General features: G+C 70.3%; 56 protein-coding genes and 1 tRNA gene (2 of these 57 only partly in view). 22 read left to right on the forward strand and 35 right to left on the reverse strand.

The annotated features are described in order from the left end of the window. On the forward strand, window positions 1–64 hold the final stretch of the coding sequence (locus ACWD10_RS23025) for a threonine/serine ThrE exporter family protein (RefSeq protein ID WP_451093861.1). It extends 1,595 nt beyond the left edge of the window; the window shows 64 of its 1,659 coding nt (coding positions 1,596–1,659); its start codon lies beyond the left edge, outside the window; the stop codon is at window positions 62–64. A 114-nt stretch (window positions 65–178) separates the two neighbouring features. On the opposite strand, the gene ACWD10_RS23030 is transcribed toward ACWD10_RS23025, so the two are convergent. Beyond that, window positions 179–931 (reverse strand): DedA family protein, encoded by a 753-nt coding sequence (locus ACWD10_RS23030; protein WP_451094010.1) that lies wholly within the window; start codon window positions 929–931, stop codon window positions 179–181. A gap of 217 nt (window positions 932–1,148) precedes the next feature. On the opposite strand from ACWD10_RS23030, the gene ACWD10_RS23035 reads away from it, so the two are divergent. Continuing rightward, window positions 1,149–1,517: a YbjQ family protein gene (locus ACWD10_RS23035; protein WP_451093863.1), complete on the forward strand. Its 369-nt coding sequence runs from the start codon at window positions 1,149–1,151 to the stop codon at window positions 1,515–1,517. A gap of 192 nt (window positions 1,518–1,709) precedes the next feature. Here the strand turns inward: ACWD10_RS23035 and ACWD10_RS23040 are convergent, their stop codons facing one another. Next, on the reverse strand, window positions 1,710–2,465 hold the full coding sequence (locus ACWD10_RS23040; protein ID WP_451093865.1) for a MerR family transcriptional regulator: 756 nt from the start codon (window positions 2,463–2,465) through the stop codon (window positions 1,710–1,712). A gap of 142 nt (window positions 2,466–2,607) precedes the next feature. On the opposite strand from ACWD10_RS23040, the gene ACWD10_RS23045 reads away from it, so the two are divergent. Next, entirely contained in the window at window positions 2,608–4,023 is a 1,416-nt protein-coding gene (locus ACWD10_RS23045; RefSeq protein ID WP_451093867.1) for a glutamate decarboxylase, read from the forward strand. A gap of 18 nt (window positions 4,024–4,041) precedes the next feature. Here ACWD10_RS23045 and ACWD10_RS23050 read toward each other — a convergent pair whose 3' ends face one another. From ACWD10_RS23050 to ACWD10_RS23065, 4 genes are all read right to left on the reverse strand, one after another. After that, window positions 4,042–4,656: a PadR family transcriptional regulator gene (locus ACWD10_RS23050; RefSeq protein ID WP_451093869.1), complete on the reverse strand. Its 615-nt coding sequence runs from the start codon at window positions 4,654–4,656 to the stop codon at window positions 4,042–4,044. A 46-nt stretch (window positions 4,657–4,702) separates the two neighbouring features. Further along, on the reverse strand, window positions 4,703–5,260 hold the full coding sequence (locus ACWD10_RS23055) for a DinB family protein (protein ID WP_451093871.1): 558 nt from the start codon (window positions 5,258–5,260) through the stop codon (window positions 4,703–4,705). 112 nt (window positions 5,261–5,372) lie between these two features. Continuing rightward, a complete protein-coding gene (locus ACWD10_RS23060; protein WP_451094012.1) occupies window positions 5,373–6,830 on the reverse strand; it encodes an aldehyde dehydrogenase family protein in 1,458 nt (485 codons plus the stop codon). Window positions 6,831–6,932: 102 nt separating this feature from the next. Next, the gene (locus tag ACWD10_RS23065; RefSeq protein WP_451093873.1) at window positions 6,933–7,796 is read right to left on the reverse strand and encodes a helix-turn-helix domain-containing protein; all 864 of its coding nucleotides are present in this window, start codon (window positions 7,794–7,796) and stop codon (window positions 6,933–6,935) included. A 315-nt stretch (window positions 7,797–8,111) separates the two neighbouring features. Here ACWD10_RS23065 and ACWD10_RS23070 point away from each other — a divergent pair, with 315 nt between their 5' ends. Then, window positions 8,112–8,678, forward strand: coding sequence for an ATP-binding protein (locus tag ACWD10_RS23070; RefSeq protein ID WP_451093875.1), 567 nt, complete (start codon window positions 8,112–8,114; stop codon window positions 8,676–8,678). 89 nt (window positions 8,679–8,767) lie between these two features. On the opposite strand, the gene ACWD10_RS23075 is transcribed toward ACWD10_RS23070, so the two are convergent. The 5 genes from ACWD10_RS23075 to rpmG form a co-directional block, all read right to left on the reverse strand. After that, window positions 8,768–9,010: a DUF397 domain-containing protein gene (locus ACWD10_RS23075; RefSeq protein WP_451093877.1), complete on the reverse strand. Its 243-nt coding sequence runs from the start codon at window positions 9,008–9,010 to the stop codon at window positions 8,768–8,770. A 291-nt stretch (window positions 9,011–9,301) separates the two neighbouring features. Next, window positions 9,302–9,541 carry a 30S ribosomal protein S18 gene (rpsR, locus tag ACWD10_RS23080; RefSeq protein WP_451093879.1) on the reverse strand — a complete coding sequence of 80 codons (240 nt, stop codon included), beginning with the start codon at window positions 9,539–9,541 and terminating at the stop codon, window positions 9,302–9,304. A gap of 5 nt (window positions 9,542–9,546) precedes the next feature. Beyond that, window positions 9,547–10,683, reverse strand: coding sequence for a CobW family GTP-binding protein (locus ACWD10_RS23085; protein WP_451093881.1), 1,137 nt, complete (start codon window positions 10,681–10,683; stop codon window positions 9,547–9,549). Continuing rightward, window positions 10,683–10,970 carry a type B 50S ribosomal protein L31 gene (locus ACWD10_RS23090; RefSeq protein ID WP_451093882.1) on the reverse strand — a complete coding sequence of 96 codons (288 nt, stop codon included), beginning with the start codon at window positions 10,968–10,970 and terminating at the stop codon, window positions 10,683–10,685. The genes ACWD10_RS23085 and ACWD10_RS23090 overlap by 1 nt, the downstream gene beginning before the upstream one ends. Next, on the reverse strand, window positions 10,970–11,134 hold the full coding sequence (gene rpmG / locus ACWD10_RS23095) for a 50S ribosomal protein L33 (RefSeq protein WP_411056941.1): 165 nt from the start codon (window positions 11,132–11,134) through the stop codon (window positions 10,970–10,972). Before rpmG ends, ACWD10_RS23090 begins: the two co-directional genes overlap by 1 nt. Window positions 11,135–11,208: 74 nt before the next feature. On the opposite strand from rpmG, the gene rpmB reads away from it, so the two are divergent. The 5 genes from rpmB (at window position 11,209) to argG (ending at window position 16,125) form a co-directional block, all read left to right on the forward strand. Then, window positions 11,209–11,445, forward strand: coding sequence for a 50S ribosomal protein L28 (gene rpmB / locus ACWD10_RS23100; protein ID WP_451093884.1), 237 nt, complete (start codon window positions 11,209–11,211; stop codon window positions 11,443–11,445). After that, window positions 11,445–11,750, forward strand: a complete 306-nt coding sequence (rpsN, locus tag ACWD10_RS23105) for a 30S ribosomal protein S14 (RefSeq protein ID WP_451093886.1) — start codon at window positions 11,445–11,447, stop codon at window positions 11,748–11,750. Before rpmB ends, rpsN begins: the two co-directional genes overlap by 1 nt. 151 nt (window positions 11,751–11,901) lie before the next feature. Then, entirely contained in the window at window positions 11,902–12,420 is a 519-nt protein-coding gene (locus tag ACWD10_RS23110) for a hypothetical protein (protein ID WP_451093888.1), read from the forward strand. Window positions 12,421–12,827: 407 nt separating this feature from the next. Then, window positions 12,828–14,555: a bifunctional 3'-5' exonuclease/DNA polymerase gene (locus ACWD10_RS23115; protein WP_451093890.1), complete on the forward strand. Its 1,728-nt coding sequence runs from the start codon at window positions 12,828–12,830 to the stop codon at window positions 14,553–14,555. A 121-nt stretch (window positions 14,556–14,676) separates the two neighbouring features. Continuing rightward, window positions 14,677–16,125, forward strand: coding sequence for an argininosuccinate synthase (argG, locus tag ACWD10_RS23120; protein ID WP_451093892.1), 1,449 nt, complete (start codon window positions 14,677–14,679; stop codon window positions 16,123–16,125). Window positions 16,126–16,205: 80 nt separating this feature from the next. Here the strand turns inward: argG and frdD are convergent, their stop codons facing one another. The 5 genes from frdD to ACWD10_RS23145 are packed head-to-tail and all read right to left on the reverse strand — an operon-like array spanning window position 16,206 to window position 19,854. Beyond that, entirely contained in the window at window positions 16,206–16,568 is a 363-nt protein-coding gene (frdD, locus tag ACWD10_RS23125) for a fumarate reductase subunit FrdD (protein WP_451094014.1), read from the reverse strand. Window positions 16,569–16,601: 33 nt separating this feature from the next. Next, on the reverse strand, window positions 16,602–16,994 hold the full coding sequence (locus ACWD10_RS23130; protein ID WP_451093894.1) for a hypothetical protein: 393 nt from the start codon (window positions 16,992–16,994) through the stop codon (window positions 16,602–16,604). After that, window positions 16,991–17,776 carry a succinate dehydrogenase iron-sulfur subunit gene (gene sdhB, locus ACWD10_RS23135; RefSeq protein WP_451093896.1) on the reverse strand — a complete coding sequence of 262 codons (786 nt, stop codon included), beginning with the start codon at window positions 17,774–17,776 and terminating at the stop codon, window positions 16,991–16,993. The genes ACWD10_RS23130 and sdhB overlap by 4 nt, the downstream gene beginning before the upstream one ends. Window positions 17,777–17,778: 2 nt before the next feature. Then, window positions 17,779–19,599: an FAD-binding protein gene (locus tag ACWD10_RS23140; protein ID WP_451093898.1), complete on the reverse strand. Its 1,821-nt coding sequence runs from the start codon at window positions 19,597–19,599 to the stop codon at window positions 17,779–17,781. A gap of 21 nt (window positions 19,600–19,620) precedes the next feature. Continuing rightward, window positions 19,621–19,854: a hypothetical protein gene (locus ACWD10_RS23145; RefSeq protein WP_451093900.1), complete on the reverse strand. Its 234-nt coding sequence runs from the start codon at window positions 19,852–19,854 to the stop codon at window positions 19,621–19,623. A 254-nt stretch (window positions 19,855–20,108) separates the two neighbouring features. On the opposite strand from ACWD10_RS23145, the gene ACWD10_RS23150 reads away from it, so the two are divergent. The 12 genes from ACWD10_RS23150 to ACWD10_RS23205 all read left to right on the forward strand — a co-directional run bounded on the left by ACWD10_RS23150 (window position 20,109) and on the right by ACWD10_RS23205 (window position 32,386). Continuing rightward, entirely contained in the window at window positions 20,109–21,203 is a 1,095-nt protein-coding gene (locus ACWD10_RS23150) for a sigma-70 family RNA polymerase sigma factor (protein WP_451093902.1), read from the forward strand. An 85-nt stretch (window positions 21,204–21,288) separates the two neighbouring features. Then, entirely contained in the window at window positions 21,289–22,248 is a 960-nt protein-coding gene (locus tag ACWD10_RS23155; RefSeq protein ID WP_451093904.1) for an ABC transporter ATP-binding protein, read from the forward strand. Continuing rightward, window positions 22,245–23,015 carry an MlaE family ABC transporter permease gene (locus ACWD10_RS23160; RefSeq protein WP_451093906.1) on the forward strand — a complete coding sequence of 257 codons (771 nt, stop codon included), beginning with the start codon at window positions 22,245–22,247 and terminating at the stop codon, window positions 23,013–23,015. Before ACWD10_RS23155 ends, ACWD10_RS23160 begins: the two co-directional genes overlap by 4 nt. Before the next feature lie 98 nt (window positions 23,016–23,113). Further along, a complete protein-coding gene (locus ACWD10_RS23165; protein WP_451094016.1) occupies window positions 23,114–23,878 on the forward strand; it encodes an ABC transporter permease in 765 nt (254 codons plus the stop codon). A gap of 6 nt (window positions 23,879–23,884) precedes the next feature. Beyond that, window positions 23,885–25,165, forward strand: coding sequence for an MCE family protein (locus tag ACWD10_RS23170; protein WP_451093908.1), 1,281 nt, complete (start codon window positions 23,885–23,887; stop codon window positions 25,163–25,165). Continuing rightward, entirely contained in the window at window positions 25,162–26,211 is a 1,050-nt protein-coding gene (locus ACWD10_RS23175; RefSeq protein ID WP_451093910.1) for an MCE family protein, read from the forward strand. The genes ACWD10_RS23170 and ACWD10_RS23175 overlap by 4 nt, the downstream gene beginning before the upstream one ends. Next, complete coding sequence (locus ACWD10_RS23180; RefSeq protein ID WP_451093912.1) at window positions 26,208–27,191, forward strand: MCE family protein; 984 nt, start codon at window positions 26,208–26,210, stop codon at window positions 27,189–27,191. Before ACWD10_RS23175 ends, ACWD10_RS23180 begins: the two co-directional genes overlap by 4 nt. A 5-nt stretch (window positions 27,192–27,196) precedes the next feature. After that, window positions 27,197–28,360: an MCE family protein gene (locus tag ACWD10_RS23185; RefSeq protein WP_451094018.1), complete on the forward strand. Its 1,164-nt coding sequence runs from the start codon at window positions 27,197–27,199 to the stop codon at window positions 28,358–28,360. An 8-nt stretch (window positions 28,361–28,368) separates the two neighbouring features. Continuing rightward, entirely contained in the window at window positions 28,369–29,703 is a 1,335-nt protein-coding gene (locus ACWD10_RS23190; RefSeq protein ID WP_451093914.1) for an MCE family protein, read from the forward strand. Continuing rightward, complete coding sequence (locus ACWD10_RS23195) at window positions 29,700–30,986, forward strand: MCE family protein (protein ID WP_451093916.1); 1,287 nt, start codon at window positions 29,700–29,702, stop codon at window positions 30,984–30,986. Before ACWD10_RS23190 ends, ACWD10_RS23195 begins: the two co-directional genes overlap by 4 nt. Further along, the gene (locus ACWD10_RS23200) at window positions 30,953–31,492 is read left to right on the forward strand and encodes a hypothetical protein (RefSeq protein WP_451093918.1); all 540 of its coding nucleotides are present in this window, start codon (window positions 30,953–30,955) and stop codon (window positions 31,490–31,492) included. The genes ACWD10_RS23195 and ACWD10_RS23200 overlap by 34 nt, the downstream gene beginning before the upstream one ends. A 54-nt stretch (window positions 31,493–31,546) precedes the next feature. Next, a complete protein-coding gene (locus tag ACWD10_RS23205; RefSeq protein ID WP_451093920.1) occupies window positions 31,547–32,386 on the forward strand; it encodes a hypothetical protein in 840 nt (279 codons plus the stop codon). Window positions 32,387–32,424: 38 nt separating this feature from the next. Here the strand turns inward: ACWD10_RS23205 and ACWD10_RS23210 are convergent, their stop codons facing one another. The 12 genes from ACWD10_RS23210 to bldG all read right to left on the reverse strand — a co-directional run bounded on the left by ACWD10_RS23210 (window position 32,425) and on the right by bldG (window position 49,218). Beyond that, window positions 32,425–32,562 (reverse strand): hypothetical protein, encoded by a 138-nt coding sequence (locus ACWD10_RS23210; protein WP_451093922.1) that lies wholly within the window; start codon window positions 32,560–32,562, stop codon window positions 32,425–32,427. A gap of 201 nt (window positions 32,563–32,763) precedes the next feature. Then, window positions 32,764–32,840: transfer RNA gene (locus ACWD10_RS23215), tRNA-Thr, on the reverse strand. Between the two features lie 124 nt (window positions 32,841–32,964). Further along, window positions 32,965–34,509 (reverse strand): alpha/beta hydrolase, encoded by a 1,545-nt coding sequence (locus ACWD10_RS23220; protein WP_451093924.1) that lies wholly within the window; start codon window positions 34,507–34,509, stop codon window positions 32,965–32,967. 201 nt (window positions 34,510–34,710) lie between these two features. Further along, entirely contained in the window at window positions 34,711–35,964 is a 1,254-nt protein-coding gene (locus ACWD10_RS23225) for a DNA polymerase III subunit delta' (RefSeq protein ID WP_451093926.1), read from the reverse strand. A 142-nt stretch (window positions 35,965–36,106) separates the two neighbouring features. Further along, on the reverse strand, window positions 36,107–39,307 hold the full coding sequence (gene tmk / locus ACWD10_RS23230; protein WP_451093928.1) for a dTMP kinase: 3,201 nt from the start codon (window positions 39,305–39,307) through the stop codon (window positions 36,107–36,109). 245 nt (window positions 39,308–39,552) lie between these two features. Further along, the gene (gene topA / locus ACWD10_RS23235) at window positions 39,553–42,393 is read right to left on the reverse strand and encodes a type I DNA topoisomerase (RefSeq protein ID WP_451093930.1); all 2,841 of its coding nucleotides are present in this window, start codon (window positions 42,391–42,393) and stop codon (window positions 39,553–39,555) included. 273 nt (window positions 42,394–42,666) lie between these two features. Next, window positions 42,667–42,864 (reverse strand): hypothetical protein, encoded by a 198-nt coding sequence (locus ACWD10_RS23240; RefSeq protein WP_451093932.1) that lies wholly within the window; start codon window positions 42,862–42,864, stop codon window positions 42,667–42,669. A gap of 215 nt (window positions 42,865–43,079) precedes the next feature. Then, complete coding sequence (locus ACWD10_RS23245; protein ID WP_451093934.1) at window positions 43,080–44,621, reverse strand: DUF7059 domain-containing protein; 1,542 nt, start codon at window positions 44,619–44,621, stop codon at window positions 43,080–43,082. Between the two features lie 112 nt (window positions 44,622–44,733). Then, window positions 44,734–45,315 carry a small secreted protein gene (locus ACWD10_RS23250; RefSeq protein WP_451093936.1) on the reverse strand — a complete coding sequence of 194 codons (582 nt, stop codon included), beginning with the start codon at window positions 45,313–45,315 and terminating at the stop codon, window positions 44,734–44,736. A gap of 196 nt (window positions 45,316–45,511) precedes the next feature. After that, on the reverse strand, window positions 45,512–47,917 hold the full coding sequence (locus ACWD10_RS23255) for a sodium-translocating pyrophosphatase (protein WP_451093938.1): 2,406 nt from the start codon (window positions 47,915–47,917) through the stop codon (window positions 45,512–45,514). Window positions 47,918–48,315: 398 nt separating this feature from the next. Beyond that, window positions 48,316–48,768, reverse strand: a complete 453-nt coding sequence (locus ACWD10_RS23260) for an ATP-binding protein (RefSeq protein ID WP_451093940.1) — start codon at window positions 48,766–48,768, stop codon at window positions 48,316–48,318. Between the two features lie 108 nt (window positions 48,769–48,876). Beyond that, on the reverse strand, window positions 48,877–49,218 hold the full coding sequence (gene bldG, locus ACWD10_RS23265; protein ID WP_451093942.1) for an anti-sigma factor antagonist BldG: 342 nt from the start codon (window positions 49,216–49,218) through the stop codon (window positions 48,877–48,879). Window positions 49,219–49,295: 77 nt separating this feature from the next. Here bldG and ACWD10_RS23270 point away from each other — a divergent pair, with 77 nt between their 5' ends. After that, window positions 49,296–51,968 (forward strand): DEAD/DEAH box helicase, encoded by a 2,673-nt coding sequence (locus ACWD10_RS23270; RefSeq protein ID WP_451093944.1) that lies wholly within the window; start codon window positions 49,296–49,298, stop codon window positions 51,966–51,968. 88 nt (window positions 51,969–52,056) lie between these two features. On the opposite strand, the gene ACWD10_RS23275 is transcribed toward ACWD10_RS23270, so the two are convergent. The 7 genes from ACWD10_RS23275 to ssd all read right to left on the reverse strand — a co-directional run. Beyond that, window positions 52,057–52,347, reverse strand: coding sequence for an Rv3654c family TadE-like protein (locus ACWD10_RS23275; protein WP_451094020.1), 291 nt, complete (start codon window positions 52,345–52,347; stop codon window positions 52,057–52,059). Window positions 52,348–52,586: 239 nt separating this feature from the next. After that, window positions 52,587–52,979, reverse strand: a complete 393-nt coding sequence (locus ACWD10_RS23280) for a TadE family type IV pilus minor pilin (protein WP_451093946.1) — start codon at window positions 52,977–52,979, stop codon at window positions 52,587–52,589. Continuing rightward, entirely contained in the window at window positions 52,966–53,160 is a 195-nt protein-coding gene (locus ACWD10_RS23285; protein WP_451093948.1) for a DUF4244 domain-containing protein, read from the reverse strand. The genes ACWD10_RS23280 and ACWD10_RS23285 overlap by 14 nt, the downstream gene beginning before the upstream one ends. A gap of 65 nt (window positions 53,161–53,225) precedes the next feature. Next, window positions 53,226–54,005: a type II secretion system F family protein gene (locus ACWD10_RS23290; protein ID WP_451093950.1), complete on the reverse strand. Its 780-nt coding sequence runs from the start codon at window positions 54,003–54,005 to the stop codon at window positions 53,226–53,228. A gap of 97 nt (window positions 54,006–54,102) precedes the next feature. Next, a complete protein-coding gene (locus tag ACWD10_RS23295; RefSeq protein ID WP_451093952.1) occupies window positions 54,103–54,990 on the reverse strand; it encodes a type II secretion system F family protein in 888 nt (295 codons plus the stop codon). After that, window positions 54,987–56,135, reverse strand: a complete 1,149-nt coding sequence (locus tag ACWD10_RS23300) for a TadA family conjugal transfer-associated ATPase (protein ID WP_451093954.1) — start codon at window positions 56,133–56,135, stop codon at window positions 54,987–54,989. The genes ACWD10_RS23295 and ACWD10_RS23300 overlap by 4 nt, the downstream gene beginning before the upstream one ends. Further along, window positions 56,132–56,222, reverse strand: the end of a protein-coding gene (ssd, locus tag ACWD10_RS23305; protein ID WP_451093956.1) for a septum site-determining protein Ssd. 1,001 nt of this gene lie beyond the right edge of the window; 91 of the gene's 1,092 nt are visible here — the last part of the coding sequence; its start codon lies off the right edge, out of view; its stop codon occupies window positions 56,132–56,134. Before ssd ends, ACWD10_RS23300 begins: the two co-directional genes overlap by 4 nt.

A 56,222-nucleotide genomic window follows, 5' to 3' on the forward strand; every position in this document is an offset into this window, starting at 1 on the left:
GAAGATGCCGGGCGCGGAGACCCCGGCGGCGCGGCGCGCGGCGAAGCGGACGAGGGGCTTCTAGCCGCCTCGGCCGCCCCGCTCCGGCTACCCCGGCCGCACCGGCTGCGGACGAGGGGTTTCTAGCCGCCCGGCCGCCGCGGCGGCCGCGGCTCGCCCCGGCCGCCCAGGGCCTCGGTCAGCGCTTGGCGTGGCGGCCACGCGGGGCCTGGGTCTGGGCCTGGTCCTGGGCCGGGGCCTGGTTCTGGGCCACGGTCGGCGCCTGGGCCGGGGAAAGCTGAGGCCCCGCGGCGGTGGCGGCCGCGGCCTTCTTCGACTTGGAGCGGGCCCGCAGGAACTCGATGATGATCGGGACCACCGAGAGCAGGACGATGCCGATCAGGATCGCCTCGATGTTCTTGTGCACGAACTCGATCTTGCCCAGCCAGGCGCCGAGCAGCGTGACGCCCGCGCCCCACAGGACGCCGCCGATGATGTTGAAGGTGATGAACGACCGGTAGTTCATCCGGCTCACACCGGCGATGATCGGCGTGAACGTCCGCACGATCGGCACGAAGCGGGCCAGGACCAGCGACTTCGGCCCGTACTTCTCGAAGAATTCATGCGCCTTCGTCACGTTCTCCTGTTTGAAGAAGCGGGAGTCCGGGCGGTTGAACAGCGCCGGGCCGACCTTGCGCCCGAACAGATAGCCCGCCTGGTCACCGAGGATCGCGGCGAGGCAGACCAGCGTGCAGACCAGCCACAGCGGGGTGTCGAGGACGTTGGTCGTCACCAGGAGCCCGGTGGTGAAGAGCAGCGAGTCACCCGGCAGGAAGAAGCCGATGAGCAGGCCGGACTCGGCGAAGACGATGAGCAGCAGGCCGATGAGCCCGAACTTGTTGAGCAGAAATTCCGGGTCCAGCCAGCTCGGGCCGAGCGCAAGCGTCGTCATCACGGGTCCGGGCTCCAGTTTGTGGTGTGTAGGGCGGCGTACACAGGCGTACAAGCGTACGGGTCTTGGACAGCGAAGCAGCCGCCCAAAGTTATCAACGCGGAGGGCAGGGGCCCGGTTCCAGCTGCCGCCCCGGGATGCGCCACTACCAAACCGGGGCAAAGCTGGGCAGTTGGGGAGACGGTCTTCCCCAGAGGGCGCGGCGGAGGTGGAGCAAATGGGCATCGAGGACTTCGGCGGCGGACAGTCCGCACAGTCCGACGTACTCGTGGTCACGACGAACGACGTACCCGGATTCCTGGTCCAGCGGGTGATCGGCGAGGTCTTCGGCCTGACGGTGCGCTCCCGGCACCTGGGCAGCCAGATCGGCGCCGGTCTCAAGTCGATGATCGGCGGCGAGCTCAAGGGGCTCACCAAGACCCTGGTCGAAACCCGCAACCAGGCCATGGAACGCCTCATCGAGCAGGCACGCGCGCGCGGCGCCAACGCCGTCCTGATGATGCGCTTCGACGTCACCGAGGCACAGGACGTGGGGACGGAAGTGTGCGCGTACGGGACGGCGGTTGTGCTGTCACCGTCGGCCTGAAACCGGGGGGCGCGGGCGGCGTAAGGCGGTAAGCCGGTCAGCCCGGCAAGCCCGGTAAGGGGCGCTCGCCATGGCGGGTGCCCCTTACCAGGTTGAGGCCCCTTGCCGATGAAACGGCAGGTGGGCGTTAAGGAGTTCCGTGTTCCGTTGGCCCGCGTTCCGTTGGCCCGCGTTCCGTTAGCCCGCGTTCCGTTAGCCCCGCTCCCCATTCGCCCGAATCGCATCCCGCAGGTAAACCGCGAGCCCCGGCCGGATGGCCTCGTACATGGCCGTGAAGCGTTCGTCGTCGACGTACATCTGGCCCAGGCACGTGTGCAGTTCGTGGGAGCACTCGTAGTGGCTGTGGGAGATGAAGCGGCGGTGCTCCTCGGCCGCGTCCATGGCCTGTTCGGAGTCCGCGGGCACGCCCTGCGCGAGCAGGTCGGCCATCTTCCGGTGGATCGCGTCCAGCTCGGCGTTGATCCGCTTCCAGTCCTCCTTGGTGTACGAGGCCGCGCGGCGCTGCGACTCCCGGTACGCCTCGGTGTTGCCCCAGCGGCGCTCCACCTCCTCCTGGTACTGGTCGGGGTCGGCGTCGCCGAAGACCTCGAACTTCTCCTCGGGCGTGAGGTTGATGCCCATCTTCCGTGCCTCCATGGCGGTCTCGACGGCGGCGGCCATCTCCTGAAGCTTCGCGATCCGGGAGGTCAGCAGCTTGTGCTGCCGGCGCAGATGCTCGCGCGGATCCGTCTCCGGGTCGTCCAGGAGCGCCGCCACCTCATCGAGCGGGAAGCCCAGCTCCCGGTAGAACAGGATCTGTTGCAGCCGGTCCAGGTCCGTATCGCTGTAACGGCGGTGCCCGGCGTGGCTGCGCTCGCTCGGGGCGAGCAGGCCGATCTCGTCGTAGTGGTGCAGCGTGCGCACCGTGACCCCGGCGAAACCCGCCACCTGTCCCACGGAGTAGCTCATCGCCACCCGCTCCCTTCGGTTTTCTCGGTACGCGGATCAGCCTGCGCCCTCACGTCGCGTGAGGTGCAAGCCGGAATCCGCACGGAGACCCCACGGAATTCCCCGGAGGCTTATGTCCTGTTTGCGTGGTTATCGTGAGCCCATGCCTCTGCATTCCACGGACGGCGAGGACAGCCCGCTCCGCCGCCGCCTCGCCCTCAACCCGTTCTACGGCGAGGCGAACCCGGTGAGCGGCATGAACGAGGCCCCGCCCAAGCACCATCTGCCCGACGGACCGCTGCCGCCTTCCACCGCGTACCAACTGGTCCACGACGAGTTGATGCTCGACGGCAACGCCCGGCTCAACCTCGCCACCTTCGTGACCACCTGGATGGAACCCCAGGCCGGCGTCCTGATGGCCGAGTGCCGGGACAAGAACATGATCGACAAGGACGAGTACCCGCGCACCGCCGAACTCGAACGGCGCTGCGTCGCGATGCTCGCCGACCTGTGGCACGCACCCGACCCGCAGTCCGCCGTCGGCTGCTCCACCACCGGCTCCAGCGAGGCCTGCATGCTCGCCGGGATGGCGCTCAAGCGCCGCTGGTCCCGGCGGAACGCCGACCGCTACCCGTCCCACGAGGCCCGCCCGAACCTGGTGATGGGCGTCAACGTCCAGGTCTGCTGGGAGAAGTTCTGCACCTTCTGGGAGGTGGAGGCCCGCCAGGTCCCCATGGAGGGCGACCGCTACCACCTCGACCCCGAGGCCGCCGCCGCGCTCTGCGACGAGAACACCATCGGCGTGGTCACCGTCCTCGGCTCCACCTTCGACGGCTCGTACGAGCCCGTGGCGGAGGTCTGCGCCGCCCTCGACGCGCTCCAGGAGCGGACCGGGCTCGACATCCCCGTCCACGTCGACGGCGCCTCCGGGGCGATGGTCGCGCCGTTCCTCGACGCGGACCTGGTCTGGGACTTCCGGCTGCCGCGGGTCGCGTCCATCAATACGTCGGGACATAAGTACGGCCTGGTCTACCCGGGCGTCGGCTGGGCCCTGTGGCGCGACGCCGAAGCCCTTCCGGAGGAGCTGGTGTTCCGGGTGAACTACCTCGGCGGCGACATGCCGACCTTCGCCCTCAACTTCTCCCGGCCGGGCGCCCAAGTCGCCGCGCAGTACTACACGTTCCTGCGGCTCGGCCGCGAGGGCTTCCGGGCCGTGCAGCAGACCGCCAGGGACGTGGCCCGCCACCTGGCCGAGCGGATCGAGCAGCTCGGCGACTTCGAACTCCTCACCCGCGGTGACCAGTTGCCGGTCTTCGCCGTCACCACCACCAGCGAGCTGCACTACGACGTCTTCGACGTCTCCCGGCGGCTGCGCGAGGGAGGGTGGCTGGTACCCGCGTACACCTTCCCGAAGAACCGCGAGGACCTGGCCGTCCTGCGCGTGGTGTGCCGCAACGGCTTCTCCGCGGACCTGGCGGCGCTCCTCGTAGAGGACCTGGAATTGCTCCTGCCCGAGCTGCGCCAACAGTCGCAGCCGCTGAGCCGGGACACCGGGAAGGCGACCGCCTTCCACCACTGACCACCGCCGAGCGATGGCTCACGTCGCGTACGGGTTCTCCTGACCCTCCGCGAGCACCCCCACGAACCGCTCCCGCTCACCCGCGAAGACATACGCCCCCGCCTCGATCCGCTCGATCAGGCCCCGGGTCCACTCCGCCCCCGCGTCCGCCGAGTGCACCCAGAAGTTCATGATCTCGCCGATGTGGCCGAGCGACTCGGGGCCCTCCTCGGGCGTGTAGTACTCGGTGACGCTCCGCCGCCAGGACGCCAGGCCGTCGATCCGCTGCCGCAGCAGCGCCACCGCTTCCTCGCGCGGCAGATCGACGATGAAGCCGATGCCCGCCGAGATCACGTCCAGCTTCTGGTCGTACGACACCAGGGCCTGGCGCAGCAACGCGAAGTACTCTTCGGTGCCCCGCTCGGTCATCTCGTACTCGGTGCGCGGCGGCCCGCCCGCCGTGGAGGGCGCCGTCTCGTGCGCCTTGAGCAGGCCCTGCTTCGCCATCTGCTTCAGAGCGTGGTAGATCGAGCCCGGCTTGGCGTTCGACCACTCATGGGCGCCCCAGTACTCCAGGTCGTTACGCACCTGATAGCCGTGGGCACGGCCGTGCTGGCGGACGGCGCCGAGGACGAGCAACCGGATCGCAGACATGACCGCACCTTTCGGTTCTGGGGTTCCGCTTTCACGGCCTCCCAGTCTAGTCAACTTTGACTGCGTCAGCGCCCTCCGCCTCGTCGACCAGACCGAAGGCGGTCTTCCCATCCAGGGACTCGCGGATGATGTCCGCGTGCCCGGCGTGCCGGTTCACCTCACGGATCAGGTGCAGGAGCAGCCAGCGCAGCGAGACCCGCTCCCCGTCGGGGAACCAGGGCGCCCGGGGCAGCGCGAACGTGTCGTCCAGGCTCGGCGCCGAGCGGATGAACTCCTCGGTCACGTGGGCCACTTGCTCCCAGTACGCGAGCTGCTGCGGCACCGTCTCGTCGCCGACCAGGGCGTAGCACTCGTGCCAGTTGCTCTCGTCCCGGGCCACCGCGGGCGGCTCACCCTTGGCATGGGCCACCCAGCCCTGCTCGACCTCGGCCACGTGCTTGAGCAGGCCGCCCAGGGAGAGTTCGCTCGCGCTCGGCTTCTTGGCCGCCTCGGCCTCGCTCAGGCCGAACAGCGACCTGCGGATACCGCCGCGCGCCTCGTCGAGAAAGGCGAGCAGGGCGCCGCACTCGTCGTCGTGGGCCTCGAGGGAAATGTGCTTGGGCATGGCCTGGTGCCGCCTTCCGTCGTCGTAACCACCGGTTGGACTTCGTACGAACGACGCTATGGGCACTTGCGGTCAGCTTCTGTCCGCAAGTGCCCGGCACTTCAGAGGGAGATCAGAACGGGAACTGGCTTCGGCCGTGCTGGACCGAGATCCACTTCTGGGTCGTGAAGGCGTCCACGGTCGCGTCGCCGTTCAGGCGGCCGAGGCCGGAGAGCTTCTCGCCGCCGAAGGCGACGAACGGCTCGTCGTGCACCGTGCCGTCGTTGACGTGCACCATCCCGGTCTCGATCCGGCGCGCGAAGTTCACCCCGCGCTCCAGGTCGGCGGTGTGCACGGCGCCGCTCAGGCCGTACGGAGTGTCATTGGCGAGGCGTACCGCGTGCTCCTCGTCGCGGAACGGCACGAGGAGCGCCACCGGCCCGAAGATCTCCTGGCGCAGGATCGGTGAGTCGTCCGGCAGGCCGGTCAGGACCGTCGGCTCGACCAGGTTGCCGATCGTGCGGCCCCGCACCAGGGCCGTGGCGCCCTCCGCGAGCGCCTGGTCGACCAGGGTGGTCAGGGCGTCCGCCTGGAAGGCGTTGATCACCGGGCCGATCTGGGTGTCCGGGTCGCGCGGGTCGCCCGTCCTCAGGTCCCGCACCCGGTCCACGAACTGCTTGGTGAAGGCGTCGAGCAGGGACTCGTCCACCAGGATCCGGTTGGCGGCCATGCAGACCTGGCCCTGGTAGCAGAAGCGGCTGAAGAGCGCCGCGTCCACCGCGTAGTCCACATCGGCGTCGTCGAGCACGACGAGCGCGCTGTTCCCGCTCAACTCCAGGATGGAACGCTTGAAGTGACTGGCCGTCACGGCACCGACATGGCGGCCGACCCGGTCGGAGCCCGCGAACGAGATCACCTTCGGCACCGGGTGCTCTATGAGCGCGTCACCGATCTCCGCGATGTCCGTGACCAGGACGTTGAGCAGCCCGGGAGGCAGACCCGCGTCCTCGAAGATCTTGGCGATCAGACCGCCGCCGACCACCGGGGTGTTCTGATTCGGCTTGATCACGACGCCGTTGCCGAGCGCGAGCGCCGGGGCGACGGACTTGAGCGTCACCAGGAACGGGAAGTTGAACGGACTGATCACGCCGACCACGCCCACCGGAAGGCGGTAGAGGCGGTTTTCCTTGCCGTCCACCGTGGACGGGAAGATCCGCCCCTCGGGCCGGGTGGCCAACTCGATCGCCTCGCGCAGGAACTCCTTGGCGAGGTGCACCTCGTACTCCGCCTTGAGGCGGGTGCCGCCCAGCTCGTCGATGATCGCCTCGACGATGTCGCCCTCGATCTGCTCCGTGACGCGCAGCGCCCGCTCAAGGACCGCTCGTCGCGCGTACGGGCTCTGCTGCGCCCAGGACTTCTGTGTGCGCTCGGCCGCGCGGTAGGCCTCATCGACCTCGAAACGGGTGGCCACCGTCAGGGACGCGAGCTTCTCGCCGTTGTACGGGTTGAAATCGATGATGTCCCACGAGCCGCTGCCGGTCCGCCACTCGCCGTCGATGTACTGATGGGCCAGGTCGGTGAAGAAGGACATACGACCCCTTACCGCGGGCGCGTGCGCGCCGTCGTTTGCCGCGAACTGTGCCTTGAACTCGTACCGCCCGAGTTCCTGATGCCACGTCATCGTACTTGTGTTTCAGGAAAGTTGGAGTAGACCACGGAGCAACTCCCGGGTTTCCTCGGGGCCCGGGCTGTCCTGCACCAGGCGCTCCATGGCGCGCTCGTACTGCTGCACCTCTTCGCGCTTGTCGAGATACAGAGCACTGGTCAGCTGTTCCAGATAGACGATGTCCGAGAGGTCGGACTCCGGGAAGCGGAGCAGAGCGAAGGAGCCGGACTCTCCGGCGTGGCCGCCGAAGCTGAACGGCATCACCTGGAGCGTCACGTTCGGCCGCTCCGAGACCTCGATCAGGTGCTCCAACTGCCCACGCATCACGGCCCGGTCGCCATACGGGCGGCGCAGCGCGGCCTCGTCGAGCACACAGTGGAAGCGTGTGGAGCGCTCCGAGACGAGCACCTTCTGCCGCTCCAGACGGAGCGCGACCCGCCGCTCGGTCTCGGCGCTGCTCAGATTCGGGGCGCCGCGTGCGACCACCGCGTGCGCGTACGCCGGGGTCTGCAACAGGCCGTGCACGAACTGGACTTCGTAGACCCGGATGAGCGAGGCGGCGCCCTCCAGACCCACGTATGTCTGGAACCAGCCGGGAAGAACGTCCGAATAACTGTGCCACCAGCCCGCGAGGTTGGCCTCCTTGGCGAGGTCGAGGAGCGGGCCGCGCTCCGCTTCCGCCGTCACGCCGTACAGGGTGAGAAGGTCCTCGACATCCCGCGCCTTGAAGCTCACCCGTCCCAACTCCATGCGGCTGATCTTCGATTCGGAGGCACGGATCGAGTAACCGGCCTGCTCACGGGTGATGCCACGGGCCTCACGGAGTCGCCTCAGCTGCGATCCGAGCAGGATGCGCCGCACCACCGAGCCGCTTGACTCTCCTGCGGTCACCTGGACAACCCTCCCGATCCTCCCCGTCGCCCGGTCCTTCCGCTCCCCGAACCGAAGTCTGCCATTAAAACGCTCCACCCCGTACTCGAACGATTACGGAAACAGTCCTCTCACAGAACAAGCACGAAAGTATCCGCCGGAAGATATGAGCAAGAAACGGTACGGGAACGTCCAACTCCGGCGCGTGCACGTGCATCTGCCCTTGCATCCGCACTGCGCATTGGCAACCATGGGCACGCGCACCACCGCAACATCGCTACTGGCTGCAAGCCGCGAAACCCGGGAGTGCCTCGCATGGGGACAAAAGGATCAACCATGCTCGAGCCGTTACGGCAGGGCCTTCTCCCCAACGACCCCGCGACCGCCTCGCACACCGCCTCCCGCGCCCTGACCGCGCGCTACGAAGCGGTCCGCGCGGCACGGGAGTTCACCCGGCGCACCCTGGGCGACTGGCACCTCGACGAGCACTTCGACGACATCGCGCTCGTCGTCTCCGAACTCGTCACCAACGCGCTGCGGCACGGCTTGCCGGCCAACACGCCGCGAGCCGCCGACGGTGACGACGCCGCGGCGGCGCCGGTCCGGCTCCATCTGATGCGCTGGCCCACGCACTTCGTGTGCGCGGTCCGGGATCCCAGCGAGCGCAGCCCGGTCGTCAGACAGGACGTCGTCAGACAGGACAAGGCGCTCGACGGGTGTGCCGAGCTCGCTGACCTGCCCGAGCTCGCCGGCATCGCGGCGTTCGCCGACTGCTCCGCGGAGTCGGGACGGGGACTGTTCCTGGTGGACTCGTTCAGCGACAGCTGGGGCTGGCACCCGCTGGCGGGCACGCTCACCGGCAAGGTGGTGTGGGCGCTGTTCCGGCTCCGCCCGGCGCCGTGACGGTGACAGCGGCAGTGGCGGTGACGGTCGGGCGCCGCGCGATGAGAGTCAGGCGCCCGGGATGACGGTCAGGCGCCCGCGAATGACGGTCAGGCACCCGCTATCAGATGGTCGAACTCGCCGTCCTTCATGCCGAGGAGCATCGCCTCGATCTCGGCGCGCGTGTAGACGAGGGCGGGACCGTCCGGGAAGCGGGAGTTCCGCACGGCGACCTCACCGCCCGGCAGCTTCGCGAACTCCACGCAGGAACCCTGTGAATTGCTGTGCCTGCTCTTCTGCCAGACGACCCCACGAAGCTCTGTGGCCGCCATGCCGTTGTATGCGTGGTGCACAGTAGCTCCCGGGTAACGCAGTGACTGATGAGCGCGGTCAACTGACCCGGATCATAGCTGTGTTCACTTGCGAATGCATGGGCAGATGCACGTGCATACGGCGGGTGTTCCCGTGGTTACAGCGTTACGACGCGAACCGGCCGACAGTGCGACCGGAAACGAATGGGTGCGAGGAAAGCCGCCCCATACTCATGCAGGAGATCCCCTACGCGATCCGCGGTACGCGAAATGCGATACGCGATGCAAGGGGATCTCCTGCCTAAGCGCCGAGCGGTGCCCGAGGGCGGCGCCTCACCGCGCGCTGGAATACGGGAGCAGCGCCATCTCGCGCGCGTTCTTGATCGCGGCGGCCAGCTGCCGCTGCTGCTGCTTCGTCACGCGGGTGACCCGGCGGCTCCGGATCTTGCCCCGGTCGGAGATGAACTTCCGCAGCAGGTCGGTGTCCTTGTAATCGATGTACGTGATGCCCGCCTGGTCCAGCGGATTGGGGCGGGACTTGACCGGCTTGCGGTCGAGCTTGCGCGGGGACATAGGGGTCAGACCTCCAGGAGGGTGTCGAAGGCGGGCGGCAGCTGCTTCCAGGCGTCCCGCCCCGCGGCGTATTCGGCATCGGTCAACAGGCAGGACTCGAGGACCTGTTGCAGCCCCTCGCGGTCCAGGCCCGGCGAGGTGAAGACCAAGTGCTGGCAGCAGTCCCCGTGCTCGGGGTGCCAGTCGAGCGCGGCGGCCGCGCGGCGCACCGGCGGCACGAGCTCCCAGGCGGCGTCCGGCAGCGAGGCGAGCCAGGGCCCCGCGTTCTCGACACAGAGCGCGCCCCCGGCCGCGTCCCAGGCGAGCAGCGTGTCCGGGTGGTCGGCCAGCCAGAACCGGCCCCGGCTGCGCGCGGCGGCGCAGGTCAGGTCCTCCAGTGCCTGGTAGAGCCGCTCGGGGTGGAACGGGCGGCGGGCGTGCCAGACGTACGTCGCCACCCCGGCCTCGTCCGCTTCCTGCGGGAGCAGGGCACAGGCCGGGTGCTGTGCGGCGGCGGCCGCCTCGACGTCGAACCCGGCGAGTGCGGCGGCACCCAGGTCGCCGTGTTCCACGGACACTTGGCGGGCGGTGGGGTGCAGCTGGGCGAGCAGGGCCCGGTCCTCGTCGTCGGCCTCATCGTTCTCGACGACGGCGAGCACGGGGGCGTACTCCAGCTGGCGCGCCCAGGTGTCGGCGACGGTGCGCTGGTCGGTGGTGGCGGCGGCGAGCCCGGCGTCCATCAGGTCATCGCCGTTGCCGAGATACGGAAGCAGCAGCGCCGGGTCGACCGCGGTGATGACCCCGGTCACGTCGAGGCCACCCGCGGCGACCACCTCGGCCATCGCCTTGGGCTCCACGGAGTCCCACAGCTCCACGACCGCGAGCCGGGTAAGACCGGCGTCCGCGAGCCGCTCCAGCTCCGGCACCAGGTCCTCGCGCAGCGCGCAGCACGCGCAGTCGTTGACCAGCTCCGCCTCGCCGGTGGAGAGCACCCCGGTGGTGTCGCGGACGGTGCGAACGACCGTGCCCTGTGTGGCGGTTGCCAGGTCGTGGTGGAGCGCGACGCTGCCCGGCACGGTGGCGAGCAGCCGCTCGACGGCGGCCTTGCGGGCGTCCGCGTGCAGCCCGCCCACCAGGGCGACGGACAGCCTCTGCCGCTCCATCAGCGGTCCTCGCCGCTGCCGCTGGCCTTACCGCTGCCGGTGGCGCGACTGCCGTACCGGCGCTCGAAGCGCTCCACCCGCCCCGCGGTGTCGAGGACGCGCGCGGTGCCGGTGTAGAAGGGGTGGCTCGCGCTGGAGATCTCGACGTCGATCACGGGGTAGGAGTTGCCGTCCTCCCACTCGATCGTCCGGTCGCTCGTCGCGGTCGAGCGGGTGAGGAAGGCGAAGTCCGCGGCGCGGTCCCGGAAGACCACCGGGCCGTACGGGGGGTGGATGCCCTCGCGCATCAGCGCTCCTCCTTGAAGTCGACATGCCGCCCGACCCTCGGGTCGAACTTGCGCAGGACCATCCGGTCCGGGTCGTTACGGCGGTTCTTGCGGGTGACGTACGTGTAGCCGGTGCCTGCGGTGGACCTGAGCTTGATCACGGGACGTAGTTCGTTGCGGGCCATGTCCGCTAGAGTAATTGGAAACGGTTTCCATTACCAACACGATCTCCGGGATCGGAAGAGAGAGGTACGCCACCTTGTCCGCGCACTGCATGCTGACCGGCCGGCAACCCGGCTTCGGCAAGACCATCTCCCATTCGCACCGGCGCAGTTCGCGCCGTTTCGACCCGAACATCCAGCGCAAGCGGTACTGGCTGGAGAGCGAGGGCCGCCACGTCCGCCTGACGCTCAGCGCCAAGGGCATCAAGACCGTCGACACCATCGGCGTCGAGGCCGCCGTGGCCCGGATCCGTGCGCGCGGGGTGAAGGTCTGATGGCGAAGAAGAGCAAGATCGCACGCAATGACCGGCGACAGGAGATCGTCGCCCGATACGCCGAGCGGCGCGCCGAACTGAAGGAGATCATCCGCAGGCCGTCCACGCCGGAGGCGGAACGCCTCGCCGCCCAGGCCGAGTTGCGCAAGCAGCCGCGGGACGCCAGCGCGACCCGGGTACGGAACCGGGACAGCGTCGACGGGCGTCCCCGTGGATACCTGCGCGCCTTCGGCCTCTCCCGGGTGAACCTGCGCGGGCAGGCGCATGCGGGGTACCTGCCCGGGGTCCGTAAGTCGTCCTGGTAAGCGATGAGTCGGGCACTCCTGGCAGGCGGCGAGTCGACCAGGTCCGCCCTGGCCCTGGTAGCTTGACCCGCCGGGCCCGGGCGTCCCGTCCGGGGCCAAGGCGTCGGACCCAGACGAGACGCCAAGTCCAGCCACATAGGGGGATTTCACCGTGCTCAAGCACGTACGCATCTGTGCCATCGCCGCGGTCGCCGCGGGCGCGCTCGCCCTGACCGGGTGCAGCATGGACAGCGGCAAGAAGGACCGGGGCGGCGACTCGGAGAACTCGACCTCGGCCGGTTCGACCGGCGGCGGCGAGGAGACGCCCAGCGACGACAGTGGCGCCACCGGCGGCGACACGGGCACCGCGGGCAGCCTGGACGGCGTCTGGATCGCGATGAACGGCGGCAAGCCCGTCTCCCTGGTCGTCCACGGCGGCGGCAAGGTGGTCGCGCTCGCCGAGACCGGCGGCGTCTCCTGCACCGGCACGGCCGGTGAGGACGGGGGCACGCAGATGCTCAACCTGAAGTGCCAGGGCGGCGGCAAGCGCGAGTCGGGCCAGGTCAAGTCGGCCGACTCGACCTCCATGACGGTGGAGTGGGAAGGCGTCGGCACGGACGAGTTCAAGAAGTCCGACAAGGGCGGCATGGAGCTGCCCACGGATCTGCCGACGGATATGCCGCAGGGCTGACCCCCGGCGGGACCGGCTCAGCGGAACTCAGCGCGACTCAGCGGGTCTTGTCACGGCGGGCCGTGGCCTCCTTCGGGGGGCTGCGGCCCGCCGTCGTTTCCGTGATCGCTGCTCGGCTCGCCGGTGCCTTTCCCCAGCCCCGCCCCTTCCCGAAACTGGGGGCTCCGCCCCCAGACCCCCTCATCGCGCTGAACGCGCTCGTCCTCAAACGCCGGACGGGCTGAAGGGCTGATGCCCACCCACCCGGGCAGTCCCAAATCAAGCCCTCCGGCGTTTGAGGAGCGGGGTCCGGGGGCGGAGCCCCCGAAGCGCCGTCAGGCTTACGGGAAGGGGCGGGGCTGGGGCGAAATTCGGCGCGCCGACGACGAGCGGACGCGTTGTCAGTGGCGGCTGCCAGACTCGTACGCGTGAGCGAACGCTGGCTCGTGGCGCCCGGCGAGGGCGGCGGTGACGGTGGGCTGCTCGTCCCGCTGGGCGGGGACGGGCGGCCGGTGGGGGCTGCCGTCGAGGTACCGGACCTCGTGGCGGCCGTGCGGGCGCGGCCCGAGGTGTATCGGTGGGTGTGGCGGTCCACCGCTGAGCTCGGGCCGCGGCTTCTGGGCGCCGGAGTTCGGGTGGCGCGGTGTTACGACATCGAGGCCGCGGAGCAGTTGCTGCTCGGGCACGAGGGGCGGCTCGTCGAGCCCCGTTCGGCGGCGGCCGCGTGGGCCCGGCTGCGGCAGCGTCCCGTACCGCCCGATCCGCCGCAGCGGGCCGCCGAACCGGGTGCGCAGGACTCGTTGTTCGAGCCGGGGCCGGTGCACGTACCGCTTGAGGGGCTTGTCCAGGTGTACGCCGATCAGCTGCGGCGGCACGACGACGCGGCGCACCCCGGCCGGATGCGGCTGCTCACGGCCGCCGAGTCGGCGGGCATGCTGGTGGCGACCGAGATGAATGCGGCCGGGTTGCCGTGGAGCGCCGAGGTGCACAAGGAGGTCCTTCACGAACTGCTCGGCGAGCGGTACGCGGGCGGCGGCGAGCCACGCCGACTGGCCGAGCTGGCCGACGCGGTGTCCAAGGCATTCGGCCGCCGGGTGCGGCCTGACCTGCCCGCGGATGTCATACGAGCTTTCGCGCAGGCCGGGATCAGGATCCGGTCCACCCGGCGGTGGGAGATCGAGGGCATCGACCACCCGGCCGTGGCCCCGCTGCTCGAGTACAAGCGGCTCTACCGGATCTGGGTCGCCCACGGCTGGTCCTGGCTCCAGGACTGGGTGCGGGACGGCCGGTTCCGCCCGGAGTACCTGCCGGGCGGCACGGTCACCGGCCGCTGGGTGACCAACGGCGGCGGGGCCCTGCAGATCCCCAAGGTCATCCGCCGCGCGGTGGTCGCGGACCCCGGCTGGCGCCTGGTGGTCGCGGACGCGGACCAGATGGAGCCGCGGGTGCTCGCCGCGATCTCCCGCGACCCGGGCCTGATGGAGGTGGCGGCGCGCCCGGGGGACCTCTACCAGGCGGTCTCGGACCGGGCGTTCGCGGGCGACCGTGACCTGGCCAAGCTCGCGGTCCTCGGCGCGGTCTACGGACAGACCTCGGGCGACGGCCTGAAGAACCTGGCACTGCTCCGCCGCCGCTTCCCGCGCGCGGTGGCGTACGTCGACGACGCGGCGCGGGCGGGCGAGGAGGGGCGTCTGGTGCGCACCTGGCTGGGGCGTACCTGCCCACCTGCGGTCGGGGCAGCCGAGGGGCTGGAGGAGGCCGGGATTCCGTCGGACGAGACGGAGGCCCGGCCGGAGGGGGCTGAGGAGACGGAAGGGGCGGAGAGGGCGGCCGAGGAGTGGGTGCCGGGGTACGCGTCCACCAACTCCCGTGCCCGCGGCCGCTTCACGCGCAACTTCGTGGTCCAGGGCAGCGCCTCCGACTGGGCCCTCGTACTGCTCGCCGCGCTCCGCCAGGAGACCGCGGACCTGGCGGCCGAGCTGGTCTTCTTCCAGCACGACGAGGTGATCGTGCACTGTCCGGCCGAGGAGGCCGAGGCGGTGGTCGAGGCCATCGGGCGGGCGTCCCGGCACGCTCTGCGGATCGTGTTCGGGGAGACGCCCGTGCAGATTCCGTTCAGTACGGCGGTGGTGCGGTGCTACGCCGACGCGAGGTGAAACGAAGCCGTCCGGCCCCTGCGAGATCACTGCGAGACCTATGAAAGCCACGCGAGACCTCATGAGACCCCCGCGAGCAGCAGGTGTTGCATGATCATGCAGGATGATGCATAGTCTTGCTATGTCCAAGGTTCTCACCTCCCTCCCCACCGGCGAGCGCGTCGGCATTGCCTTCTCCGGCGGGCTCGACACCTCGGTCGCCGTCGCCTGGATGCGCGACAAGGGCGCCGTCCCGTGCACGTACACCGCCGACATCGGTCAGTACGACGAGCCCGACATCGCGTCCGTGCCCGGCCGTGCCACCCAGTACGGCGCCGAGATCAGTCGGCTCGTGGACTGCCGTGCCGCGCTGGTCGAGGAAGGCCTTGCGGCGCTCGCGTGCGGCGCGTTCCACATCAAGTCGGGCGGGCGCCCGTACTTCAACACCACGCCGCTCGGCCGTGCCGTGACCGGAACGCTCCTGGTGCGCGCGATGCTCGAGGACGGGGTGCAGATCTGGGGCGACGGCTCCACGTTCAAGGGCAACGACATCGAGCGCTTCTACCGGTACGGGCTGCTCGCCAACCCGCACCTGCGGATCTACAAGCCCTGGCTGGACGCGGACTTCGTCACGGAGCTCGGCGGCCGCAAGGAGCTGTCCGAGTGGATGCTCGCGCACGGCCTGCCGTACCGGGACTCGACGGAGAAGGCGTACTCCACGGACGCCAACATCTGGGGCGCCACGCACGAGGCCAAGACCCTGGAGCACCTGGACACCGGGGTCGAGACGGTCGAGCCGATCATGGGCGTGCGGTTCTGGGACCCGGAGGTCCAGATCGACACCGAGGACGTCACGGTCGGCTTCGACCAGGGCCGCCCGGTCAGCATCAACGGCAAGGAGTTCGCGTCCGCGGTCGACCTCGTCATGGAGGCCAACGCGATCGGCGGGCGGCACGGTCTGGGCATGTCCGACCAGATCGAGAACCGGATCATCGAGGCCAAGAGCCGCGGCATCTACGAGGCGCCCGGGATGGCGCTCCTGCACATCGTCTACGAGCGGCTCGTCAACGCGATCCACAACGAGGACACCCTGGCCGCGTACCACAACGAGGGCCGACGGCTCGGCCGGCTGATGTACGAGGGCCGCTGGCTGGACCCGCAGGCGCTGATGATCCGCGAGTCGCTGCAGCGCTGGGTCGGCGCGGCCGTCACCGGCGAGGTGACGCTGCGGCTGCGGCGCGGCGAGGACTATTCGATCCTCGACACCACGGGCCCGGAGTTCAGCTACCACCCGGACAAGCTCTCCATGGAGCGGACCGAGGACTCGGCGTTCGGCCCGGTGGACCGGATCGGCCAGCTCACCATGCGGAACCTGGACATCGCGGACTCGCGGTCCCGGCTCGAGCAGTACGTGGGTCTGGGCATGGTCGGCCCCGCCCACCCGAAGGCCATCGGCGCCGCGCAGGCGGCCGCGACCGGTCTCATCGGCGCCATGGACCGCGGCGGCTCCGAGGCGATCGCCTCGCGCGGCGGGCTCACGGAGGAGGACGCGGCCCTCGACCGGGCGGCTATGGAGTCCGGTACGGACTGACACCGGCCACTGGTCGTACGCATCCTGCGGCAGCGGGCCCCGGCGGATTCTGTTCCTCCAGGGCCCGCTGCCGCATGCCATCAGACAGAGAACAGCACGACGCCCGCCGCGATCGTCCCCACGACCGCACCCCCGTAACAGAAGAGGCTGATCACCTTGGCGTGTGCCTTCAGCTGGAGGCCGTCGTAGAGCGTGTAGCGGAAGCGATGGGCCCAGTGGAAGAGGCACAGCACGCACAGGCCGAACAGGATCACGCGCGTGAGCGGGTGTCGCAGCACCGCGAGCAGATGCGCGTGGTCGGGGAACGCGAACCAGCCCAGCGGGAAGGCCACCCCGAACAGGAACAGCAGGACCGGAACCAGGAGCGCGGCGGCCATACCGCCCGCGCTGAACAGGAGCCACAGCAGCGGCTCCGAGGAGCTTCTTCTCGTACGCCTTCTCATCGCGCTCACCGCGTCGTACGCCTTCTCATCGCGCTACCCGCTCAGGATCAGCCAGGCCGTGGCCGCCGAAAGCAGCGCCCACAGCGCGTAGTGCAGGGCCACGATCGAGCGCGGCCGTACCCGGCGGCCGCGCAGCCGTACCACCATGGCCCGAGGCGCCAGGCCGAACCAGGTGACGGTGTGCAGGAGGACGAAGAGCAGGGCGATCACATTCACCAGGACCACCCACCAGTGGCCGCTCCACTCCTGGAACCGCTCGTACTCCGCTGGCCCCCCGGCGACCGCCCCCGCCAGCAGGAGCAGGTACACCACGAACCACGCGATGAAGACACTGCTCAACTCCCGCAGGACGAACACCAGATACGCGCGTCGCCGCAGCCACCAGAGGGTGGGGACCGGCCTGACGTACATCTGACTCCGGCTCATCGCGCCCCCCTCGGCCAGAGGAGTTCCTTCAGCGACCGGGTGGCCTCCGTGAGCTTGTAGCGCTGGATGGCACCGGCCGGGTCCACGTCCTTGGGGCAGGCGGTGGTGCACTCGCCGACCAGGGTGCAGGCCCAGACGCCCTCGGCGGCGCTCAGGACGTCCCGCCGGTCGGCCGCGCCCTCGTCGCGCGAGTCGAGGTTGTAGCGCTGCGCGAGGGCGATGGCCGCCGGGCCGAGGAAGTCGGGGTCGAGTCCGTACACCGGGCAAGCGGCGTAGCAGAGCATGCAGTTGATGCACATGCTGTACTGCTTGTACGCGTCCCTCTCCTCCGGCGTCTGCAGAAACTCCACGTCTTCAGGGGGCTCATCGGGGCGGACGAGCCACGGCTTCACCTCCGTCAGCTTGTCCATGAAGTCACCGATCTCCACGACGAGATCGCGGATGACGGGGAAGTTCGCCAGCGGTTCGACGCGTACGGGGCCGGGCGCGGCATCGGTCAGGAAGGCCGCACAGGTCAGCTGGGGCTCGCCGTTGACGGTCATGCCGCAGCTGCCGCAGATGCCCATGCGGCAGGACCAGCGGTAGGACAGGGTGCCGTCGATGGTGTCCTTGATGTGGTTGAGCCCGTCGAGGACCGTCCATTCCTTGCGCAGCGGCACCTCGTACGACTGCCAGGTCGGTTCGGTCTCCTGCTCCGGCCGGTAGCGGGCGACCTGGAGCGTGATCCGGTCATCCGTGGCGCGTTCCGTGGCGCGGTCCATGTCGCCTTCGCCTTCTGCCATGGCTACCTCCCGTAGACGCGTTCCCCGGGGGTCCAGCGGGTGATGGTCACCGGCGCGTACTCCACCCGCGCGGTGCCGTCGGGCTCGCGATGGACGAGCGAATGGGTCAGATACCGCTGGTCGTCCCGGGCGGGGAAGTCGGTGCGCTGGTGCGCGCCGCGCGACTCCTCGCGGCGCAGTGCGCTGAGGACGATGCTCTCGGCCACGTCGAGCATGCAGCCCAGTTCGAGCAGGGCGACCAGCTCGGTGTTGAACGTACGGCTGCAGTCGTCGACGGCCGCACGGCCGAACCGCTCCCGCAGCTGCGACAGCTTCCCGACCGCCTCGGTCAGGGAGCCGCGGTCGCGGTAGATCCCGGCACCGTTCTCCATCACGTTCTGCATGTCGGTACGGATGTCCGCGATGCGTTCCCGGCCGGTCGCGTGGGCGTCGGCCACGTCCGTAAGCCTCCGGTGCTCGTCCTCGGCCTGGGCGAGGACCGCGGCACCAGGGCCGCCGGAACCCGCCGCCGCACGGGCGTACTCGGCGGCGGCCCGACCCGCCCGGGCGCCGAACACCAGGCATTCCGGGAGGGAGTTGGAGCCGAGCCGGTTGGCGCCGTTGATGCTGACGCAGGCCACCTCACCCGCCGCGTACAGGCCGTCGAGCCCGGTGGCGCCGTCGATGTCGGTGTGGATGCCGCCCATCATGTAATGGACGACCGGCCGCACCGGGACCAACTCCTTGACCGGGTCGATGTTCTGGTACTTCAGGCACAACTCCCGTACGAACGGGATGTTCGCGTCGATGAGTTCGGCGCCGAGATGCCGCAGGTCCAGGTGGACGACCGGGCCGTGCGGCGTGGAGACGGTCCTGCCCTTGTCGAGTTCGTGCACGAACGCCTGCGACAGGCGGTCCCGCGGCCCCAGTTCCATGCTGCGCAGGACCGGTCCCTCTTCGGGCCTGCCGAGGTCGTAGTCCTGGAGATAGCGGTAGCCGTCCTTGTTGAGCAGCCTGCCGCCCTCGGCGCGTGCGGCCTCCGTGATCAGGATCCCGGTGAAGGGCAGACCGGTGGGGTGGTACTGGACGAACTCCATGTCCTTCAGAGGCGCTCCCGCCCGCTGGGCCAGGGCCATGCCGTCGCCGGTCTTGATATTGGCGTTGGTGGTGAACGGGTAGACGCGGCCGCAGCCGCCCGTGCACATGATGACGGCGCTCGCGGTGATGGTCTCGACCCGGCCGGTGGCCAGCTCGACGGCGACCGCGCCGCGTACCTTCCCGTCGTCGACCAGGAGGGTGCTGACGAACCACTCGTCGTACCTGACGATGTCGCGGTACGAGAGCGCGGTCTGGAACAGCGTGTGCAGGAGGTGGAAGCCGGTCTTGTCGGCCGCGTACCAGGTGCGCTTCTTCTTCATGCCGCCGAAGGCCCGGACCGCGATCCGCCCGTCCGGGCGGCGGCTCCACGGGCAGCCCCAGTGCTCGAGCCGGAGCAGTTCGCGCGGGGCCTCGCGCACGAAGGCCTCGACGGCGTCCTGGTCGCACAGCCAGTCCCCGCCGGAGACGGTGTCCGACGCGTGCTCGTCCAGGGTGTCGGCTTCTCCCGCCTCCCCGGCGGTCCCGGCTGCCCCGGCGCTCCCGGCGCTCCCGGCGCTCCCGGACTCGCGGGCGGTCGGGGGGACCGCGGCGGCCCCGCCCTCCGCCGACACCGTATGGCTGCGCATCGGATAGACCTTGGAGACGACCGCCACGCTCAGCCGGGGATCGGTCTCCGCGACGGCGATGGCCGCACGCAGCCCGGCGCCGCCGCCACCGATCACCACGACGTCATAGGAAGCGGCCATGTCCCTGCCTCGTGCTCGGGTTCACGCCTCGTGCTCGGCGCTGTGTTCGTCCTGGAGGACCTTGCCGTCGTGGTGGACAGCCGTGACGCGCACACTGCCGTCGTGGAACTCATGACGGCTGCGACGGCACCCGCATGCGTAGGTCACCTCGTCGATGAGCAGCCCCGCCCCGTTCTCCTCCTGGTAGCGCAGCCCGTCCACGACGCGACCGCACAGGGCCCGCTCTTCGGTGAACTCGATGGTGTTGCCGACCACAGCCACCACTCCTCGGCAACTGCTGCTCAGCCTGGATTTCGAACGGGAACGGGCGCGGGGACGCCCACTTGCGAGCGTAACGCCGGGGTTCCGGCCCCGCATGCGCGGATATGAGCCGCTCTCGGGCCGCTCACCAGGGACGGCTCGGCCGCAACGGTTCGGACTCACTCCCGGTGCACCCCTCCACAACTCCGGATACCGGGCGGTAATGTCGCCGCCGCCGTGCAGTCCGGTGCGAGCGTAAAGGGGCCCTCATGGAGACGGACATACATGCCCGGTGGGAGCACCTGTGGAGCCATCGCGAGCAGCTGCTCAAGGTGGCGCGCCGGAGATCACTGAGCGCCGAGGACGCCGAGGACGCGGTCCAGGAGGCGATGCTGCGCGCCGTCGAGAACCCGCGCCTCGACCTCGACGACCCGCGCCTCGGCGCCTGGCTGACGACGGTCACCATGCGCCTGTGCATCGACCGGTACCGGCAGGTCAACCGGGAGGCCGAGGTACGCCGCATCCCGCGGCTCGTCGCCCCGCGCCCGGCCCCCGTCGACGAGGTGGTGTGCGACCGGGCGGAGGCCAAGTGGCTGGCGTTCCGCAGCGAGGAGCTGCCCGCCCGCCAGGCCGAGGCGCTCCGGCTCAAGGCCGAGGACCGGGATGTCGGTCAGGTCGCCCAGGAGATGGGACTCAGCTACGAGGCCGTCGAGTCGCTGCTCGCCCGGGCCCGGCGCACGCTGCGCAACTCGCTGGCCGGAACGCTCGGGCTGGTCCTGTGGCTGTGCGGGCGCGGCCGGTCGACGCAGACGGGCGGGAACGTGCAGGCCGCGGCCGTCGCCTCCACGGCGGCGACGCTCGCCGTGGTGGGGCTCGTCTTTCCCTTCGTGCACGAGCCGGATCGCTCGGGGCAGCCACCACAGGGGGTCACCTCGGAGCCGGTGGGCCCGGGGGTGGTCTCGGACCAGGCCGACCCCGCCGAGGACGACCGCACTCCGGCCCACTCGCCCGCCGGGGGCCGGATGCCCGCGTGGCAGCGGGCCGCGCCGTCCGGGGTCCTCACGATGCTGCCCGAGGTGTCCGTGCCGGATGTGGACGTGCCTGAGGTGAACGTGCCCGAGGTGGCCGTGCCCGGCGTGGGCGTACCCGATGTGCCTCAGGTGCCGCGCCTGCCCGACGCATCCGATGTACCTGGCGTACCTGGCACATCCGGCCTATCCGATGGACGCGTACCGGCCGCCCCGAAGCCCGAGGCACCCACCACGACCGTGCCCGAGGCCCCCGGAACACCCGACGCTCCCGTCCCGGACGCCTCCGGCACCTCCACTCGCCTGCCCGTGAACAGCCCGGTTTCGGCCCCGTAAAAAATCTTCACTTTTCCGCGACGGACGGGCCGACCTGCCGCGTAGAGCAGGTGTCGGAGCTGCTCCCCGCTGAAGGGTGAACCGGATGGGTGTCGAGATCTGCGTGGAAGGGTTGACCAAATCCTTCGGTCACCAGGTCATTTGGCAGGACGTATCGCTGACACTGCCCGCCGGTGAGGTATCGGTCCTTCTCGGCCCGTCGGGTACGGGCAAATCGGTGTTTCTCAAGACGCTCGTCGGCCTTCTGAAGCCGGAGCGGGGTTCGATCACGATCGCCGGTCAGGACGTCACACGGCTCCGCGAACGCGAGCTGTACGAGGTGCGCAAGCTCTTCGGCGTGCTGTTCCAGGACGGCGCCCTCTTCGGGTCGATGAACCTGTACGACAACATCGCCTTCCCGCTGCGCGAGCACACCCGTAAATCGGAGAGCGAAGTCAGACGGATCGTCCTGGAAAAGATGGACATGGTCGGTCTGATCGGCGCCGAGGAGAAACTGCCCGGCGAGATCTCCGGCGGTATGCGCAAGCGGGCCGGACTCGCGCGCGCCCTGGTGCTCGACCCGGAGATCATCCTGTTCGACGAGCCCGACTCGGGGCTCGACCCGGTCCGCGTCGCGTATCTCAATCAGCTCATCGTGGATCTGAACGCGCAGATCGACGCGACCTTCCTGATCGTCACGCACGACATCGCCTCCGCCCGGCAGGTGCCGGACAACATCGGGCTGCTCTTCCGGCGCGAGCTGGTGATGTTCGGCCCGCGCGAAGAGCTGCTCGCCAGTGACGAACCGGTCGTACGGCAGTTCCTCAACGGCCGCATGCAGGGGCCGATCGGCATGGCGGAGGAGAAGGACGCCGCCCAGGTCGAGCAGGAACTCGCCCAGCTCGACGCCGGGGACCACCGCGGCCCGAAGGGCGGCAAGGGCGCCTCCGGGGCGGGCGTCACCCCGCGGCTGCTCCCCGGTCCGGGCGTGACCCGGCCGCCCCGCTGGGAAGCGATCGCCGCCCGCGAGGCGGAACTGCACAAAACGGCGGGGGCGGACGCATGAGCCTGTCCCCGAAAGGAGCGCTCCGGCACTCCGGCAGCCTCTTCGCGATGGCCCTGGACGTCATCCGTACCCTGCCCCGACGGCCGTTCCAGGTACGGGAGTTCATCCAGCAGGCCTGGTTCGTGGCCAGCGTCACGATCCTGCCCACCGCCCTGGTCTCCATCCCCTTCGGCGCCGTCATCGCGCTGCAGATCGGCGGCCTGACCCGGCAGCTCGGCGCCCAGTCGTTCTCCGGCGCCGCCTCCGTCCTCGCGGTCCTGCGGGAGGCGTCCCCCATCGTCACGGCCCTGCTCATCGCCGGGGCCGGAGGCACCGCGATCTGCGCGGACCTCGGGGCGCGCAAGATCCGCGAGGAGATCGACGCGATGCAGGTGCTCGGCATCGACCCGATCCACCGCCTCGTCGTGCCCCGGGTGCTCGCCACGATGCTCGTGGCGGTGCTGCTCAACGGCCTGGTCTCGGTGGTCGGCGTCGCGGGTGGCTATTTCTTCAACGTGGTGCTCCAGAACGGGACGCCCGGCGCGTACCTGGCCTCCTTCACCACGCTCGCCCAGCTTTCCGACCTATGGGCGGCCGAACTCAAAGCACTGGTCTTCGGCGCCATCGCCGCGATCGTCGCCTCGTACAAGGGGCTGACCGCCAAGGGCGGGCCGAAGGGCGTCGGCGACGCGGTGAACCAGTCCGTGGTCATCACCTTCATGTTGCTCTTCGTGACCAACTTCGTGCTGACGGCCGTCTACTTCCAACTCGTTCCGCAGAGGGGATAGCGATGGCTCTGCCGAACCGGCCCGGCCGGCTCACCCGGCTCAACCGGCTCAACCCACTCGGCGGCACCGGGCGACAACTCGAAGAGCTCGGCCGCCAGATGTCGTTCTACGGGCGCTCGATCGCCTGGACCGGCCGCACTCTGCGCCGCTACAAGAAGGAAGTCTTCCGGCTGCTCGCCGAGGTGAGCTTCGGCCGCGGCGCGCTCGCCGTCGTCGGCGGCACCGTCGGCGTCATCGCCTTCCTCTCCTTCTTCACCGGCACCGAGGTCGGCCTCCAGGGGTACGCCGCGCTCAACCAGCTCGGCACGTCCAACTTCGTGGCGTTCCTCTCCGCGTACTTCAACACCCGTGAGATCGCCCCCCTGGTGGCCGGGCTCGCACTGTCCGCGACCGTCGGCGCCGGGTTCACCGCCCAGCTCGGCGCGATGCGGATCAGCGAGGAGACCGACGCTCTCGAGGTGATGGGCGTCCCGTCGCTGCCGTTCCTGGTCACCACCCGGATGATCGCCGGGTTCGTCGCGGTGATCCCGCTGTACGTGGTCGGGCTGCTCTCCTCGTACCTCGCGGCCCGGACCATCACCACCGGGTACTACGGGCAGTCCGCCGGAACGTACGACCACTACTTCCAGCAATATCTGCCACCGGTGGACGTGTTGTGGTCCTTCGGCAAGGTGATCGTCTTCGCCGTCGTGATCATCCTGGTGCACTGCTACTACGGCTACCACGCGAGCGGCGGCCCCGCCGGGGTCGGCGTCGCGGTCGGCCGCGGGGTGCGTACCTCCATCGTCGCCATCAACATCCTCGACTTCTTCCTCAGCCTGGCGATCTGGGGCGCCAACACGACCGTACGGATAGCGGGGTAGGGCCACATGCGCATACCGACTCTGTCCCGGGCCCTGCCCCGTACCACCCAACTACGGCTGTACGGCGTGGTCTTCCTCATCGTGATCGCGCTGCTGCTTTCCCTGACCGTCGCCATCTACCAGCAGGTGTTCACCCCGGTCGTCCGGATCACCCTCCAGGCGAACACCATCGGCAACCAGCTGGAGCCGCGCGCCGACGTCAAACTGCGCGGCCTGCTCGTCGGCGAGGTCCGCGAGGTGCACGCCGACGGCCGGAAGGCGACGCTCGACCTCGCGCTCAAGCCGGAACACGTCGCCCTCATCCCGTCCGACGTGCACGCCCGGCTGCTGCCCAAGACCCTCTTCGGCGAGAAGTACGTCCAGCTGGTCACCCCCAAGAATCCGTCCTCCCGGCCCATTTCCGCCGGTGACGTCATCACCCAGGACCGCACCAAGGTCGGCATCGAGCTCCAGCGCCTGATGAACGACCTGCTTCCGCTGCTTCGCACGGTGCAGCCCGCCAAGCTGAACGCCACCCTGTCCGCGTTCGCCACCGCGCTCGAAGGCCGCGGCGACGAGATCGGCGACAACCTCGTCCGCGTGGAGGGCTATCTCCGCAAGCTCAACCCGCACATGCCGTCCATCAAGGAGAGCATCTCCCGCTTCGCCGATGTGGCCGAGGTGTACGCGGACGCCGCCCCCGACCTGCTGCGGATGCTCGACAACACCGTCACCACCAGCCGCACCCTGGTCGAGAAGCAGGACCAGCTCGCCTCGGCCCTGGCCTGGACCGCCACCGCCGCGAAGACCACGGACGGGGTGCTCGCCGAGAACTCCGACCGGCTCATCACCCTGGGCCGGGTGTCCCGTCCGACGCTGGATCTCTTCGAGCGCTACTCCCCCGAGTACCCCTGTCTGCTCGCCGGTCTGGTGCGGCAGAACAAGGCCTCCGAGGAGACCTACCGGGGCGGGAAGATGCGCATCACCCTCGAGTTCGTACGCCCACGCCCCGCTTACCAACCCGGCGAGGAACCGCGCTATGCCGAACGCTCCGGCCCCAACTGCCACGGGCTGCCGCACCCGAACGTGCCCGCGCCACCGATCCACCTCAACGACGGCACGAAGAACACCTTCGGTGGTTCCGGCAAGGGCGGGGCGGGCAGCGCCCTCTCCGGCACGGCGGCCGAGCAGCGTGCCGTCGGCTCGCTGGTGTCCCCGGTCATGGGCGTGCCCGCCGACGAGGTACCCGCGGTCGCGACGCTGCTCTTCGGTCCGATGGCTCGGGGAACGGCGGTGAACGTCACATGAGCACGAAGACCCTTGCGCGGAACGCCATGTCGACGGCCCCGCAGCTGATCAAGCTCGGCCTGTTCACCGTGGCGACCGTCCTGGCCACCGCAGTGCTCGCCGCCACCATCGTCAATGTCTCCTTCGCGCCCAAGGACACGTACACGGCGGTGTTCAGCGATGTCACGAGCCTGGAAGAGGGCGATGACATCCGGGTCGCGGGGGTACGGGTCGGCGAGGTGGAGTCCATCCGCATCCACAAGCGCACGCAGGCCGAGGTCAGCTTCAGCGTCTCCCGCGACCGGCCGCTGTTCACCAGCACCGGTGCCGTCATCCGCTACCGGTCCCTGGTCGGGCAGCGGTACATCGCGCTGACGGAGGGCGCGGGCAACGGGACCCGGCTCAAGCCCGGCGGCCGGATCCCGCTCTCGCGTACCGAACCGGCCCTCGATCTCAACGCGCTCCTGAACGGATTCAAGCCGCTGTTCGCCGCGTTGAGCCCGAAGGACGTGAACCAGCTGGCCACCGAGATCATCAAGACGCTCCAGGGCGAGGGCGGCACGGTCAACAGCCTGCTCGCGCACACCGCCTCGCTCACCTCCACCCTCGCCGACCGGGACAAGCTGATCGGCTCGGTGATCGACAACCTCAACACCGTCCTGAAGACCGTGAACAAGCGGAGCACCCGCTTCTCCGATCTCATCGGGCAGCTCCAGCGGCTGATCTCCGGACTCTCCGCCGACCGCAAGCCCATCGGTGACTCCCTCGCGGGCATCAACGGCCTCACGGAGGCCACATCGGGCCTGCTCAAGGACGCCCGGCCGCCGTTGAAGAACGACATCGCCGAGCTGAGGGACGTCGCCGGAACGCTGAAGGAGAACGAGAAGACCGTGGAGGGCGTCCTGAAGCGACTGCCGAACAAGCTGAACAAGTTGACCGGCACCGCGTCCTACGGCTCCTGGTTCAACTTCTATCTGTGCGACTTCGACGGCCGCATCGTGCTGCCGAAGACCAATGAAGTGATCACACCCGAACTCCATGTCGCCCGGGCGAGGTGCGGCGGATGATCCCTTTCCGTGAACGCAATCCCGTGGTCATCGGCGCCATCGGTCTCACCGTGATCGTGGCGCTCATCGCCGCGGCCTTCAACGCCGACCGGCTCCCGCTGATCGGGGACGGCGAGGAGTACAGCGCCGCGTTCTCCGAGTCGGGCGGGCTCAAGTCCGGCGACGAGGTCCGGATCGCCGGGGTGAAGGTCGGCAAGGTCGACGAGGTCGATCTGGACGGCGACCACGTCAAGGTCACCTTCCGGCTCAAGGGCGAACCGGCCTTCGGCACCAGGACCGGCGCGTCCATCCGGATCAAGACGATCCTGGGCGCGAAGTACCTGTCCCTCGAGCCGAAGGGCCCGGGCCAGTTGGAGCCGGGCAGCGAGATCCCGCTGAGCCGCACCACACCGGCGTACGACGTGGTGGAGGCCTTCAGCGATCTGACCGAGACCACCGAGCAGGTCGACACGGATCAGCTGGCCAAGGCCCTGGACACCATCTCCACCACCTTCGAGGACTCACCGGCCGAGGTCAAAGCGTCCATCAAGGGCCTCTCCCGGATCTCCAAGACCGTGGCATCGCGCGACAAGGCGCTGCGCGAACTCCTCGACAACGCCAACGGCGTGACCGGCGTGCTCGCCGAGCGGACCGACGAATTCAGCAAGCTGGTCAAGGACGGCGACAAGCTGTTCCGGGAGATCGACAAGCGGCGCAAGGTCATCCGCGCGCTGCTCAAGAGCTCGGTCGCCCTGGGTATCCAGCTCTCCGGCCTGGTCGAGGACAACAAGAAGGAGATCGGGCCCGCCCTCGCCAACCTGAACTCGGTGGTCAAGCTCCTGGAGCGCAACCAGAAGAGCCTCGACCGCAGCGTGAAGCTGATGGCGCCGTACATCCGGGTCTTCACCAACACCCTGGGGAACGGCCGCTGGTTCGACAGCTACATCCAGAACCTGGTCGCGCCCGGCCCGATCGAGCCGCGTACGGGAGGATCCCGGTGAAGCCGATGAAGCTGTCCGCGCTGAAGAAGTCCGTGACGAACCGGCGCTTCGTCCGTGGCCTGGCCGTCGTCGTGGCCCTGGCGGTCGTCGCCGCCGGTCTGGCCGTGGTGTTCTGGCCGACGACCTCGCCGGTCCGGGTGACCGCGTACTTCCCCCGTACGGTCGGCATCTATCCCGGTTCCGACGTACGCGTACTCGGCGTCCGCATAGGCCAGGTCAAGAAGATCACCCCGCAGGGCGACCGGGTGCGGGTGGAGCTCGAGTACGAGGGCGAGCGCAAGGTCCCCGCGGACGCCAAGGCCGCGATCATCAACTCCTCGGTGGTCAGCGACCGTTACGTCCAGCTGCTTCCGGTCTACCGCGGCGGCGCCACGATGAAGAACGGCGCCGTCATCCCGGAGCAGCGGACGGCGGTGCCGGTCGAACTGGACCGCGTCTTCGACAGTCTCCGGACGACCTCGGACGCGCTCGGCCCGCGCGGCGCCAACAAGGACGGGGCGCTGTCCCGGCTCCTCGGCGTCTCGGCGGACAACCTCGAGGGCCAGGGCGATCAGCTGCATACGACGGTCAAGAACCTCTCGCAGGCCGTCACCACCCTGTCCGGCGGCCGGAAGGACCTGTTCGGGACGGTACGGAATCTCCAGGTGTTCACGGCCGCGCTTGCGGCGGACGACGCGAGCGTCCGCGGGTTCAACGACAGCCTGGCCAATGTGGCCGACCAACTGGCCGATGAGCGCAAGGACTTGGCGCTCGCGATCAAGCATCTGGCGGCCGCGCTCGCCGATGTGGCCGACTTCGTGAAGGACAACAAGAAGGCCCTGACCTCCAATGTGAAGGGCCTCTCCAAGGTGACGAAGGTGCTCGTCACCCAGCGCGCCGCCCTGGAGGAACTGCTCGACGTCGCCCCCGCCGGTCTCTCGAATCTGCAGAACGCCTACAACCCGGAGTCCGGCACGCTCGACACCCGCAACAACGCCGACCACCCCCAGGACCCGGCCTCGCTGCTGTGCTCCGTACTCAAGACGACCGGGGACAAAGCCGACTGCGGTGACTTGAAGAAGCTGTTCGACTCCCTGCCGGAACTGCCCGTGGCGGGCGAAGCCCCGGCCCTCAAGGGCACCGGCTCGGTCGACAAGACGCTCGGCGGAATCCTGGAGACCCGTACATGAACCCGTACATGAGCAGGATCAAGGCAGGCCGGGCGGTCGTCTGGGCGGCTGCCGCCTCCCTCCTCACCGGCTGCAGCTTCAACGGTCTCTACGACGTTCCGCTGCCCGGCGGTGCCGCCGCCGACGACAACGCCTACCGGGTCACGGTCGAGTTCCGGGACGTCCTCGATCTCGTGCCGCAGTCCACGGTGAAGGTCAACAACGTCACCGTAGGAGCCGTCGAGAAGGTCGAACTCGTCGGCTGGCACGCCCGGGTGCGGCTGCGCATCTCCGATTCGGTGAAGCTGCCCGGCAACGCGATCGCCGAGCTGCGGCAGACGAGCATGCTCGGCGAGAAGTACGTATCCCTCGCGGCGCCGCCGGAGGGCGCGCCCAAGGGCAAGCTCACCGACGGCGCGAAGATTCCGCTGTCCCGCAGCGGCCGCAACCCCGAGATCGAAGAGGTGCTTTCGGCTCTGTCGGCCCTGTTGAACGGCGGCGGGGTGGCCCAACTCAAAACGATCTCAACGGAGTTGAACAAGGCCCTGGAGGGCCGCGAGAACCGGGTCAAGTCCCTGCTCTCTGAGCTGGACACGTTCCTCGGCGGCCTCGACAAGCAGCGCCATGAAATCGTCCGCGCACTGAAGGGCATCGACAAACTCTCCAAGACCCTGTCGAAGGAGAAGGCGACGATCGACCGGGCCATGACCACCATGCCGCCCGCGCTGAAGGTCCTGGCCGACCAGCGCAAGAAGCTGACGACGATGCTGACTTCGCTGTCCAAGCTCGGCAAGACCGGCACCCGCGTGATCAACGCGTCGAAGGCCGACACGGTGGCCAACCTGAAGAGCCTCCAACCCATCCTGAAGCAGCTCAACAAGGCGGGCAGCGACCTCCCCAACTCCCTGGAGCTCCTGACGACGTACCCGTTCCCGCGCGCGGCCACGGACGCGATCAAGGGCGACTACGTCAACCTCAAGATCACGTCCGATCTCGACCTGCGCAGCATCTACGGCAATCTCGCGGACGAGCCGTCGAAGAAGCAGAAGAAGCAGAAGGACCGGAAGCCGGAGGTGCCCGGACTGCCGGACACCCCGGATCTGCCCGAGACGCCGGATGTCCCGAACACCCCAGATCTGCCGGATTCCCCGGATTCGCCGGATTCGCCGGTGGACCCGACCCGTCCGGACGGCGAGAGCGGGGGCGGGGGCGCCGGGCTCTGCCCACCGGTCTGCACCGGAACCGCTGCCTCGTACGCGTACGGCGACGCGTACGGCGACGCGTACGGCGACACGGACAGCTATAGGAGCCAGGGCGTGAACCTCATGCTGGCGGAACTGATGCTGAAGGGGATGCTGCCGTGATCACACGTACGGTCAAGGTCCAACTGCTCGCCTTCGCGGCCGTCACCACGCTCGGGGTGTCCTACGTCGCCGCCGAGTACACCGGTCTCGCCGACAGCATCCTGGACCGCCAGTACACGGTGCGGGCGGAGTTCGCCGACTCCGGGGGTATCTACCAGGGCGCCGAGGTCACGTACCGCGGGGTCCCGGTGGGCCGGGTCGGCGACCTGCGCCTCGCGGGCGACGACGGCGTATCGGTTGCGCTGCACATCGAGAACGGCGCGGAGATCCCGTCCGACACCCTGGCGGTGGTGGCGAACCGCTCGGCCGTCGGTGAGCAGTACGTGGATCTCCAGCCGCGCGCCGACGACGGCCCGTACCTCAAGGACGGCAGCACCATCGACCGCCGGAACACCCGGAGTCCGATGCCCACCACCGAGCTGATCCTCAGCCTGGACCGCCTGGTGAACTCGGTGGACAAGAAGGACCTGCGGGTCACGGTCGACGAACTCGGCAAGGCGTTCGCCGGCACGGGCCCGCATCTGACCCGCCTGGTGGACTCGGGCAACGCCCTGGTCAAGGACGCCTCGGACTCGCTGCCGCAGACGATCTCCCTGATCGAGGACTCGAAAACGGTCCTGAAGACCCAGGCGGACAAAGGCTCGGCCATCAAATCCTTCTCGAAGGACCTGGCAACTCTGACCGGGGAGTTGAAGAAGAGCGACGGAGACATCCGCGCCCTGATCGACAACGGCGCCCCCGCCGCCCAGGAAGTGAACTCCATCCTGAAGGCCAACGAGACCCATCTTCCGGTCCTCCTCGGGAACCTGATCAGCGGCGGCCAGATCACCGCCGCCCGGCTGCCCGGCATGGAACAGATGCTGGTCACCTTCCCGATCACGGTCGCGGGCAGCTACACCGTGGTCCCCGGCGACGGCACCACCCACTTCGGCATGCAGATCAACGCCGACGACCCCCCGGCCTGCCGCCAGGGCTACGGAACCCAGCGCCGGGACCCTGAGGACACGTCCACCCGCCCGGCGAACACGGACGCCCGCTGCACGGCCCCGCGCGGCAGCAAGACCTCGGTCCGGGGCGCGCAGAACGCCCCGAAGGCGTCCGGGCAGTCGTCTTCCGGAGGAACCGGAGCAAACACAGGCTCGTACGTCACGGCCTACGATCCCGACACCGGAGCCGCGTACGGTCCGGACGGAACCCTCGTCGAGATCGGCTCGACGGGCGGAGCACAGAACACGTTCGGAAAGGACTCATGGCGATGGCTGCTCGTGGGCCCCATGGCATAACCCGCGCACTCACCACTCGTGCGAAGCGTCACAAAAGGGCGATCACCGCGACACTGACCGTCGCGGCCGTCGCCCTGACAGCCTCATCGATCTGGCTGGCCGTCCAGCTGCACGAGCACCAGGAAACCGAGCAGCGGAACCAGGACATCCTGACCGCGGCCCGCCAGTCGGCGATCAACTTCACCTCGCTCGACTACAGGCACTACGACCGGGACAGCAAGAACGTGCTCAAGGGCGCGACCGGCGAATTCAAAAAACAATTCTCGGCGCAGACAGCAGAGCTGACGAAGCTGGTGGCATCCAACAAGTCGGTCTCCGAGGGCCAGGTGCTCGACGCGGGCATCGCGCGGGCGGACGAGCGCTCCGCCCGCGTCCTGGTGGTCGCCGACAGCAAGGTCACCAACACGGCGTCCCCCAAGGGCACCGCCCGCAACTACCGCCTCCAGCTCGACCTCGTACTCGAGAACGGCCGCTGGCTGACCTCCAACGTAGAGTTCGTCGGCTGACCGGGCCCCGCGCCCGCCCCGTACCCCCCTCGCACCACCCGTAAGGAGAACCCCGTGGCGAAGCAGCCCGTCCGAGTCGCAGCGGCCGCCCGCGCCGCGGCCAAGCGCGCCGAAAGAGCCCGGGAACGCCCCGAGGACCTGGGGACGGCCGAGAAGGCTGATACGACCTCGGCGGCGGAGCCGGAACCGGAATCGGAACTGGGGTCAGAGCCGGGGTCGGCCTCGGAGCCGGAGCCGGAGCCGGGGTCAGAGTCGGCCTCGGAGTCGAACTCGGAACCAGAGTCGGAATCGGAGTCGACACAGGAGTCGTCACCGGAGTCGGAGTCGAAGTCGTCACCGGAGTCCGAAGGTGACACGCCGCCCGGCACCCGCTCCAGCCGCCTCCCCCGAGCATCCGTCGCGGCCCTCGCGACCCTCGCGCTACTCACCGTCGCGGGCGGGATAACCACCACCGTCCTGGGCCTGCAGTACCAGGAGACGTCACGTACCAACGAGGCACGCACGGAAGCGGTGGCAGCAGCGCGCAAGGCGGCCCCCGAGATCCTGTCGTACGACCACCGCCACCTGGACCGCGACTTCGCCACGGCGCGCGGCCACCTCACGGGTTCGTTCCTCGACGAGTACAAGAAGACGACCAAGACGGTCGTCGAGCCGACGGCCAAGAAGTACAAGGGCGTCGTCAAAGCCACCGTGGCCAAGCCCACGGGCGACAACGCGACACCGGCCGTGTCGGTGGTCTCCGCCACCCCGGACAAGGCCGTCGTCCTGCTCTTCATGAACCAGGTCACCAAGAGCACCCAAATCTCCGGCCCCCGCGTAGACCTCAACCGCGTCCGCATGACCCTGGTCCAAACCGACCAGGGCTGGAAGGTGAGCGCCGTCGACGCCCTGTAGCCAGGAAGCAGGAAGGACGAGCGGGTCCGCAGCCGGACTCACCACCGCGGCCCCTGGCCCGGGCCCCTGACCCGGACCCCTGACCCGGCGTCAGCGGCCGCGGTGGTGGCCTTGGCCTTGTCCCGGGCCTGGGCCTGGGCATGGGCCTGGGCACGACGGTGTTCGTCCTCGGCCATCCGGCGGCGCTAGGCCGCGGCCCGCCCTGCGGGTGGACCAGGGCACCCGAGCGCCTCGCGTACGGCGAGGCGTGGATCGACTCCGGGCACCTGTTCACCATCCCCGGAGGTGAGAGCCGGATCACGCGGGACATCTATCAGTCGGTCACGCCGGGTAAGAAAAAGCCCCAGGTCACGGGCTGCGTGACCTGGGGTTCCAAGTGGAGCCGCCTTCGGGATTCGAACCCGAGACCTACGCATTACGAGTGCGTTGCTCTGGCCATCTGAGCTAAGGCGGCGCGCTACGGGTGATGGATTCTCTCCGCGCAGGGAGAGGTTCGCATCAGCAGCGGCGCCAAGTCTACAGGGTTAATCGGGGTGCCTCTGACCAGCCCCCCAGCCCCCCAGCCCCCAGGGCGGGGGTCAGCACTTCGTGCCGTCGGCCGGGGGCTTGCCCTGGAGCAGGTAGCGGTTGATGGCCTTGTCGATGCAGGTGCTGCCGCGGCCGTACGCCGTGTGGCCGTCGCCGTCGTAGGTCAGGAGGGAGCCGGAGTCCAGCTGGGCGGCCAGGGCCTCGGCCCACTTGTACGGGGTGGCCGGGTCGCGGGTGGTGCCGACCACGACCGTGGGGGCCGCGCCATTCGCCGCGATGCGGTGCGGCTCGCCGCTGGGCTCGACCGGCCAGTACGCGCAGTTCAGGGAGGCCCAGGCCAGGCCCTCGCCGAAGACCGGGGACGCCTTCTCGAAGTCCGGCAGGCCCTCGCGTACCTCGTCGGGGTTCTTGAAGGCGGGCGGCAGGTCGAGGCAGTTCACGGCGGCGTTGGCGAACATCAGGTTCGCGTACTTCCCCTCGGAATCACGCTCGTAGTAGCTGTCGGCGAGCGCGAGCAGGCCCGCACCGTCCTGGTCGCGCATCGCGGCCGCGATGCTGTCGCGCAGCTGCGGCCACGACCCCTCGTCGTACATCGCGGCGATCACGCCGGTGGTGGCCAGGGACTCGGTGAGCTCGCGGTCGGCGCCGGTGGGCAGAGGCTTCCGGTCCAGGTCGCGGAAGAAGTCCTTCAGCTTCTTGCCCGCGTCCGTGGTGCTGCCGGTACCGAGCGGGCAGTCCGTGCGGCCGACGCAGTCCTTCGCGAAGGACTGGAACGCGGTCTCGAAACCGGCGGTCTGGTCGAGGTTCAACCGACGCGCGGGCAGCGACGGGTCCATGGCGCCGTCCAGGACCAGACGGCCCGCGCGCTTCGGGTAGAGGCCCGCGTAGGTCGCGCCGAGGAAGGTGCCGTACGAAGCGCCGACGTAGTGCAGCTTCTTGTCGCCCAGCGCGGCGCGCAGCACGTCCATGTCGCGGGCCGCCTCGACCGTGGAGACGTGCCCGAGCACCTTGCCGGAGCGCCGCTCGCAGGCCGTCGCGAACTGCTTGTAGGCGTCGACCAGTTGGTCCGTCTCCTTCGCGTCGTCCGGAGTGACGTCCACCTGCGTGTACGCGTCCATCCGCTTGCCGTCGAGGCACTCCACGGGCTCGCTGCGGGCGACGCCGCGCGGGTCGACCGCGACCATGTCGTACTGCGCGCGGACCGGCTCCGGGTAGCCGAAGGCGGCGAACGACTGCAGGTACTGGATCGCCGAGCCGCCCGGCCCTCCGGGGTTGACCTGGAGCGAACCCAGACGCTTGCCGGGACCCGTGGCCTTCTTGCGGGCCACGGCGAGGTCGATGTCGCCGTCACCCGGCTTCTCGTAGTCGAGCGGGACCTTGAGCGTCGCGCAGTCGAACTCCGGGACGCCGCACTCGCGCCAGCGCAGCTTCTGCCCGTAGTACGACTTCAGGGCGCTCGGCGTCTCCTCCGGCAGCGCGGACCGGGACGTGTTGGATGGCGATGGCGAGCCCCCGGACGAACAGCCGGAGATCAGCAGCGCGGCGGCCGTGAGGAGAGTGCCGCCGGTACGGAGGAGGTCGCGCCTGAGGTGCATTCGCTGAGCGTAACTCTCGGGCGAGCGGACGTGTACGTTCCGTGGTCACGCGTGCTCGTATGAGTGACTCTATGCAGTCGCTGGTACTCGTCCTGCGCGGCCGGGCCCACGAGAGCACTGTTGTGTTGGTTCTCGTATGCGTGACCCTTTTGAGTGACCCATGCGGTCGCTGAGCTGGTACGAGCGTCGCCGCGCTGTCGCTCAGCCCGTCCGCAGCGCCATCGTCATCGCCTCGACCGCGAGCAGCGGGGCCACGTTCCGGTCGAGGGCGCGGCGGCAGTCCGCGATCGCCTCGATGCGGCGCAGGGTCGACTCCGGCGAGCTGCCCAGGGCTATGCGCTCCAGCTCGCCCTGCAATTCGGTGTTGGCGATGGCGATACGGGAGCCCAGCTGTAGCGCGAGGACGTCCCGGTAGAAGCCCGACAGGTCGGTGAGGGCCAGGTCCAGGCTGTCCCGCTGGGTCCGGGTCCTGCGGCGCTTCTGCTTGTCCTCCAGGTCCTTCATGACGCCGGCCGTGCCGCGCGGCATCCGGCCGCCCTGCGACGCGCCGAGTGCGGCCTTGAGCTCCTCGGACTCCTTGACGTCCAGCTCCTCGGCGAGCTGCTTGGCCTCCTCGGCCGCCGCGTCCACCAGTTCCTGCGCGGCCTTCAGGCAGTTGCCCACCTGGTCGACGCGGAGCGGGAGCTTCAGCACGGCCGCCCGGCGCTCACGGGCCCGCTCGTCCGTGGCGAGGCGGCGGGCCCGCCCGATGTGGCCCTGCGTCGCGCGCGCGGCGGCGGCCGCGGCCGGGGGCTCGATGCCGTCCCGCCGCACCAGCAGGTCGGCGACCGCGTCCACGGGGGGCGTACGCAGCGTCAGGTGGCGGCAGCGCGAGCGGATGGTGGGCAGCACGTCCTCCTGCGACGGCGCGCAGAGCAGCCATACGGTGCGGGGCGCGGGCTCCTCCACGGCCTTCAGGAGGACGTTGCCCGCGCCCTCGGTGAGGCGGTCGGCGTCCTCCAGAACGATGACCTGCCAGCGGCCGCCCGCGGGCGAGAGCTGCGCCCTGCGCACCAGGTCACGGGTTTCCTTGACGCCGATGCTCAGCAGGTCGGTACGGATCACCTCGACGTCCGCGTGCGTCCCCACGAGCGAGGTGTGGCAGCCGTCGCAGAAGCCGCACCCCGGGGCGCCGCCCAGGGCACGGTCCGGGCTCGTGCAGTGAAGCGCGGCGGCGAAGGCACGCGCGGCCGTGGCACGGCCGGAGCCCGGCGGTCCGGTGAACAGCCAGGCGTGCGTCATCTTCGTCGTGCTCTTCGTCGCGCTCTTCGTCGTGTTCTTCGTTGTGCCCGACTCCTCGGGCGCGGCGGCTGTGCCGGACGCCTCCGCCGTCACCAGGGCGTCGGCGTCCCGGGCGGCAGCGTCGAGCTGCGCCGCAACGCGCTCCTGTCCCACCAGGTCGTCCCATACGGACATGGGGCCACCGCCTCTCCACAACTCTGCGTTTGCGCTTGCCGGTCCATTGTGGAGCAGGGGTCTGACAACGCCGGTACGGGCACATCCAGCCCGCCCGGCGTGCAGCACGGGCAGCCCCAGGACGCCTGTTGACGAAGGGGATCTAGCGGCGGCGGCCCCGCCCGTTGCCCGCGTCGCCCGCGTCGCCCTCATCCCCCTCGTGCGGTCCGAGCAGTTCGTCGGCCAGCGTCGGAAGGTCGTCGAGCGGGGTCTCCTCGGCCCAGTCGGGGCGCGGGCGGCGGCTCGGCGTGCCGGACTCCGGGTCGACCTGCGGGAGTTCGCGCGTGCGCTCCTCCTCGTCCCGGAAGATGCCCGGCGGCACCCGGTCCGCGGGGTTCTCGGCCTGGCGGGCGTCTCGGACCGGCGGCAGCACCGCCGTCTCCTCGTTGGTGCTCTCCGGCGCGGAGGCCCCGGCTCCGGGTGCGGGCGGCTGGGGCAGTACGGCGGTCTCCTCACCGTCAGCGCCCTGCGCACCGTTCACACCGCGGGCACCATGCGTGCCGTTCACGTTGACCATCGGCGTACGCACCGTGGTCTCGTTGTCGGGATGCGTCGGGTTGCCCGAACCCGAACCCGTACCGGAATGGGAGCCCGAGCCGGAGCCGGAGTCGCGACCGGATTCGGAGGCGGGCCCAGAGGCAAAAGCTCCGCCCTCACCGGCCGCACCACTGGCCGCACCGCCAGCCGCACCACCGGCCGCGCCACCCGCAGCCTCCGCAGTCCGCCGCGCCTCCTCCGCCCGCAGCAGCGCCTGCTCGGCCTTCCGCTGCTTCTCCAGGCGCCGCTCCTCCGCCTCCGCGCGAAGCCGCGCCTCTTCCTCGGCCGCCCGCCGCTTCCGCTCCTCCTCGGCGGCCCGCACCTGCTCCTCGGCCTCGCGCCGCTTGCGCTCCTCCTCCACGCGACGGCGGGCCTCCTCGGCGCGCTGCCGGGCCTCCTCCGCCTGCCGTTCGGCCTCGCGGCGACGGGCTTCCTCCAGCTCGCGCCGCTCGCGCTCCTCTTCCTCGGCGCGGAGCCGGGCGAGCTGCTCCTGGCGCTCGCGCTCGATCCGCTCCTCCTCGGCCTTGCGGGCGGCCTCTTCCTCGGCCTTGCGCCGGGCCTCCTCCTCGGCCGCCTTGCGCGCCTCTTCCTGGGCCTTCACCTCGGCCTCGGACAGCGGCAGCATCCGGTCGAGCCGGTGGCGTACGACGGTCGTGACGGCCTCGGGCTCCTGGCCCGCGTCGACCACCAGATACCGCCCGGGGTCGGCGGCCGCGAGCGCCAGGAAACCGGAGCGCACGCGCGCGTGGAACTCGGCCGGCTCCGACTCGAGCCGGTCCGGTGCCTCCGTGAACCGCTCACGGGCGGTCTCCGGGGATACGTCGAGCAGCACCGTCAGATGCGGCACCAGGCCGTCCGTGGCCCACCGCGAGATCCGCGCGATCTCCGTCGGGGACAGATCGCGGCCCGCCCCCTGATAGGCGACGGACGAGTCGATGTAGCGGTCCGAGATGACGACGGCGCCCCGCTCCAGGGCGGGCCGCACCACGGTGTCCACGTGCTCGGCCCGGTCCGCCGCGTAGAGCAGCGCCTCGGCGCGGTGCGAGAGGCCGCCCGACGACACGTCGAGCAGGATCGACCGCAACCGCTTGCCGACCGGCGTCGCGCCGGGCTCCCGAGTGAGCACGACCTCGTGGCCCTTGCCCCGGATCCACTCGGCGAGCGCCTCGGCCTGCGTCGACTTCCCGGCGCCGTCGCCTCCTTCAAGGGCGATGAAGAACCCGGTCGGCGCGGGCGCCTGCGCCGGATCGCCACCGCGCAGCGCATCGCTCAGGTCGCGCCGGAGCGGCACCCCGGAGCGGTCGTCGGTCTTGGCGAGGACCAGCGCCGCGACGGGCAGCAGCAGCGCGCCCGCGAGCATCAGCGTGAACGCGGCGCCGCCGTGCGCGAACACGAACTTGCCGCTCACCACCCGGTGCGGCCCGATCGCCGCGGCGAGCAGCGGGGCCGCGAGGGCGCAGAGCGCGATGACAACGCGCACGACCGCCTGGAGGTGCTCGGTGGTCCGCACCCGGCGGTGGTCCTCCACCTCGAGGTCGAGCAGCGCGTGTCCGGTGTGCGCGGCGACCCCGGCGGCGTACCCGGAGAGCACCATGATCAGGAGCACGGTCGTCGGGTCGGGCACCAGGCCCGCCGCGAGCAGCCCTATCCCCGTCAGGGCGATGGCGAGAGCGAGCATCCGACGCCGCGAAAGCGCGGGGAGCACCTTCGGCGCCGTACGGATACCGACCGCCGTGCCGCCGGTGAGCCCGAGGACGAGCAGCCCGAAGAGCACCGGCCCCCCGTCCAGGTCCACGGCGTGCAACACGGCCACGGCGACCGCCGCCGCGATCGCCCCGGCAACGGCGGCGCAGGCCGACACCAGCAGCGGGATCGCGCCGGTGCGGCCCTTGTCCACGGCGCCGTTGCGGCCCTTGTCCGCACCCGAACCGCCAGCCTTGGGGCGGCGCAGCCCCTCCAGCGGTGAACGGGGGCGCGGCGTCTTCGTATCGGGAAGCTCGAGGAAGTAGACAACAGAGAGAGAGGCCGCGAAGAGTCCCGCCGCTACATAAGAAGCGAGCGCCACCTGATGCTGGCCGAACCAGTCGATCCCGGCGCCGAGCAGGTTCCCGACCAGGGTGATCGCGACGAGCACGAGCGCCGCGATGGGCAGCGCGGCGAAGGCCGTACGCAGCGAGAGCCGCCGCAGCGCCTCCAGGTGGTCCGGCAACGGCCGCACCGTGGCCCCCTCGGGCGGCGGGGCGGGCAGCAGCGCGGGCGCCGCGCTCTCCCGGCACACGGTCCAGAACCGCTCGGCGACGCCGACCACGAACCCGGTGACGAGCAGCACGGCGAGCGCACTCTGAGGCGTCCAGTCGATCCACAGCGGCGCGACGATGAGCACCACGGCCCGCAGCCCGTCCGCGCCGACCATGGTCCAGCGCCGGTCGAGGGGGCCCTCGGCGGACGTGAGCGAGGTCAGCGGGCCGAGCAGCACCGCGCCGAAGAGCAGCGTCGCGAGCACCCGTACGCCGAAGACCGCGGCGACGGCGAAGGCCGCGCCTCGGTAACCGCCGCCGAACGTCTCCTCGGCCACCGCAGCCTGGAGTGCGAGCACGACGAGGACGAGGAGCGCGAGGGCGTCCCCGACACTGCCGACCAGGTGCGCGCTCCACAGCCGCTTCAGCGGTGGAAAGCGCAGCAGGGCGCGGACGGCGCGCTCGCGGGAGTCTGCGACCAGGGCGTCATCGAAGTCGGCGTTCACCGGTGGCTGCTCGGCTCGGGTCATCTCGCCAGCCTATCCGGAGGGACCGACTCGCCGAAGCGCGTACCCGAACATACGCCCGCCCCTCCCCGGCACCGGCCCGACCGGCGCGAAACCGGCCCGTCCTGAATCCAGCCCGTCCGGCGTTTGAGGACGAGCCCGTTCAGGGCGATATGGGGGTCTGGGGGCGAAGCCCCCAGTTCCGGGAAGGGGCGGGGTAGGGGAAGAACTGGCCAAGGCCCAGCCGCCGACCGGCTGAGCCTCAGTCCTCAGTCCTCCGACTCCCCCGAAGCCGCAGCCGCAGCCTTCTTGGCCGGAGCCTTCTTCGCCGCAGCGGTCTTCTTGGCAGCCGTCGTCTTCTTGGCCACGGTCTTCTTCGCAGCCGTCGTCTTCTTGGCGGCAGCCTTCTTCGCCGGAGCCTTCTTCGCCGGAGCCTTCTTGGCCGTCTTCTTCTTGGCCGGCCCCTTCGCCCGCTTCTCCGCGAGCAGCTCGAAGCCCCGCTCCGCCGTGATCTCCTCGACGGAGTCCGCGGCCCGCAGCGTCGCGTTGGTCTCGCCGTCGGTGACGTACGGCCCGAACCGGCCGTCCTTGACGACCACCGGCTTCCCACTGACCGGGTCCTCGCCGAGCTCCTTCAGCGGCGGCTTGGCCGCGGCCCGGCCGCGCTGCTTGGGCTTGGAGTAGATCTCCAGGGCCTCCTCCACCGTGATGGAGAAGATCTGCTCCTCGGTCTCCAGGGACCGCGAGTCCGTGCCCTTCTTCAGATACGGCCCGTACCGGCCGTTCTGCGCGGTGATCTCCACGCCTTCGGCGTCCGTGCCCACCACGCGCGGCAGCGACATCAGCTTGAGGGCGTCCTCAAGGGTCACCGTGTCCAGGGACATGGACTTGAACAGCGAGGCGGTACGCGGCTTGACCGCGTTCTTGCCGGTTTTCGGTGTCCCCTCCGGGAGGATCTCGGTCACGTAGGGGCCGTAACGGCCGTCCTTGGCGACGATTTCGTTCCCGGACGTCGGGTCGGTGCCGAGCGCGAAGTCACCGCTGGGCTTGGCGAGCAGCTCCTCGGCGTAGTCGACCGACAGCTCGTCCGGAGCCAGGTCGTCCGGAACGTCCGCGCGCTGGTGGTTCTCCTCGCCCTTCTCGCCGCGCTCGATGTACGGGCCGTACCGCCCGACGCGCAGCAGGATGTCGTTGCCGACGGGGAAGGAGGAGATCTCCCGGGCGTCGATCGCACCCAGGTCGGTCACGAGCTCCTTGAGGCCGCCGAGGTGGTCGCCGTCGCCGTTCCCGGCGTCGGACGCGGCGCCCGCAGCGTCTCCCTCACCGAAGTAGAAACGCTTCAGCCACGGCACGGCCTGCGCCTCGCCGCGCGCGATGCGGTCGAGGTCGTCCTCCATCTTGGCGGTGAAGCCGTAGTCGACGAGCCGCCCGAAGTGCTTCTCCAGGAGGTTGACCACGGCGAACGACAGGAAGGACGGCACCAGGGCCGTGCCCTTCTTGAAGACGTAGCCGCGGTCGAGGATGGTCCCGATGATCGAGGCGTACGTCGACGGGCGGCCGATCTCGCGCTCTTCGAGCTCCTTGACCAGGCTGGCCTCGGTGTAGCGGGCCGGGGGCTTGGTGGCGTGGCCGTCGACGGAGATGTCCTCGGCGGTGAGGCCGTCGCCCTCGTTGACCTGCGGGAGGCGGCGCTCGCGGTCGTCCAGCTCGGCGTTCGGGTCGTCGGCTCCCTCGACGTACGCCTTGAGGAAGCCGTGGAAGGTGATGGTCTTGCCGGACGCGCTGAACTCGGCGTCGCGGCCGTCGGAGGCGGTGCCGCCGATCTTCACGGTGACCGAGTTACCGGTCGCGTCCTTCATCTGGGAGGCAACGGTCCGCTTCCAGATCAGCTCATAGAGACGGAACTGGTCACCGGTCAAACCGGTTTCAGCGGGCGTACGGAAACGGTCCCCAGAGGGACGGATCGCCTCGTGCGCCTCCTGCGCGTTCTTGACCTTCCCGGCGTACGTGCGCGGCTTGTCCGGCAGATAGCCCGAGCCGTACAGCTGCGTGACCTGCGCCCGGGCGGCGGCGACGGCCGTGTCCGAGAGGGTCGTGGAGTCCGTACGCATATAGGTGATGAAGCCGTTCTCGTACAGCTTCTGCGCCACCTGCATCGTGGCCTTCGCACCGAAGCCGAGCTTGCGCGAGGCCTCCTGCTGGAGCGTGGTGGTGCGGAACGGGGCGTACGGCGAGCGGCGGTACGGCTTGGACTCGACGGACCGCACGGCGAAGGCGGAGTCGGCCAGGGCGGCGGCGAGCGAGCGCGCGCCGTCCTCGTCCAGGTGCAGGGTGTCCGACTTGAGGCGGCCCACGGAGTCGAAGTCGCGGCCCTGAGCGACGCGCTTACCGTCGACCGTGGTCAGCTTGGCGACCAGCTGCGCGGGGTCGCTCTTGTCCCCGGTCCGGCCGGTGCCAAAGGTGCCGGTCAGGTCCCAGTACTCGGCGGAGCGGAAGGCAATGCGCTCGCGCTCCCGCTCGACGACGAGGCGGGTGGCGACGGACTGCACGCGACCGGCGGAGAGCCGCGGCATGACCTTCTTCCACAGCACCGGCGAGACCTCGTAGCCGTACAGACGGTCCAGGATCCTGCGGGTCTCCTGGGCGTCGACGAGCTTCTTGTTCAGCTCGCGCGGGTTGGCGACGGCCTCCCGGATCGCTTCCTTGGTGATCTCGTGGAAGACCATCCGCTTGACCGGGACCTTGGGCTTGAGGATCTCCAGGAGGTGCCAGGCGATGGCCTCGCCCTCGCGGTCCTCATCGGTGGCGAGGAAGAGTTCGTCGGACTCCTTCAGGAGGTCCTTGAGCTTCTTGACCTGCGACTTCTTGTCCGCGTTGACCACATAGATCGGCTGGAAGTCGTGCTCGACGTCCACACCGAGGCGGCGCACCTCGCCGGTGTACTTCTCGGGCACCTCGGCGGCGCCGTTGGGGAGGTCGCGGATGTGCCCGACGCTCGCTTCGACGACGTACCCAGGGCCGAGGTAGCCCTTGATCGTCTTCGCCTTGGCAGGCGACTCGACGATGACGAGTCGGCGGCCGCCCTGTGCGGTCTCGCTGGTCGGGGACAACGTTGGCTCTTCTCTCCGGTCGGCGCTCGTGGCTCGGTGGCCCGGTAATAGGTGACACGTGTGGTCCGTACGCGTTCATACGGTGACGCTGCGGAGTGTGACGGTACAGCCCGCCCCCGTGTCAAACGGGAAAAGTCCACAACGGCCACTCGAACGGTAACCCGACTACCGCCTTTTCTGCCGCCCGGTGTCTCTACCTGGCCATTCAGCGCTGACCCGCGATCTTCGGAGTCCCTCCCCTCACTTTCGCGCGGAACTTCCCACCGGGACGCCTCACAAACGCGTGAAGCACCACACCCCGAGCGCGAGGGCTCCGGCCCCGGTGAGCGTCGTGAACGTGGCCGATGCGAGGCGGCTCACACCCTCCGCCACCGGCGCCCGGTGCGCGAGCCGGAACCCCGTCCACAACAGGAGTCCGGCCCCGAAGAGGCCGAACACCGCCCCCGCGAAGATCGCTGGTCCACTCTCCATGCCTCGCAGCCTCCCGCCCTACCGTCACCTCTGCCGTCCGGCGCGGGGAGGCTGACACGCCGAGACCACGGGCACCCGTCGACCACGGGAACGACAGGTGAACGCCGGGGGCGGGCTGTGCGGGACACCTATGCGGCCCGTCCAGCGGGGCACTTATACGGCCCGTCCAACGGGCACCTATGCGGCCCGTCCAAGAGAGGCGGCTGGGGGCCTGGTCAGCCCCCGTCCGGCACCGGCTCCAGGAAGCCCTGCTCCACCAGGAGCCGGATCTGCCGCGGCGTACGGTCGCGCAGCATCACCGGGTCCTCGCCCACCAGTTGCGCGATGGCGTCGAGGATCTGGCCGGCGCTCAGCGTGCCGTCGCACACCCCCGCGAAGCCCGCGCCCACCGTGTCCACCTGGGTGGCCCGCCGCATCCCGCGGTGCTGGCGCAGCACGACGTGCTCCGGGTCCTCGGCGCCCGGCAGCCCGACCTGCTCCTGCACCACCTCATCGGCCAGCTTGAAGCGCCCGGCGAGCAGCGCGGCGTCGTCGGTGGCCCGCAGATAGTCCTGCCGTTCGAAGTGCGCGCGCACCACGTCGCCCAGGGGCTGTTCGACCGGGTGCGGCCACTCCTCGACGGTCACGGACGGTGACGTTCCGGCCGCCGCCGTCTTGCGCAGCGTGATCCACCCGAAGCCCACGGCCTTGGTCTTACGGGACTCGAACTCGTCCAGCCACGCGTCGTACCGCGCCGCATACGCGTCGGGATCCGTGCGGTGATCCCCCGCGTCGCGCAGCCACAGCTCGGCGTACTGCGTGATGTCCTGCACCTCGCGCTGCACGATCCAGGCGTCACAGCCCCGCGGCACCCACGAGCGGAGCCGGTCCTGCCACTCCTCCCCCTCTACGTGCTGCCAGTTGGCGAGGAATTGCGCGTACCCCCCTTCGTTCAACCGCTCCCCTGCCTCCTGAACGAGCGAGCGGCACAGATCGTCCCCGCCCATCCCGCCGTCGCGGTACGTCAGTCGGGCACCCGGGGAGATGACGAACGGCGGATTCGAGACGATCAGGTCGTACGTCGCGTCCCCCACCGGCTCGAACAGCGAGCCCTCCCGGAGGTCCACCACGGGCGCCCCGGAGAGCGCGAGAGTGAGCCGGGCGATGTGCAGGGCGCGCGGGTTGAGGTCGGTCGCGGTCACGCGCGTGGCGTGCTGCGCGGCGTGCAGCGCCTGGAGGCCGGAGCCGGTGCCGAGGTCGAGGGCGCTGGAGACCGGGGTGCGCACAGTGATCCCGGCGAGCGTGGTGGACGCGCCGCCGACGCCGAGCACCACAGCTGTGTCTGCCTGACGGCCCCCCGCGGCGCTGCCCCCGGCGCCGCCGACGGCGCACCCGAGGTCGGAGACGATGAACCAGTCCTCGCCGCCCGGCCCGCCGTACGGCCGCACGTCCACGGTCGCCCGCAGCTCCTCGCCGTCGGGGATGAGCCAGCCGTCCGCGACGCACTCCTCGACCGGCAGCACCGCCGCCACGCGCGCGTGCGCCACGCCCTGTTGCAGCAGGAAGAGCCGTACGAGCGTCTCGAGCGGGCCGTCGCCGCGGGTGGCCCGGAGCGCGGGCACCGTCTCGCTCCGGGCGAGCGCCGTGTAGGCGGGCGCGCCGAGCAGTTCGAGCAGGCCGTCGGCCGTGAAGTCGGCGGCGAGGAAGGCTTCCCGCAGCCGGGCGGCGGTGCCCGCGGTGTCGGTGCGGTCGGTCGTGGGCAGGGTGGTCGTACTCACCCGCCCATTGTCCCCTCCGACGGGGACGGCACGGGCCACGCGCGCCGAAGGGCCCACCACGCGCGCGTGGACGGGCCCTTCGTTGCTGACGGCTCCTGCGGAGCAGACGGGGTTACGGCGCCTTCGGCGTGGGCGAAGCGGTCGACGCCTGGCAGCCCTCCTGGCGGGAGATCGCGCTGCCGACCTCGCCCTCGAGGAGCGACTTGAGCGCCTGGTCGCCCTGCTTCTGGATGTCGCCCAGGTCGTTGGCGACCTTCTCGAGGCCCTCCGAGAACTTCTTGAGGCCCTCCGGCGAATCGTCGTTGGCGTCCAGGGCGTCGATCTGCTTCTTCAGCCCGTCGTACGACTTCGCCGCCTCGTTGAGGTCCTTGACGGCGTCCTTCTGGATCTGTTCGCCGTTGTCGACCGGGGGCGGGCCCGCCTTGTTCAGGGCGTTCGCGATGGCCTTGTCGGCGTCCGAGATCGCCTGGAAGGCCTGGGAGTCCGCCTTCTGAATGTCCGCCGGCTTGCCGTCCGCGGCCGTCGAGACGATGGTCTGCTGCGCCTGGACGCTCTTCTCGAGCTGCGGCTCGATCTGGCCGCAGAGCGACTTGGCCCAGTTGTCGAGCTCCTCGTTCTTCTCGTCACCGCACCCCGACAAGGCCAGTACCAGTACCGCACCGCCGGACAGTGCGGCCGCAAGCTTCTTGTTCACCGGATTGGTCCCTTCCATGGCTCTCGGCCCCGGAACATACACGCCAACTGGGCGACAAACGCGTGTCGAACGCCCGGTATGGACGCTATTGAAGCCATTTGCACCAAGGGAGATGAGCGTCACGAAACAAGAACGGGGCGGGCGACGCATCAAAGTGCGCCGCCCGCCCGGATGTTGAGTTGCTGTCAGGAGCAGGTCACGAGGACACCGTCGCCGGGTCCGCGGGCTTGGCGACCCGCTCGGCGCTCTCGTCCTCGCCCACCGCGATCCCGCGCCGCTTGGAGATGTAGACCGCGGCGACGATGACCGCGATCGCGAGCACCGCGATCGCCACCCGTACGCCGACGCTGGCGTCCTCTCCGTAGCTGAACTGGACGACGGCGGGTGCGATCAGGAGTGCCACCAGGTTCATCACCTTGAGCAGCGGGTTGATCGCGGGGCCCGCGGTGTCCTTGAACGGGTCGCCGACGGTGTCGCCGATGACGGTCGCGGCGTGCGCCTCGGAGCCCTTGCCGCCGTGGTGGCCGTCCTCGACGAGCTTCTTGGCGTTGTCCCACGCGCCACCGGAGTTGGCGAGGAAGACCGCCATCAGGGTGCCTGCCCCGATGGCCCCGGCGAGGAAGGAGCCGAGCGCGCCGACGCCGAGCGTGAAGCCGACCGCGATCGGCGTCAGCACGGCGAGCAGACCCGGCGTGGCCAGCTCGCGCAGCGCGTCCTTGGTGCAGATGTCCACGACCCGGCCGTATTCCGGCTTCTCTGTGTAGTCCATGATTCCGGGGTGCTCGCGGAACTGCCGCCGCACCTCGAAGACCACGGAGCCCGCCGAGCGCGACACCGCGTTGATGGCGAGCCCGGAGAAGAGGAAGACGACCGCGGCGCCGAGGATCAGACCCACCAGGTTGTTGGGCTGCGAGATGTCCATGACGAGGTTCATCGGAGCCCCGTCACCGAGCTTCTCGCCCACTTCCCTGGCCGCGCCCGCGATGGCGTCGCGGTACGACCCGAAGAGCGCGGAGGCCGCGAGCACCGCGGTGGCGATGGCGATGCCCTTGGTGATGGCCTTGGTGGTGTTGCCGACGGCGTCCAGGTCGGTGAGCACCTGCGCGCCCTCACCCGTGACGTCTCCGGACATCTCGGCGATGCCCTGCGCGTTGTCGGAGACCGGGCCGAAGGTGTCCATGGCGACGATGACGCCGACCGTGGTGAGCAGACCGGTACCGGCCAGGGCCACCGCGAACAGCGCCAGCATGATCGACGTACCGCCGAGCAGGAAGGCACCGTAGACGCCGAGTCCGATCAGCAGCGCGGTGTAGACGGCGGATTCGAGGCCGATGGAGATACCGGCGAGGACGACGGTCGCCGGGCCGGTCAGCGAGGTCTTGCCGATGTCCTTGACGGGACGCCGGTTGGTCTCGGTGAAGTAGCCGGTGAGCTGCTGGATGAGCGCGGCGAGCACGATGCCGATGGCGACGGCGACCAGGGCGAGCACCCGCGGGTCCCCGGCATGGGCGGTGATCGCCGCGTCGGTGACGCCCTTCAACTCGGCGTACGTCGACGGCAGATAGGCGTAGACCGCGGCCGCCACCAGGGCGAGCGAGATCAGCGCGGAGATGAAGAAGCCGCGGTTGATCGCGCTCATGCCGCTGCGGTCCGCGCGCCGCGGTGCCACGGCGAAGATGCCGATCATCGCGGTGATGACGCCGATCGCGGGGACGATCAGCGGGAAGGCGAGGCCGGAGTCGCCGAAGGCCGCCTTGCCGAGGATCAGCGCGGCGACCAGCGTGACGGCGTACGACTCGAACAGGTCGGCGGCCATTCCGGCGCAGTCTCCGACGTTGTCGCCCACATTGTCGGCGATGGTCGCGGCATTACGCGGGTCGTCCTCCGGAATGCCCTGCTCGACCTTGCCGACCAGGTCGGCGCCGACGTCGGCGGCCTTGGTGAAGATGCCGCCGCCGACACGCATGAACATCGCGATCAGGGCGGCGCCGAGTCCGAAACCTTCCAGCACCTTGGGTGCGTCGGCGGCGTACACGAGCACCACACAGACGGCGCCAAAAAGGCCGAGCCCCACCGTGAACATGCCGACGACGCCACCCGTACGGAAAGCGATCTTCATGGCCTTGTGGGAGACCTCGGTGAGGTCCTTGGCCGGTTCGCCTTCCGCGGGAGTCGCCTCCCGCGCGGCGGCCGCCACGCGCACATTACTGCGGACGGCGAGCCACATACCGATATAACCGGTGGCCGCCGAGAACAACGCTCCGATCAGGAAGAACGCCGAGCGTCCGGCGCGCTGATTCCAGTCGTCCGCGGGCAGCAGCATGAGCAGGAAGAACACGACCACGGCGAAAATGCCGAGGGTCCGCAACTGCCTGGTCAGATAGGCGTTTGCGCCTTCCTGGATGGCCGCCGCGATCTTCTTCATGCTGTCGGTGCCTTCGCCGGCCGCGAGCACCTGGCGCACCAGGACCCCGGCCACGACGAGCGCCGCGAGCGCGACGGCCCCGATGGCCATCACGATCAGACGGTTGTCGGAAGTCAGGACTGCGGCTGCGAAGGTTGAGAGGTGGTCAAACTGATGAGGGGAAGAAAGCCCCGCCATTCGTCCTCCTTGACGCTTGGGCTGAGCTCAAGATGTGGACGGATTCTAGGGAGCTCGCCCTGATCAAAACAGGGCGCGGCAAGCGGGATTGGCTCGCTGTTGCTCCTCAGCAAATGATCGCAGCGAAGGATTGCGCCCGAAAGAGGTAATGCCTCAAAAACATTGACCGTAGATCAACGATCAAGAAAGCGCCCCGGAAAATCATCTGAAAGGCCCACGGAGCATACGGAGTACGATCTCTGCGCTCCGGAAAACGATCTCCGTACGGCCGATAAATGATCTACCGCAACGCAAAAGGCCCCGCTCGGCGGGGCCTTGAGAAGATCTGGCGAAGATCGTACGGAACCCGCGGGGCGGGGCCGGGGGCGGAGGCCCGAGCGGGGCCCGGAGCCCCGGAGTCAGGGCAGGATCGGCGCCGGCGGCGTGGGCCAGCTCATCCTGATGAGGCCGCCGGACTCGCCGGAGGTGACCTCCACATCGTCGACGAGGCCGCTGATGACGGCGAGGCCCATCTGGTCCTCACCCTCGGTCTCCAGGTCGTCCACGACACCGGCCGCGTCCGGGCCCGTGCCCTCGCCGACGGCTGTTTCCCCCACGGCGTGCGGCACCTCGTCGGCGACCTCGATGGAGAACTGCTTCTCGTCCTCGATCAGCGACACCCGCACCGGGGCCTCCACACCATTGCTCTGGTGCAGCCCGACGGCACGCGTGCAGGCCTCGCCGACGGCGAGCCTGACCTCGTCGAGAACGGCCTCGTCCACTCCGGCCCTGCGCGCCACCGCCGCCGCCACCAGACGGGCGGTACGGACGTGCTCAGGCAGCGCGCTGAAGCGGAGTTCAACGGTGGCCATGCATCCCCCTAGGGCGTACGAGCGTGCTTTCAAGGGGCCGGGCCACTGTGGCCCGGTACCCCCTTGTTCCTGCTTGTCCCGGACATCACCGGCCCGGGGCACCGACCCTCAGTCGGTCGCCGCTACCGCTTCGTCGACCGAGTTATGGATCGGGAAGACCTTCGTGAGGCCGGTGATACGGAAGATCTTCAGGATGCGCTCCTGGTTACACACCAGGCGCAGTGAGCCCTCATGGGCCCGTACTCGCTTCAGGCCACCCACCAGGACGCCGAGGCCGGTGGAGTCGAGAAAGTCCACGCCCTCCATGTCGACGACGAGGTGGAATTGGCCGTCATTCACCAGCTCGACCAGCTGCTCACGCAGCTTGGGCGCGGTATACACATCGATTTCGCCACCGACCTCGACGACCGTACGGTCGCCGACGGTACGGGTCGACAGGGACAGGTCCACGGATCCTCCAGCACCTTGCTATCGAGCGCTCGCCCCTCGGACACCTGAGATCAGGACTGGGGCGATCGCCAGCCGCGATGGCATTCAATCACTTACTGGCGGGCGTGCACGACGCCTTCGGACCATTGTCCGTCACGCCAGTGACACACTCGGTGCCGATGGCCAAGAATCACCGCCCCGAACGACCCTCGGCGGGCACCCCCGAGCGGCCCACCCCGCGTACGGTCCTCGACCGGCTCAGCGCAGGTGAGAGTCGTGCTTCGCGCATCACTCATACGGAGCACTTGCCCCCGAGGGCGGGCCGTCATGCCGTCTGGCCCGAGCGCATCCGATCAGATGTGATCGCGGCCGTGCAGAAGGCGGGCATCGAACATCCCTGGGCGCATCAGGCGCTCGCCGCCGAACACGCACTCGACGGGCAGTCCGTCGTCGTCGCCACCGGCACCGCCTCCGGCAAGTCCCTGGCCTATCTGCTGCCGGTCCTCTCCACCATCCTCGACGGCGCCGAGACCCCGGCACCGCGCGCCGCACAGACCGGAAGCCGGTCGAAGGGCGGGGCGCAGGCCCCCGCCGCCGGGTCGGGCTGGCTCGCCGGGCGGGGCGCGACCGCGCTCTACCTCGCCCCGACGAAGGCCCTCGCGGCCGACCAGTGCCGCGCCGTGAAGGACTTCGCCCGCCCCCTCGGCAACGCCGTACGCCCCGCCGTCTACGACGGGGACACGCCCTTCGAGGAACGCGAGTGGGTACGTCAGTACGCCAACTACGTCCTGACCAACCCGGACATGCTGCACCGCGGCATACTCCCCTCCCACCCCCGCTGGTCCTCCTTCCTGCGCGCCCTGCGCTATGTCGTCATCGACGAGTGCCACACCTACCGCGGCGTCTTCGGCTCACACATCGCCCAAGTCCTTCGCCGCCTGCGCCGGTTGTGTGCCCACTACGGCTCCGAACCGGTCTTTCTGCTCGCCTCCGCCACCGCCGCCGACCCGTCGATAGCCGCGGGCCGTCTGACCGGACTGCCGGTGAAGGAGATCGCCGACGACGCCTCCCCGCGCGGCGAGCTCGTCTTCGCCCTCTGGGAACCCCCGCTGACCGAACTCCACGGCGAGAAGGGCGCCCCCGTCCGCCGTACCGCCACCGCCGAGACCGCCGATCTGCTCACCGATCTCACCGTGCAGGGCGTGCGCTCGGTGGCCTTCGTACGGTCCCGCAGGGGCGCCGAGCTGATCTCGGTGATCGCCCAGGAGCGCCTCGCCGAGGTCGACCGCTCCCTGGTCCGCCGAGTCGCCGCCTACCGGGGCGGCTATCTGCCCGGCGAACGCCGCGCCCTGGAGAGCGCCCTGCACTCCGGCGAGCTTCTCGGCCTCGCCGCCACCACGGCCCTGGAACTCGGCATCGACATCTCCGGCCTGGACGCCGTGATCATCGCCGGGTACCCGGGTACGCGCGCCTCCCTGTGGCAGCAGGCAGGCCGCGCCGGACGCTCCGGCCAGGGGGCCCTGGCGATCCTGGTGGCCCGCGACGACCCGCTGGACACCTATCTCGTCCACCACCCCGAGGCCCTCTTCCAGCGGCCGGTGGAGTCCACCGTCCTCGACCCCGACAACCCGTACGTCCTGGCCCCGCACCTGTGCGCGGCCGCCGCCGAACTCCCGCTCACCGAGCCGGACATGGAGCTCTTCGGCCCGGCCGCCGAAGGGCTGCTGCCGCAGCTGGAGGCCGCGAAGCTACTGCGCCGCCGTACGAAGGCGTGGCACTGGACCCGCCGCGAGCGCGCCGCCGACCTCACCGACATTCGCGGCGAGGGCGGTACCCCCGTCCAGGTCGTCGAGGCCGGTACCGGCACGCTGCTCGGCACCGTCGACGCCGCCTCCGCGCACACCGCCGTGCACACCGGCGCCGTCCACCTCCACCAGGGCCGCACGTACCTGGTGAAGGACCTGGACCTGGACGACTCGGTCGCTCTCGTCGAGCAGGCGAACCCGCCGTACTCCACGACCGCCCGGGACACCACGGCCATCTCCGTCCTGGAGACGGACGTCGAGATCCCCTGGGGCCACGGCCGCCTCTGCTACGGCTCCGTCGAAGTCACCAACCAGGTCGTCTCCTTCCTGCGTCGTCGTCTCATCACCGGGGAGGTCCTCGGCGAGACCAAGCTCGATCTGCCGCCCCGCACGCTGCGCACCCGCGCCGTGTGGTGGACGGTCACCGAGGACCAGCTGGACGCGGCCCGGGTGAACCCGGAGATCCTCGGCGGCGCCCTGCACGCCGCCGAGCACGCCTCCATCGGCATGCTGCCGCTCTTCGCCACCTGCGACCGCTGGGACATCGGCGGCGTCTCCGTACCCCTGCACCCGGACACCCTGCTGCCCACGGTGTTCGTCTACGACGGCCACCCGGGTGGCGCGGGCTTCGCGGAGCGCGCCTTCCGCACCGCCCGCGCGTGGCTCACGGCCACCCGCGAGGCCATCGCCTCGTGCGAGTGCGAGGCCGGCTGCCCCTCATGCATCCAGTCCCCCAAGTGCGGCAACGGCAACGACCCGCTGCACAAGCGCGGCGCTGTACGGCTCCTGACCGAGCTCCTTCGGGGGGCGCCTGCGGATCCTGGGGACGAGGAGGGTGCGGGGGACGCGGCGGACTCGGCGGATCCTGGGGACAAGGAGAGTGCGGGGGACACGGCGGACTCGGCCGATCCTGGGGACAAGGAGAGTGCAAGGGACTCGGCGGATGCGGCAGACGCGGCGGGCTGAGAGTGGTCCTACGGATCCCGATCCGCACGGCTGGCCTCGCCGTCGGCCGGTCAAGGGAGTCGCACGCACTGCTCCCGCTCCGGCGGGATTACGGCTCCCGTGGCGCGGCGGATGCCGGTCCCGCCCGGGAGCGCACCGCCGAGTTGAACGGTCCTGCCCGCACCCTGACCGTCACATCGGCCACCTCTCCCCGGACGACGCACCGCACGACCTCCGCGCCCTGCGCCCGGGCCACCCGTCCGGCTCCCGAGCAGGCGGCCCGCTGTCCCCGCAGCGCGTGGTCGGCCGCGGCGAGCGCCGCCAGGTCCGCGGCTCCACCGGCGCGATGCCGCACCAGTACGGCCTGGCCCATCAGCAGTACGGCGCCGAACACCACCATCAGCACGGCCGCCGCCACGACCACCCACACGGTGGCCGACCCCCGGTCCCCGCACTTCTCCTCTCCGCGCCTTGTCTCCTCTGCGTGCCTTGTCCCGTATTCGCGCCACGCCTCCTCCACAGCCCGTATCGCTTCCTCTCCGCGCCTCGCCTCCTCTCCGCGCCTTGTCTCCTCCGCGCACCTCGCCTCCTTCACAGCCCGGGTCGCTGCCCGGGCCCGTGTCCCGACCACTCCGAGCATCACCCCGCCCCCGATTCCGCCGTGCCCTCGGCCACGGTGTCCTCTGCCAGCGCCACCGCCTCGGCCGTCAGCTCGACCCCCAGCTCCCCCGGCCCCGGTGAACGGGCCGTCACCCGTACCCGCACCAGGTCCGACTCGCGCCGGATCTCGACGCTCGCCCCGCGCGGAGCGGCACGCCGGGCCGCCGCCACCGTCGCGGCGTGCGGTTCCTGCCGTGCCGCCGCCCGAGCGCCCGCCCTGGCGGCGTCCACGCACTGGATCTGCGCGGAGGCGGCCATCAGGGCCCACAGCAGCGCCGTGCCGAGCAGGACGAGCACCGGAATCACCGTGGCCGCCTCGGCCGTCACATAGCCGCCGTCACCACGCCGCCGTACCGCGTCAGAACTGGACACCGAGCGCCTTCCCGATGACCGACTCCAGCGCCCCCTTGACCGCGTCGGACGTCACCACCTTGTAGAGCACGGCGGCGAAACCGCATGCCGCGACGGTGCCCAAGGCGTACTCGGCCGTCGTCATACCGGAGTCGTCCGAGCGCGCCCGCGTCCGCCTCCGGAGATACCTGAAGAGCCTCATCCCAACCCCCTGGATGCTCTGTGGATATTTCTGTGGATATATCTGTCAGCCGCCGTTCATGGCTGTCAGTTGCCGTTCAGGAACCCGCCTGCGAGACCCACGGCCACCGGCACCACACCGATCGCGAGGAACGCCGGGAGCAGGCAGAGCCCGACCGGCGCCACGATCACCACCGATGCCCTGCGCGCCCGTGCCGCGGCCGTCCGCGCCCGCGTGGCCCGGCACTCGGCGGCGATGAGCGCCATCTGCTCCGCCGCCGGTGCGCCGGACGCACCCGCCCGCTCCAGGCAGCGGGCCAGCGGCCGCGCCCCCGGTATCTCCGCCAACCGGCCCCAGGCACGCTCCGGTTCGGCCCCGAGCCGCAGCTCCGCGGCGGCCTGGACCAGACGTCGGCCGAACGGCCCTTCCAGGGACTCGCCCACGGCCTCCGCCGCGGCGACCGGTTCAGCACCTGCGGCAATGCAGGAGGTCATCAGGTCGGCGGCGAGCGGCAGTTGGCGCTCCGCCTCGGCCCGGCCCGGTACGTCGGCAGGCCCTCCGCGTCGCAACCAACGCCACACGGCATATCCAGCCCCCGCCCCGACCAGGCACCCGGCGACCCCGCCGACCACGGCGTACCCGGCGCACACCGCACCCGCGACCGTCAGCCGCCGCGTTGCCGCAGGCCCCCACCGCGGCAGCCGCCGCGGCACCGGCGGCCCGGTGCCGAACATCAGGCGGGCCCTCCGTCGCCCCTTCCGTTCCTTGAGCCCAACCGCCCAGGCCCGGGCGAGCACCACCGCTCCGGCCACCCCCACGACGGGCGCCACGGCCACCCCCAGCCTGTGGACAACATCCGCACTCACCCCGACATCACCTCTTCGTCGCTCGTCGCCGACACCTCCGCCCGCGCACTGCTCGGTCCCCTCAGCTCTTGTGGATCTCGTAGATCTCTCAGCCCCTTCACACCCCCTCAGCCCCCCGCACAATCCGCACCGCCCACCACAGCCCAACGCCTTCCAGCACCCCACCCACCACGAGGCACCCGAGCCCCATGGGCGTGTGCAGCAGGATCCGCAGCGGGTCGGCGCCCATCGCGGTGCCCAGCAGCAGCCCGGCCGCGGGCAGCACCGCGAGCAGCATCGCCGTGGACCAGGCCCCGGTCACCTGCACCCGCAGGTCGGCCCGCTGATCCCGCTCCGCCCGTAGTGCCCCCTCGAGCCGGGCGAGCCCTGCGGCGAGCCCGGCGCCGCGGTCCACCGCCACCCGCCAGCACGCGGCGAGCCCGAGCAGTCCCTCCGCCCCCGGTTCGCGTGCCGCCTCCCTCAGCGCCCCGGGCACATCCCCGCCGAACCGCGCCGCCGCGAGCACCGCGGGCTCCGCGTCGCCGAGCCCGGAGCCGCCCTCCGCGGAGCGCACCGCCGTCACGAGTGCCGCCGCGGGCTGCTGCCCCGCCCGTACCTCCGCGGCGAGCGCACCGCACAGCGCGATCACGGCCTCGGCGCGCGCCTCCCGGTCCCGCCGCCGCTCCCGCGCCCGCAGGGCCCGGCCGACCAGCGGTACGCCCAGCGCTCCGAGCACCACCGGCACCACCGACTGCCCCAGAGCCCCGATGAGCACCCCGGCGGCCAGACACCACCACGCGCGGTGCTGCCGCGAGCGGGCCCGTGCCCAGGCAACCGCCCGCTCCCACAGGTACGGCCCGGGCGACCCCTGCGCCGTACCTCCCGCGAAGAGCAGCCGCGCCCGCCGGGCACCCTGGTCCTGCCGCACCGTCAGCCATGCCGCCGCCCCCGCGCACACCGCCGCGGCGTACGTCGGTGAGCCGCCCCAGGTCAGCACCCCGCTCATCGCCCGACACCCCCGAGAAGCGCTTGGAGCCGCGGCCAGCCCTGCTCGTACGCGAAGGCGTCCTCGGCCCACCGCAGCGCGGGCACCGCCACCACGAACCCGGCGGCATCCCGCTCCAGTACCCGCACCTCGGCGATCCGGCGCCGCCCGTCCGGGCCCCGTACGAGATGCAGGACGACGGAGACGGCGGCCGCCAACTGGCTGTGCAGCGCAGCCCGGTCGAGCCCGGCCGCCGTGCCGAGGGCCTCCAGGCGGGCCGGTACGTCGGCCGCGGCGTTCGCGTGCACCGTGCCGCAGCCCTGGTGTCCGGTGTTCAGCGCCGCGAGGAGGTGGACGACCTCGGGGCCGCGGACCTCGCCGACCACGAGCCGGTCGGGCCGCATCCGCAGTGCCTGGCGCACCAGGTCCTGCAGGGTCACCAGGCCCGCGCCCTCCTGGTTGGCGGGGCGGCACTCGAGGCGTACGACGTGCGGGTGGTCGGGGCGCAGTTCGGCGGAGTCCTCGGCCAGAATGATGCGCTCGCCCGGCCCGGCGAGGCCGAGCAGCGCGGCGAGGAGGGTGGTCTTGCCGGATCCGGTGCCACCGCTGATCAGGAACGACTGCCGGGTGTCGATCAGGGCCCGCAGCACCCGCTCCCCGCCCGGCGGTACCGTTCCCGCCGCCCTCAGCTCCGCGAGGGAGAACGCCCGCGGCCGCACCACGCGCAGCGAGAGGCAGGTCGAGCCGACCGCGACCGGTGGCAGTACGGCGTGCAGCCGGGTCCCGTCCGGCAGCCGGGCGTCCACCCAGGGCCGCGCGTCATCGAGCCGTCGCCCCGCCACCGCCGCGAGCCGCTGGGCGAGCCGCCGCACGGCCGCCGCGTCCGCGAAGGACACCCGGGCCCGCTCAAGCCCCTGGCCCCGGTCCACCCACACGTCGTCGGGCCCCGACACCAGTACGTCCGTCACCTCGGGGTCGGCGAGCAGCGCTTCCAGAGGGCCCGAACCCACCAGCTCCGCACGCAACTCGCGTACGACACCGAGCAGTTCCGCATCGCCGAGGACCAGGCCCTGATCCCGCAGCGCGCGGGCCACATGCGCCGGTGTCGGCTCGGCCCCGGACTCGGCGAGCCAGCAGCGCACCCCGTCGAGCAGGTCGGCGCTCATGACCCGGCCTCCGTCAGGGCCCGCCCCCAGAAGGCCGCGCAGAACCGGGCCAGGGCCCCGCGCGCGTTCCCACCGGGTGGGCCGTCG

The organism is Streptomyces sp. NPDC002851 (assembly GCF_053591935.1).

Coding starts and splice junctions, on each gene's coding strand:
- ACWD10_RS23030 (WP_451094010.1), bottom strand. CDS start 931: ATGACGACGCTTGCGCTCGGCCCGAGCTGGCTGGACCCGGAATTTCTG.
- ACWD10_RS23035 (WP_451093863.1), top strand. CDS start 1,149: ATGGGCATCGAGGACTTCGGCGGCGGACAGTCCGCACAGTCCGACGTA.
- ACWD10_RS23040 (WP_451093865.1), bottom strand. CDS start 2,465: ATGAGCTACTCCGTGGGACAGGTGGCGGGTTTCGCCGGGGTCACGGTG.
- ACWD10_RS23045 (WP_451093867.1), top strand. CDS start 2,608: ATGCCTCTGCATTCCACGGACGGCGAGGACAGCCCGCTCCGCCGCCGC.
- ACWD10_RS23050 (WP_451093869.1), bottom strand. CDS start 4,656: ATGTCTGCGATCCGGTTGCTCGTCCTCGGCGCCGTCCGCCAGCACGGC.
- ACWD10_RS23055 (WP_451093871.1), bottom strand. CDS start 5,260: ATGCCCAAGCACATTTCCCTCGAGGCCCACGACGACGAGTGCGGCGCC.
- ACWD10_RS23060 (WP_451094012.1), bottom strand. CDS start 6,830: ATGTCCTTCTTCACCGACCTGGCCCATCAGTACATCGACGGCGAGTGG.
- ACWD10_RS23070 (WP_451093875.1), top strand. CDS start 8,112: ATGCTCGAGCCGTTACGGCAGGGCCTTCTCCCCAACGACCCCGCGACC.
- rpsR (WP_451093879.1), bottom strand. CDS start 9,541: ATGTCCCCGCGCAAGCTCGACCGCAAGCCGGTCAAGTCCCGCCCCAAT.
- ACWD10_RS23085 (WP_451093881.1), bottom strand. CDS start 10,683: ATGGAGCGGCAGAGGCTGTCCGTCGCCCTGGTGGGCGGGCTGCACGCG.
- ACWD10_RS23090 (WP_451093882.1), bottom strand. CDS start 10,970: ATGCGCGAGGGCATCCACCCCCCGTACGGCCCGGTGGTCTTCCGGGAC.
- rpmG (WP_411056941.1), bottom strand. CDS start 11,134: ATGGCCCGCAACGAACTACGTCCCGTGATCAAGCTCAGGTCCACCGCA.
- rpsN (WP_451093886.1), top strand. CDS start 11,445: ATGGCGAAGAAGAGCAAGATCGCACGCAATGACCGGCGACAGGAGATC.
- argG (WP_451093892.1), top strand. CDS start 14,677: ATGTCCAAGGTTCTCACCTCCCTCCCCACCGGCGAGCGCGTCGGCATT.
- frdD (WP_451094014.1), bottom strand. CDS start 16,568: ATGAGAAGGCGTACGAGAAGAAGCTCCTCGGAGCCGCTGCTGTGGCTC.
- ACWD10_RS23130 (WP_451093894.1), bottom strand. CDS start 16,994: ATGAGCCGGAGTCAGATGTACGTCAGGCCGGTCCCCACCCTCTGGTGG.
- sdhB (WP_451093896.1), bottom strand. CDS start 17,776: ATGGCAGAAGGCGAAGGCGACATGGACCGCGCCACGGAACGCGCCACG.
- ACWD10_RS23140 (WP_451093898.1), bottom strand. CDS start 19,599: ATGGCCGCTTCCTATGACGTCGTGGTGATCGGTGGCGGCGGCGCCGGG.
- ACWD10_RS23150 (WP_451093902.1), top strand. CDS start 20,109: ATGGAGACGGACATACATGCCCGGTGGGAGCACCTGTGGAGCCATCGC.
- ACWD10_RS23155 (WP_451093904.1), top strand. CDS start 21,289: ATGGGTGTCGAGATCTGCGTGGAAGGGTTGACCAAATCCTTCGGTCAC.
- ACWD10_RS23160 (WP_451093906.1), top strand. CDS start 22,245: ATGAGCCTGTCCCCGAAAGGAGCGCTCCGGCACTCCGGCAGCCTCTTC.
- ACWD10_RS23165 (WP_451094016.1), top strand. CDS start 23,114: ATGTCGTTCTACGGGCGCTCGATCGCCTGGACCGGCCGCACTCTGCGC.
- ACWD10_RS23170 (WP_451093908.1), top strand. CDS start 23,885: ATGCGCATACCGACTCTGTCCCGGGCCCTGCCCCGTACCACCCAACTA.
- ACWD10_RS23175 (WP_451093910.1), top strand. CDS start 25,162: ATGAGCACGAAGACCCTTGCGCGGAACGCCATGTCGACGGCCCCGCAG.
- ACWD10_RS23180 (WP_451093912.1), top strand. CDS start 26,208: ATGATCCCTTTCCGTGAACGCAATCCCGTGGTCATCGGCGCCATCGGT.
- ACWD10_RS23185 (WP_451094018.1), top strand. CDS start 27,197: ATGAAGCTGTCCGCGCTGAAGAAGTCCGTGACGAACCGGCGCTTCGTC.
- ACWD10_RS23190 (WP_451093914.1), top strand. CDS start 28,369: ATGAGCAGGATCAAGGCAGGCCGGGCGGTCGTCTGGGCGGCTGCCGCC.
- ACWD10_RS23200 (WP_451093918.1), top strand. CDS start 30,953: ATGGCGATGGCTGCTCGTGGGCCCCATGGCATAACCCGCGCACTCACC.
- ACWD10_RS23210 (WP_451093922.1), bottom strand. CDS start 32,562: ATGGCCGAGGACGAACACCGTCGTGCCCAGGCCCATGCCCAGGCCCAG.
- ACWD10_RS23220 (WP_451093924.1), bottom strand. CDS start 34,509: ATGCACCTCAGGCGCGACCTCCTCCGTACCGGCGGCACTCTCCTCACG.
- ACWD10_RS23225 (WP_451093926.1), bottom strand. CDS start 35,964: ATGTCCGTATGGGACGACCTGGTGGGACAGGAGCGCGTTGCGGCGCAG.
- tmk (WP_451093928.1), bottom strand. CDS start 39,307: ATGACCCGAGCCGAGCAGCCACCGGTGAACGCCGACTTCGATGACGCC.
- ACWD10_RS23240 (WP_451093932.1), bottom strand. CDS start 42,864: ATGGAGAGTGGACCAGCGATCTTCGCGGGGGCGGTGTTCGGCCTCTTC.
- ACWD10_RS23255 (WP_451093938.1), bottom strand. CDS start 47,917: ATGGCGGGGCTTTCTTCCCCTCATCAGTTTGACCACCTCTCAACCTTC.
- ACWD10_RS23260 (WP_451093940.1), bottom strand. CDS start 48,768: ATGGCCACCGTTGAACTCCGCTTCAGCGCGCTGCCTGAGCACGTCCGT.
- ACWD10_RS23270 (WP_451093944.1), top strand. CDS start 49,296: ATGGCATTCAATCACTTACTGGCGGGCGTGCACGACGCCTTCGGACCA.
- ACWD10_RS23275 (WP_451094020.1), bottom strand. CDS start 52,347: ATGGTGGTGTTCGGCGCCGTACTGCTGATGGGCCAGGCCGTACTGGTG.
- ACWD10_RS23285 (WP_451093948.1), bottom strand. CDS start 53,160: ATGAGGCTCTTCAGGTATCTCCGGAGGCGGACGCGGGCGCGCTCGGAC.
- ACWD10_RS23295 (WP_451093952.1), bottom strand. CDS start 54,990: ATGAGCGGGGTGCTGACCTGGGGCGGCTCACCGACGTACGCCGCGGCG.
- ACWD10_RS23300 (WP_451093954.1), bottom strand. CDS start 56,135: ATGAGCGCCGACCTGCTCGACGGGGTGCGCTGCTGGCTCGCCGAGTCC.